The following is a 55860-nucleotide window of genomic DNA, read 5'->3' on the forward strand; positions in this document are numbered from 1 at the left end:
GAAGCAATACGCCGAGATCATCGATCATGGCGTGACGCTGGCGCAGCAGGTGGCGCGTTACATCGCCGATCAGGAATCGCTGGAACTGGTGATGCAGCCGCAGCTGGCCAGCGTGCTGTTCCGCTACCGTCCGGCGCAGCTGGCGGCGAACGGCGACGCGGCCGTCGCGCTGTTCAACCAGCGCATCGGCGACGCCCTGCTGGAATCGGGCCGCGCCAACGTCGGCGTGACCGAGTTCGATGGCGTGACCTGCCTGAAGATGACGCTGCTGAACCCGATCGTGACGCTGGAAGACATCAAGCTGTTGCTGGCGCTGGTCGAGAAAACCGCCCAGCAGCTGCCGGCGTAACGCCGCGCAGCCTGCCACCCAAGCCGATAACCTCCGTTATCGGCTTTTTTATTGCTCATCAATCGCAGGAGACGCAGCGTTTACGCTGATATACTGCAGCAAACGCCTTCCCCCATTTCCAGCACCACAGGACACCCACGCATGACCGATCCGGATTTCAACCTGTTGATCGCACTCGACGCGCTGCTGACGGCGGGCAGCGTCGTCGGCGCCGCACGGCGTCTCGGTTTAAGCGCCTCGGCGATGAGCCGCACCCTCAGCCGGCTGCGCGCGGCCACCGGCGATCCCCTGTTGGTGCGCGCCGGCCGCCATATGGTGCTGACGCCCTATGCCGAAACGCTGCGCGAGCGGGCGCGGCACGCGGCGTTCGAGGCGCGCGCGGTGTTGCGCCCGGCGCAGGGGGCATTGGATCCCGCCGTGCTGGATCGGACCTTTACGCTGCGCGCTAACGACGGCTTCGTCGAAGCCTTCGGCCCGGCGCTGATCGCCGCCGCGGCCGAACAGGCGCCGCGGGTGCGACTGCGCTTTGCGCCCAAGCCGGAGAAAAGCGACCGCCCCCTGCGTGAAGGGTTGGTCGATCTGGAGATTGGCGTGCTGGGTGACATGGGCCCGGAAATCCGCCTGCAGGCGCTGTTCCGCGATCGCTTCGTCGGCGTGATGAGAACCTCACACCCGCTGGCGCAGCAGCCGGCGCTCGGCGCCGCCGACTACGCCGCCTGCGGCCACGTGGTGGCCTCGCGCAGCGGGCGCATCCTCGGGCCGGTAGACGCCGCGCTGGCGGAGCTGGGGCTGACACGCCATATCGCCGCCGTGGTGCCGAGCTTTCCGGCCGCGCTGGCGGTTGCGCAAGCCTCGAACCTGCTGGCGTTGCTGCCCGCCTCGTTCCTGCATGCGCAACCGGCGGGCGGCCCGCTGCGCGTCTTCGAGCTGCCGGTGAAAACGCCGCCCATCACCGTGTCGCAAATGTGGCATCCGCGCCTGGACGCCGAGGCCGATCACCGCTGGCTACGCCAGCTACTGCTGACGGTCTGCCGCCAACGCGTGCAGGAACCGTTTCGCGCAGAGTGACAATGTCACTAAATTTTGCCTTGCTGACGGCGAGTGATCCCGCCGACGGCAAAGCCCCCATAGCCTGAGGGTTGTTCCCCCTCGCGCGATGGGAGAACATAGCGTTCACGATGCCTGACTCAGTGAAGCGCCCATGACACTTCCCCCTCTCTGGCCGGTGTTCGACGGCCATAACGACCTGCTGCTCAACCTGTGGCTGCAGCATGACGACGATCCGGCCACCGCCTTCTATTCCCGCGTCACGCCGGGCCACCTCGATTTCGCCCGCATGCGGCGCGGCGGATTTTTCGGCGGGCTGTTCGCGGTATTTATTCCCCCGGTCAGCTATATCGCCCAGATGCGCCACCAAACGCAGGACGAGGCGCAGGCCACCTTCGATCCGCTGGCGATCGCCGAACGGCAAATCGCCATCCTGCAGCAGCTGGAGCAGGCTTCTCAGGGGCAGCTGCGCATCTGTCGCACCGCCACCGAGATAGAACAGTGTCGTCTCAACCGACAAATCGCCGCGGTGCTGCATATTGAAGGCGCCGGCATGATCGATGCGGAGCTGACGCAGCTGGAGGCCTTCTACCGGCTGGGCGTGCGCAGCATCGGGCCCTTCTGGAATCTGCCGAACGCCTTCGGCACCGGTGTCAGCGGGCCGTTCCCCGGCTCACCCGATACCGGCCCCGGCCTGACGCCGGCCGGCGAGGCGCTGATCCGCGCCTGCAACCGCCGCCGCATCATGATAGACGTCTCGCACATGAACGAGAAAACCTTCTGGCAAACCGCCGCGCTGAGCCGCGCGCCGCTGGTCGCCACCCACTCCAACGCCCACGCCCTCTGCCCGCAACCGCGTAACCTGACCGACGCACAGCTGGACGCCATCGCTCAGAGCGGCGGGATGGTCGGCGTCAATTTCGGTACCGCCTTCCTGCGTGCGGACGGCAAACGTGACAGTGCAACGACTGGCTTAACAGAAATTGTTAAACACGTTGAGTATTTGATCGCTAAACTTGGTGAAGATCGCGTGGGATTTGGCTCTGATTTTGACGGGGTCAACGTACCGCACCCGTTGGCAGATGTCGGCGGCCTGCCGCTGCTGACGCAAGCGCTGGCACAGGCCGGGTTCGATAACCGGCTGCTGGAGAAGCTGACCTGGCGCAACTGGCTGAACGTGCTCGCCACCACCTGGGGCGAATAACCCGGTTACGCTTTAAAGGTTGCGATCTCCGTCACATTTCGCCAACATTGGGCCGGCCGAATGCGAATGTTTCTCATTGGGCTCGAACTATTACGATGCATGCTAAGGAGCACCGCTATGACTACCTGGACTAAACCTGAATTTGTTGACCTGCGTCTGGGTCTGGAAGTGACGCTGTACATTTCCAACCGTTAATCGCCCGTCTGCCCGCCTTTCGCGCGGGCATTTCTTTCCCTCTCTTTCTGGTTTAGACATGCAGATAAAAGTTCTCGGCTCAGCAGCAGGCGGCGGCTTTCCCCAGTGGAATTGCAACTGCGACAACTGCCGGGGCGTTCGCGACCACAGCATTAACGCCACGCGCCGCACCCAGTCTTCCATCGCCGTCAGCGACGACGGTAAAAACTGGGTACTGTGCAACGTTTCCCCGGACATTTGCCATCAGCTGCTGGCCTCGCCCGAATTGAATAATCCCGATGTGCTGCGCGGCACCGGTATCGGCGCGATCGTGTTGACCGACAGCCAGATCGATCACAGCGCGGGCTTGCTCAATTTGCGCGAGGGCTGCCCGCATCACGTCTGGTGCACGCCTGAAGTGCATGACGATCTCAGCACCGGCTTCCCGGTGTTTCCCATGCTCTCCCACTGGAACGGCGGGCTGATTCACCACCCGGTGACGCCCGGGGAGCCGTTCCACACGGCGGTCTGCCCGACCGTGCGCTTTACCGCCATTCCGCTACTCAGCAACGCGCCGCCCTATTCGCCGTACCGCGATCGCCCGCTGCCGGGCCACAACGTGGCGCTGTTTATCGAAGATACCGCGCGCGGGGTCGGGCTGCTGTACGCACCGGGCCTGGGTGAGCCGGACGAGGCGCTGATGCCGTGGCTGCGCCGCGCGGACTGCCTGCTGATCGACGGCACGCTGTGGCGCGACAACGAGCTGGCCAACGCCGGCGTGGGCCGCAATACCGGCAAAGACATGGGGCATCTGGCGCTGGCGGAAGAACACGGGCTGGCGGCCCTGCTCGCCACCTTGCCCGCCAGGCGCAAAATCCTGATCCACATTAACAATACCAACCCAATCCTCAATGAAGACTCGGCAGAGCGGCAAAGCCTGACCGCCGCCGGCATTGAAGTGAGCTGGGACGGCATGAATATCGAACTGTAGGGAACCGCCATGACGCAACCACTGCCCCTGACTCCGCCGGCATTTGAAGCGGCGCTGCGCGCCAAAGGCGCTTATTACCATATCCACCACCCGTACCACATCGCGATGCACAACGGTGAAGCAACCCGCGAGCAGATCCAGGGCTGGGTGGCCAACCGGTTCTACTACCAGACCAGCATTCCGATCAAAGACGCGGCGATCATGGCTAACTGCCCGCAGCCGGAAACCCGCCGCAAATGGGTGCAGCGCATCCTGGATCACGATGGCTACGGCGGCAGCGAAGGCGGCATCGAAGCCTGGCTGCGCCTGGGCGAAGCCGTCGGGCTGCAGCGCGACACCCTGCTCTCTGAAGCGTTGGTGCTGCCGGGCGTGCGCTTTGCGGTGGACGCCTACGTCAATTTCGCGCGCCGCGCCTGCTGGCAAGAAGCGGCCTGCAGCTCGCTGACCGAACTGTTCGCGCCGCAAATCCACCAGTCGCGCCTCGACAGCTGGCCGCAGCACTATCCGTGGATCGACGCCGCCGGCTACGACTATTTCCGCAGCCGCCTCGGCCAGGCCAACCGCGATGTGGAGCACGGCCTGGCGTTGGCGCTGGACTATTGCGACACCGTTGAAAAGCAGCAGCGCATGCTGGAGATCCTGCAGTTCAAACTGGATATTCTGTGGAGCATGCTGGACGCCATGAGCATGGCCTATACCCTGAACCGCCCGCCTTATCACAGCGTGACCGCCGCGCGGGTATGGCACAACCAGAGGCTGGTGTAATGACGCTGAACCCTGAACACACCCCCGTCTTCCGCCGCGGCTACCGCCTGCAATGGGAGCAAGTGCAAAACAGCCACGTAATCCTCTACCCGGAAGGCATGGCCAAGCTGAACGACAGCGCCGCCGCCATCTTGCAGCTGGTCGACGGCCACACCACGCTAAACGGCATCATCGCGCAGCTGAACGCCCGCTTTCCCGGCGCCGAGGGGTTGGCGGATGACGTGCTGGAGTTTTTCCAGCGCGCCTACGAACAAAAATGGGTGACCTTCCGTGACTGAAGCACGCGCGCCGGCGGTGAACCCGCCGCTCTGGCTGCTGGCGGAGCTGACCTACCGCTGCCCGCTGCAGTGCCCCTATTGCTCCAACCCGCTCGATTTTGCCGCGCAGGAAAAAGAGCTGACCACCGCGCAGTGGATTGAGGTGTTTCGCCAGGCGCGGGCGATGGGCAGCGTGCAGCTCGGTTTTTCCGGCGGCGAGCCGCTGGTGCGTAAAGACCTGCCCGAGCTGATCGCCGCCGCGCGCGATCTCGGCTTTTACACCAACCTGATCACTTCCGGCATCGGCCTGACCGAGAAGAAGCTGCAGACCTTCGCCGACGCCGGGCTGGACCATATCCAGATCAGTTTTCAGGCCAGCGACGAAACGCTGAACGCCGCACTGGCGGGCTCCGCCAAGGCGTTTCAGCAGAAGCTGGCCATGGCCAGGGCGGTCAAGGCGCTCGGCTATCCGATGGTGCTCAACTTCGTGTTGCATCGCCACAATATCGGTCAGATCGACCGCATTATCGAACTGGCGATCCAGCTGGACGCCGACGACGTCGAGCTGGCGACCTGCCAGTTCTACGGCTGGGCACACCTCAACCGCGAGGGCCTGCTGCCGACCCGCGAGCAGATCGCCGACGCGGAAGCGGTGGTAAAACGCTACCGCGAACGCATGGCCGCCGACGGCAAGCTGGCCAACCTGCTGTTCGTCACGCCGGACTACTACGAGGAGCGCCCCAAAGGCTGCATGGGCGGCTGGGGTGCGATCTTCATGAGCGTAACGCCGGAAGGCATGGCGTTACCCTGTCATAGCGCCCGTCAGTTGCCAATCGCCTTCCCGTCGGTGCTGGAGCACGATCTGCAGCATATCTGGTACCACTCGTTCGGTTTTAACCGCTATCGCGGCTATGACTGGATGCCGGAGCCCTGCCGTTCCTGCTCGGAGAAAGAGAAAGACTACGGTGGCTGCCGCTGCCAGGCGTTCATGCTGACCGGCAACGCCGACAACGCCGACCCGGTATGCGGCAAATCGCCGCACCACGGCACCATTCTGGCGGCGCGGGAAGCGGCGAATCGTTCGCAGATCGGTATCGATCAGCTGCGTTTTCGCAATCAAACCAACTCCCGTCTGATTTTCAAGGGTTGACGATGGCACTCGCCGGCGCCTCCTGGCAGCTCGACAACGGTTTGGCCGTCAAGGCGATAAGCGATCCTGCCGCCGCTAGCGCCGCCGCGCTGGTGCGCATTGAAGCGGGCAGTTTTCAGGCGCCCACCGCCTGGCCGGGCCTGGCGCATCTGCTGGAGCATATGTTGTTTCGCGGCAGCGCGAACTTCAGCGCGCAAGATAGTTTGATGGGCTGGGTACCGTCAGTGGGCGGCCGCCTGAATGCCACCACTCAGGCCACGCAAACCGCGTTTTTCTTCGAGGTGGGCGCCGATCATTTGGCGCAGGGGCTGGCGCGGCTGAGCGATATGCTCGCCGCCCCACAGCTGGCGGCCGAGGCGATCGCACAGGAGGTTGAGGTCATCGACGCCGAATACCGCCTGCTGCGCGCCGAGGTGGAAACCCGCTGCGAAGCCGCACAGCGGCAGATGTTCGCCGGCCTGGACGCCATGCACCGCTTTCATATCGGCAGCCGCGCCGCTTTCGGCAACGACATTTCCGCCCTGCAGCAGGCGCTGCGGCAGTTTCACCGGCGCTATTTTCGCGCGCCAAACCTGACGCTGTGGCTGCAAGGCCCACAATCGCTGGCGCAGCTGCATGCGCTGGCCCAGCGTTACGGCAGCCGCTTGCCATCGGGCAGCGCCATACCGCACAAAGCCTCACCGCCGCTGACCGCTGCGAAAGATTACACCCTGTCTCTTCCCGGCACGCCCCAGCTGAGACTGGTGTTTGCCCTGTCGCGCTCCCATGCGCGCGGTTGGCTGCGGCGGCTGGAGCGCCTGATGCTGGACGAAGCCCCCGGCGGGCTGCTGGCGCGGCTGCGCGCTCAGGCGTGGTGCGATGCGGTTCGGCTTGATTATTCGCGCTGCAGCGAGAACAACGCGCTGCTGAGTTTTATCTTTACCGTCAATCACGGTTCAGCCGCTGAAGCTGCCCACATCGAAAGCGCGTTGCTGGCGTGGCTGCAGGCGCTGCAGGTGCTGGCACCGGCCCAGCTTGCGCATTACGAACGGCTGGCCAATCGCGATCTCCACCGTTTGGCGCCGCTCGATCAACTACGCGCCAGAGCGTTTGGGTTGCCGCCGGCGGAGCCGAACGACGAGTGGCCACGGCATATTGCGGCGCTGATTAGCGCGCCGCGCCGCCGCCTGGCCGTGCGGCCCGATGGCGGCGGCGAAACCCGTGAAATTCAAGGGTTGCCGCTGGCACTTGGCCCCTTCGTTGGCGCCGCGCTGACGCCCGCAGCGGAACCTTTTCGCTTTTTCACCGCCTCGGCGGCGCTGCCGAGTCCGACCTTGCCTTCCGGCCTGGCGCCGCTGCGGCATCTGTTCCCTGGCGAAGCGCAGCCGGTGCTGTTGCTGCGGCCGGCGCCGTCCAGCCCCTTCAGCGATGAACAGGCCTGCGGCATACAGGCGGCGCTGCGCGCCGGGGCGGCCGAACTGGCGCATCGGGAGGGACATTTAAGCTTCGAACGCCACCAGGGCGTGTGGCTGCTGCAGTTGGCGGGCAGCCACGCGCTGATCTGCCATGGGCTGAGCGTAGTAAACCGGGCGCTGGCGGTGTTGTCGCCGGCCGTGCTCAACGAGGCGGCGAGAAACCTGCACCATACGCAGCGGAAAGAGCAAAACGATATTGCCATTCGCCGTCTGCTAGCCCAGTTGCCGGCGGCGCTCAGCTCGCCAACCGCAGCGGCGCAATGGCATGCCACCTTGATCGGCGGTGATGGCGAGTTGAAACGGCAGCTGTCGCACCTGCTGTACGGCTTCCCCTATTCCGTGGCCGCGGAGCCGCCGCTGCCGACACATCACCATCATCGCCCCATTACGCTGACGGAAAGCGGTGCCGAAAGCGCCTTACTGCAGTTTTACCCGCTGCCGAACGGCGAAGCCGAAGGGCGTTGGGCGCTGCGCGTGCTGGCTCAGCTTTACGCCCCGCGTTATTTTCAGCGGTTGCGCGTGGATCGCAACGTGGGCTATGTGGTGCAATGCGCCTTCCACCGCTGTGCCGATGCCGAGGGCCTGCTGTTCGCGCTGCAATCCCCGACGTTCAACGTTGAACAGCTGCGGCAGTTAACCGACGAATTCTTGCTGCAGATGCACCATGAGCTGGCGCACGTTGGCGCTGGCGAGCTGCCGCAAATACAACAGGCGCTGCGGCAAAGCCTGCAGCGCCTCAGCACCGAATCGTTGCAGCGCGCCCGAGAAATTGCCTTGGAAAATCGCGCACTCATTGCCGCCAAGCCGATGACACTGACGCAACTGACGGATTGGCAGCAGCGGCTGTTCCCCGCAGGCTGATGTTGCGGCGATGCCAGTCCGACGCGATATAAACGCAGCAAGACAAACAATCATCGGGAAAAGATATGTCTCAGAAAATCATGTTATCCCTGTAAAGCTTGCTCCGGAAAATTATTTAAATAAGAGCATGTTGATAAATCGCTTAACCGACTTCTTCCTTTTCCTTTTATACCAGGCATATATTCTTCGCTTTTTCATTCTTCTAAACTCATAAGCTAGAGATATATAAAACACCATGAGCAGCAACATTAATATAACAATCATAAGTTAGCCCAAATCCATTTAGCCATTTCATATGATTATTATCTAATTTAATAAATTAAAAAATTAGAAACATCCTGTTCTAAATATTACTTTATCACATCCCTCAAACCGGCCTTTTATGCTGGCCGGCGAGGCTCGAGAGTTATAATTGCACTGCCCAGTTAGCCCGTCGTGAACAACACAGTGGGTAAGCGATGCCGGTCAGCACCATGCTGATCACCCAGGAAATGTCTGCGCCCGGGATCAGATTGGCGTAAGGGCCGGAGAAGAACGCGTTCTCAACAAAAGGCACCTGCACCGCAATACCGCCGAAATAAACGCCGAGCGCGCGGGTGTTAAGCAGGCCGTAGCGCCCGCCGTCGGCGCTGAAAATGGCCGAAATGTCATAGCGTTGGCGGTTAAGCAGGTAAAAATCGATCAGGTTGATCATGCACCACGGGATCAGCACCGAGATCAAGGCAAAGATCAGGTTCAGGAACAGATGTACAAAGTTGGCCGAGGCAACCAACGCCACCCATACCGATCCCAGCAAAATCAATGCCGAGAACAGCGTACGTATCCGCGCATTAGGCATCCACTGCGGCAAGAAGGTTTGTACGGCGGTAATCAACGAGAGCACCGCACCGTACAAATTCATCGAGTTATGGCAGATTATGTTGATCAGAAACAGCACCATCAGCACCGGCCCCAACCCTCCCGTCGCCTGGCGTACCGCCTCCATGGCATCGTCGCTGCCGGCGACCAGATTGACCGCCACCATACCGAACACGAAGGCTAAAATGGTACCGCTGCAGGCGCCCAGATAGGTATACAGGAAGGGTTTGGCAATGCCGACTTCCGCCGGCAGGTAACGCGAATAGTCTGACGTGTAGGGCGAGAAACTGATTTGCCAGACGGCACCGATGCAGAACGTGGCGAACCAACCGGCAATGCTGAACGATCCCCGCTGCCAAAAATCCGCCGGCAGCGGTTGAGAAAACATCAATACCAACCCGAGAATCAGCGCGCTGCCCATCACCCAGGCGCCGATTTTGTTGATCTTGTGGATGAAACGGTAGCCCACCACCCCGATCAGCGTCGCCAGCACCGCGCCAATCACCGTCGCCACGCCCATGCTCAATGACGGGATGACGTTATGGATGACCTTGCCAGAAAGCGTGATGTTGGAAATAAAGAACCCCAGATAGATCACCGTGGTGAACACGATCACCAACAGCGAACCATAGCGGCCGAACTGCGCCCGGCTCTGCACCATTTGCGGTATCCCGACCTGCGGCCCCTGGGCCGAGGTCAGCGCCAGAAAAATGCCCCCGAACAGGTGGCCGGCGACAATCGCGCTCAGCGCCGAGAGAATATCGAGATGAAACGTCTGCGTGGAGATGGCCCCGGTCACCACCGCCAGCGGCGCAATGTTGGTGCAAAACCACAGGGTAAACAGGCTGCGGGCATGGCCGTGACGCTCCGCGGCGGGAACAAAATCGATCGACTTGTCTTCAATAAACGCGGTCTGCTCTGGCTGAGAATTCATATATCCCCCGGTTAACGTGGATTCTTATTTTTTTACAGCGTGTAGGGTGCGAATACGTCGAAAAAAGCGTGCGTTTGCCCCGGCGACATTGCGGTCGCCTGTATCAACGCGATGAAAACAGAGCTGCCGGCGCGACCTGAGATCGCGCCTGATTACGCTGACTCAGCGCATGACGAAGGGATCGTCTATCGGATCGTCACTGGTGCGCAGCCACACCGTCTTGCTGGTGGTGTATTCCAGCGCGGCGTCAATCCCGCCCTCGCGGCCAAAACCCGACTTGCCGTAACCGCCGAACGGCGCCAGCGGCGATACCGCCCGATAGGTATTCAGCCACACCACGCCCACCCGCAGGCGTCGGGTCACCCGATGCGCACGCGTCAGGTTCTGCGTGAAAATGCCGGCCGCCAGGCCATAGGCTGAATCATTGGCAAGCTGAATCGCCTCCGCTTCGTCCCTGAAGGTCAACACCGACAGCACCGGGCCGAACAGCTCTTGCTTTACGCACTCGGCGTCGGGTTGCGCACTGCAGTCGACGATCGTCGGCGGGTAATAAAAGCCCGGAGAATCGATCGCCGCGTGGCCAACCACCAGTTTCGCCCCCTGCTCCAGCGAGCGGCTGACGATGGCGGCGATCCGCTCTTGCTGCTGCCAGGTACAAAGCGGCCCGAACTGGGTGTCCGGGCGATCCGGCGGCCCAATGCGAATACTGCGCACCTTCTCCGTCAGCCGGGCCAAAAACGCGTCTTTGATGCTTTCTGCCACCAACAGGCGCGAACCGGCTACGCAGCTCTGGCCCGACGCGGCGAAAATGGCCGCCACCTGCGCATTCGCCGCGCTGGTCAGATCCGCATCGTCGAAGACGATAAACGGCGATTTCCCGCCCAGCTCCAGCGAGGTGCTGGCGAGGTTTTCCGCACTGCCGCGAACGATGTGCTTCGCGGTTTCCGCGCCGCCGGTAAAGGCGATGTGGTCTACCTGCGGATGCGCCGTCAGCACCGCGCCGCAGTCGGCGGCAAAGCCGGTGATCACATTGCATACGCCGCGTGGAAAACCGGCCTCGTCTATCAGCCTGGCGAACGCCAGCAGCGGCGCCGGCGCGGTTTCCGCCGCTTTGACCACCAGCGTGCAGCCGGCGGCGATCGCCGGGCCGATTTTCACCGCCGCAAGAAACAGCTGGCTATTCCAGGGCACGATCGCCGCCACCACCCCGATCGGTTCTCGCCGCACCCAGGTTTCCATGTCAGGTTTGTCGATCGCCAGCACGCTGCCTTCCATCTTGTCGGCCAGGCCGGCGTAGTACCGGTAGTATTCCGCCACATAAGCGATCTGCGCCTGGGTTTCCCGGATGATCTTGCCGGTATCCAGCGTCTCCAGCCGCGCCAGCTCGGGAGCGTGTTGCTCCAGCAAATCGGCCAGCCGCAACAACAGCTTGCCGCGCGCGCCGGCGGTCATATCGCGCCATTCGGATCCCTGAAACGCCCGGTGCGCCGCGGCAACGGCGCGATCCACATCCTGGGCGCGGGCTTCCGCCACCTGCGCCCAGGGTTCACCGGTCGCCGGGTTGAGCGAGGCGAAGGTCGCCGAACCTGCGTCAAACCGGCCGTCGATGTAGAGTTTGAATGATTCCATCAGCGCCTCCGTCAGTGAAATTCCGGCATCACGCAGCGAATGAACCGCTCCAGAGAGGCCTTTTTACGTGCAAAGCTCATGCCGCTGTCGATCCACAACGCAAACTCGTCATAACCCAGCGCCTCATATTTTTTCAGCCGCGTAATGACCTCATTGGCGGTACCGATAGCCAGGTTAGTGCGCATCATCTCGGCGGAATAATAGGTATTGGCGGCGATCTCTTCATCGCTCAGCGGCTGAATCAGCCCTTGCCGCACCGGCCGCTGGTTCTTGAACCAGGCGCCGAAGTAGTGGTAGAAACGGTTGAGTTCTTCCGCCGCCAGGCGGGCGTCCGCCTCGTCTTCCGCCACATAGCCATGCTGCAACAGCATGATCTTCAGCGGCTGCTCGGCGGCGAAACGCGCACGCGCCTCGTTGAAACAGGTCACCAGCCGTACGATCTCCTCTTCCCCCTGATGCAGCGGCGTAACCTGAACGTTGCAGCCGTTTTGCACCGCAAATTCGTGGCTGTTGGGATCGCGCGCCGCCACCCAAATCGGCGGATGCGGCTGCTGTTTCGGCAGCGGCGAGGAGGTGGTTGCCGGGAACGACCAGTATTCCCCCTGATGGGCATAGTCGCCCTGCCAGAGTTTTTTTACCGCCGGGATCAGCTCGCGCATGCGCTGCCCCGCATCCCAGGCGGTCAAACCGGGCATCAGCCGTTCGTATTCATAGGAATAGGCGCCACGCGCGATACCCAGCTCCAGCCTGCCGCCGGTGATGATGTCGGTCATCGCCGCCTCGCCCGCCAGACGGATCGGGTGGTTGAACGGCGCAATGATGGTGCCGGTGCCGAGCCGCACCCTGGAGGTGCGCCGGGCAATGTCCGCCAAATTGATGAATGGATTCGGCGCGATGGTGAAATTCATGCCGTGGTGCTCACCGGTCCAGATGGCGTGCATGCCGCCGCGATCGGCGATTTCGCAGAGTTCGATCATCTCCTGGTAGAGCTTTTCCTGCGACTCTTCGGGTAACGTTCGTTCCATATGCACGAATAAAGACAGTTTCATCACACTCTCCCGTTCAGCCTCAACCGGCGAATTGCTTGATGGCACCGCTGTGCTCATCGCCATAATAGATACCGTAATTGCCCACGGCGTTTTCTTTGACGAACCGGCCCAGCATCGACCGCAGCGCCGGATCCTTGATCGGCAGCCGCGCCAGCGTCGGCATGTCGCACCATTCCGCCGCGCTCAGCTGCGGCGTCAGGCTGCCGGCGTCGGTCGGCAGCGCGCACAGAAAAACGATGTGCTGCTGATGCCTCTGCCGGTCGTCATAGACGGAATAGACGAAACCCGGATGGGCGTTGATGCCCAACTGCTGCAGTAAATCCCCCAACGTTTCGCTGACGCTGCGTTTCTCCACCGCGCTGGACGGCAGCTGATAGCCGCCGTCGTTTTGTCGTACCATCACGGCATGCCCTTCAAACTCGATCAGCGCACTCACTACCACCTGCGGCCCGCCAATCAGCGACTGCGCGTTTTGGTAAGGCGTGAAATAGGCACCGCGGTAATACCCCAGACCGGCGGTGGCGTTGGACTCGAACCCTTCGACCTGGCCGATCAGAATGGCATGGTCGCCGGCATCCACCACCTGATGCAGCGAGCAGTCGAACCACGCCGAACTGTTCTCGATCAGCGGCACCCGCGACGCGCTCCAGCGCCAATCGATCAGCGCAAAGCGGTCTTCGTTCTTTTGCGCAAAAATGGTTGAAGCCTCTTTTTGCTGTTCCGCCAGAATATTGATGGCGAAATGGCTGCACTGGGTAAAATGCGCCAGATTCGCCGAACGTTTATCGATGCTCACCAACAGCAGCGCCGGATCCAGCGACACCGATGAAAACGAATTGGCGGTAAAGCCAATCGGCCGCCCCTGCGTGTCCACCGAGGTCACAATGGTGACGCCGGTCATAAAGGCGCCGAAAGCGTCGCGCAACTGCCTGCGTTTATCCGCGTCCATTTGCCGCTCCTAAAGTCAAAGGTTGCTCTGCGGTCAGAAAATCGAGCATCAGCGCGTTGACGCGTTGCGCATCGGTCAGACTGACCATGTGTTTGGCGTTCTCAATGATCACCGCGCGCCCGTTCGGTGCGGCCTGCGCCATTTGCCGCGCCATCTCCGGGCTGGAGTTGGCGTCGTGCTCGCCGGTCAATACCAACACCGGGCAGCGGATAAGGTGCCAACGCTGGGCATACACCCGATCGCCGGTAGCAAACGCCTGATACGCGCGGGCGTAGCCCGTGACGTCCACCTGTTGCAACCAGCCACCCACCTGCCGGCGCAGACGCTGTTCGGCGGTATCGGCGCCAAACCACCGGCTCAGCGGCGAGTCGATCTGCGTCTGGCCGCTGGCCAACGCGCTGGCGCGTTGCGCAACCGCGGCACTGGCCTGGGCCGAGCGCTGGAACACGCCGCTCATCACCACGGCGCGTTTGACCCGCTCCGGATAATCGATCGCCAAACCGGCGGTGATCAACGCCCCCATCGAGTGCCCCGCCACCGCAACGCTCGGCGTCTCCAGGGTGTTTAAGAAGGCCGCCATCCAGCGCACGTAATCCTCCAGCGTCGCGGCGTGGGCGAAGCCTTCGCTTTCGCCGTGGCCCGGCATATCGACGGCGATGACCCGAAAGTGAGCGCTAAGCGCATCGAGCTGGGGATACCAGGCCTCCGCGTTCATGCCTACGCCGTGGATCAACACCAGCGGCTCGCCACGCCCGGCCTCCAGATACCCTACCCGCAGAGCGGGCTCAGACAGCTGCCGGATTGTTCTGATCATGGCCCAGCTCTTTCAGATCCAAATAACGGTTGCCGATACGGTGATGCGGCCGCCCCCCCAGCGCCGCGCCCAGTGCGATGACGATTTCGTCGTCGAAAGGCGCGTCGTTGATGTTGAACTGGAATGTCAGGTAGTGCTCGCGGCTGCCTTCGTCGTTTTTCCCCATCATCGGGATCAGGATCGGCGCGTTGGCCGGCCCGCGGGTATTGTTGAACGCCAGATAGCTTTTACCGTTGACCGCCGAGCGGTAGTGGTTGCCGAAATGCAGCGTGTGAATCAGCGCCGAGGCGTGTTCCAACTCACCGCCCAGCCCCACCACCGCGCTTTTGCCGAAGGCTTCCACCCGCTCGCCGGAGCCGGCCTCTTTGAGGATCAAACCGGTCAGCAGCTCACCCAGCACCGGCGCCATTTCTCGAATCTTTGGCGCCAGATCCTCAACAAAGCCTTGCCCGGCCCAGGGGTTTTTAATCACCGCCGCCGCCGCGATCATCACCAGCGGTTTGCCCGCCGATTTGCCACCATCGGCGTAGAGGGTTTCTGTGGAAACCAGAGTCTTACGGATGTCTTGATGCATAAGGGACCTCGAAAAGTAAATCAAATGTTAATCAGATGTCACGAGGCGAGGGTATAGCATCGGGCAGATTGGCATGTCAAAATTTGGTATACCATAATACGGTATTCTTATTTTCATCTAAGACGGTAAAAGAAAGTTGAAAATAACCGATATTAATCAAAGCATTAATAAACCTGCGTGGGCTTTGGCCGGCGGCGAAACGCCGGCCACGACCGACTCCGCTCAGCGGCCGGTGCCCGTGCCGAACCCGTTGAGCCAGCGGGTATCGGCAACGAAAAGCGGTTTTTTTAGGCTATCTTTCGATTTTGTGAGCTGCTGCAACATTCGCCGTTTTAGCGATGCGGCGCGAAATCGGCCGCCGTTGCTTTGCGGGTTGGAAAGATGTTAATAGTACCGGGCAAACGGGAATACGCGTCGTTATCCGGATTAATGATGATCCACAAAAAATAGAGACAATTATGGTTCAGGCGTCATTGAAGATTGAGAATGCACCGGTCACCTTGCGCGAATTGGCATTGGCGAAAATTAGGCAGGCGATTATCTCAGGGTATTTTCAGGCCGGCGATCGTTTGGTGGAACGCAGCCTGTGCGAGGAGCTGGGCGTCAGCCGCAGCGTGGTGCGCGAGGTGATCCGTTATCTCGAAGCGGAGGGGCTCATTGAAACACTCGGCAAGAAAGGGCCGATTGTCGCTATTCTGACCTGGGAAATTGCCGAGCAGATTTATACTATTCGTCTGCTGCTTGAACAGGATGCCGCTCACGACTGCGCTTTGAAAGCCGGGCCGGAAGATAAAAAGAAACTGCATGAAAAATTAATTGCAATTAATCAGGCTTCGGCCGGGCAGGACGATATTCAGCGCGTTGAGGCGTCGCAGGCCTTTTATGAAACCATTTTCCAGGTGGCCCATCACGCCATCGCCTGGGAAATCGTTCAACGCCTGAATAGCCGCATCAGCCGCCTGCGCGCCCTGACCCTGAAAACCCCGGAGCGCCAGCTGGCCGGTTTCGAGCGCATGACGCGGATCTATCACGCCATCGAACAAAACAATCCGACACAGGCCAGGCAAGAAGTCATCGATCACCTGACCGAGGCCGCCGCGCTGGCCAAGCGCATTCTGCAACAGGAGCCCTGAGATGCCCGCTTACTGGATTGCCCATGTCACCGTGAAAGATCCGCAGCAATATCAGCATTATATGGATTTGGCGCCTCAGGCGTTTCGCCAGTTCAACGCCCGTTTTCTCGCCCGCGGCGAACAGGCGCAAACGCTGGAAGGCCCGGCGTTTGTGAAACATGTGCTGATCGAATTCGACGACTACGCCACCGCCCTGGCCTGCTACCATTCACCGGCCTATCAGCTGGCGAAACAACAGCGGCGCCACGTAGCGGAAGCCATGATTACCATCGTCGACGGCTTGCCGACCTCCCCATAAAAGCCCCCCACCGTTACGGCGGAGGCTGGGTGGCGTGAGGTGGGATAACCGCCGGGTCAGGCCGGCGTTTTCCGCTAGTTATTTCTCTTCAGGATCTTTCCCGTCTCGGCCCAGATTTGACTGCGGTAATGATCGTCTTCCTGAGAGAAGAAAAGTACAGTCAGCCCTTCCTTGTCTAACAATGCAATGCCATCGGGTGCAGGACGCCACGCCACTGGCTCTTGCGGCAAGACGTCGGGCGTGCAATCAGACAAAAATTTTAGGCTATAGCCGCCGGCCGATTCCACACCCTCCGTGTTGAGCTGTACAACACAGGACTTTGATTTATCGCTGACCGTCCACTGCCCGGATAGCGTTTCGGCAGAAGGTAAAACCAGACTGCTTGCCATAGAGGCTCCTGAAAACAAGAATATTATTCCGACAAGAATAGATTTACACATAGCTGGCCCATGCAAAACGGTGGGCATCATCGCCCACCGTTGCCGTTTTATACGATAAAGTCAACAGCGACGTCAGCCTGCCCGACGATGTGCACCAGGAAGTCTGGATTTGCACCGCCATGGATGTTGAAGGCCAGTTCGCTCAGATTGCTTTGGGTATCATAGGACACCAGCGCCTCACCGGCCTGCCCGCTGAAACGATCGACAAACTGAATAAAATCACTGCCTTTATCGCCTTGGTTGAAGAAAGACAGATCGATCTTGTCCTTGCCTGACTCAAAGTCCCAAATTGTATCAGGAGCCCGAACAGGCGAGTCATTCAGGTCAGAGAAGACAAAAATGTCGTTACCTTGCCCTCCCCACAATTGATCCTGGCCCGCCCCACCGTAAATAACATCGTTACCGGCGCCGCCTTTGAGCACATTGTCTGCGTGATTTCCAACAATGACGTCATTACCTGCTCCTCCTATCGCGTTTTCGATGGTGGCGCCGGCAGCGATGGAAACATTCCCTTTTAATCCACCGACGTCGGAGAAAGCGCCTTCGTTCAAATTGATACGTTGATTTTGGCTATACCCCGAAAAATCGAGGGTATCATTGCCACCTGCATCCCAAACAGACATCACCAGCTTGTCGTGGCTGTCCTTGAGCGTATAGAAGTCTCGGCCTGTATTTGAATTAAACCCGTAAACGGTGTCGCCGGTTCGGGTAGTCATGTTGGCGCCGTAAAGATGCTGGATGGCCGCGATATCATCAACCAGCGGTGCAGCGGCATAGTAATGGCCATGATCCGCTTTGGTAATGGATTCATTCCAGTAACTCATTACGCTAAACTGCCGGGTATCTTCGGCGTAAACTGCCTTGGTATAATTTGGGCTGCCTTGCCCCGCATTATAAGTGCCCGGGTGATCTAACCCGAGAGTATGGCCAACTTCATGGGTAATGGTTAAGCGGCCGTAATTACCTAGCTCAGGATGCAAATTTTCGGAGTGATTCTTAATGTTGTACCAACTTTGCCCATCAGAATTGTACCCTCTGTAATCATTGCCATTATATGAGTAAGGTTTCAAGGCATACGCTTGTCCCGTCCCCTCATAATTCCCAAAGGTAATATTGGAAGGTTGACCTGAAGCAACTTCGACAAATTTGATGTTGGCAACATCGGCCCAGGATTGTAAAGACAGCTTCGCCTGTTCTTGCTGCTGTTGCGTGAACGCACTCAGCCCCGTATCACGTTCCGGGGAGCGGTGGCCCAGGTTCAGTTCGTTATAATCCCAATCCGGGAAGGAATAGGTCACCGTCGCCTCTTTTCCCGTGACGTGAACGCCATTCCAGGTTTTATCGCCGCGCGCTATCTGCAACCCCGCCTCATTTATGTCATAAGAAGGTTTGTTATTTATCGTCAGGCCATTCCCGCGTTCATGGTAGTGAATAAGATCGTTAACACTGTCCCAACCCGTTTCGTTTCCATTCATGGTATTACCCATAACTTTCTCCACAAAGTAGCTAGTATTAATATGACATCCGAAATATCTCTTAGGGATAATCAAAATCCGGAGAATAGCGATAACCCGATACGCCCACTCTTTTTCCTATCCCTTTACACCCAGAGAGTAAATTTACTTTTAACTACCCGAGCCTCCTTACCCATGATTGATAACTGATGCAACTGCATGAGATCGCGATGTGTCCGTGCAAAATGCGCGAAAGTAACAGGCCGCATTGATCCGGCAAGGGTGTGATTCCAGTGTCTGCGCGTTGAGGCTAAGTTGAGATGTCGCTCAAGAGGTCTAATGACAACGGCCGTCCGATGCATTGCCTCGTTGCCAGAGACCACATCAGACAGGCTCTTGTGCTGTGAATCTGGTCTGTTATCCGAACGGTTACCCGGAGATAATTGCGTGAATGCATTTGCGCCACCATCCAGTTTTGCTAATGATTATCATTCGCGAGGCTATCTCACGCGTAAGCACAGTGTCAACAGATGAAACAAAACATTTCTTGATTTGCATCATGATTTTTCCGCTAAGCCCCAGTAAACGGGCGCTGCAGAGTGCATAAAATGGCGTTCACCCCCGTCTGGACTGCGGTTTTTGTCAGTATTACCGCATAGAGCGGGCAGAATAGCGCCAGGGAGTACATCATGGCGACTGAACATTTAGCCATAGAGAAACATCAAGAATGATTAATTTTCACGGCAATAACGCGGCGTGGTCCGATCACTTATTTTTCGCTGCAATATAAGGGATGCTTATAAATAACAGGAGTATTCCTAATGCGTTCACGCTGGATGTATTCCATGCTAGCGGGCCGATTTTTAGCCGCGCCCGCTGGCTATTCCCATTTTCATTGGCAAGACTATATTGAAAGAAGCTCTGCTCTAGAGCGAGAATATGGGTAATTTTCCGAGGAAATACCGCATGACCCTGTTGCCCAAGCAGAGCAATAACAAAAATCCGATTGATCTCTATGGCGAAATCGTAGACGACTTGCCCGGCCTGATTTGCTTCGGCAACCGCCTTGGCGGTTACTTCAATAAACAGTGGCGCGACTATACCGGCGCTATCGCCGGTGAACACGGCGCCGCCGACTGGCTCGATGCTCTGCACCCCGACGATCGCGAGCGGCTGGCCGCGCAGTGGCGCCAGGCGATCGTGGCCCTCTCCTCGTTCGCCGGCGAGGCCCGCCTGTGCGATCGCAGCGGCGCCTACCGTTGGTTTATGCTGGCGTTTAACGCCCGGCAGGACGGCATGGCGCTGGAGCCCAGCTGGTACCTGACGGCGACCGACATTCATCCGCAAATGCTGCAGCGCCAGCAAAACGTTCAGGCGCTGTCTATCCAGCAAGACATGCTGGACGCCAGCGTGGACTGCATTAAAGTGATCAATCACGACGGCACGCTGCGCCACATGAACCGCTCCGGCAGCCTGGCGCTCGGCCTTGATCCGGGGCAAAAAGAGTTTGGCATGCCCTGGCTGGGGCTGCTGTCGCCCGAGATCCGGCGCCGCGGCCGCAAGGCGCTGCGCAGCGTCAGAGCCGGAAAAAATGCGCGCTTCACGGGATTGAGCGTGACGCCGCAGGGCAAAAAACAGCACTGGGACAACATTCTCACGCCGGTCAGCGACGAACACGGCACCGTGGCCGAGATCTTGTGCGTGTCACGCGACGTGACTTCGCAACGCGTGATGGAACAACGCCTGTTGCTCGCCAGCGAATATGACGAATTGACCGGCCTGCCCAACCGGCGCCTGTTCAAGAAGAAACTGAAGCAAGAGATGAAGCGGGCCCTGCACGGCAACAAGTCGCTTGGGCTGATGCTGCTGGATCTTGACCACTTCAAGCTGGTGAATGACACGCTGGGCCACGCGGCGGGCGACCATCTGCTGCGGGTTTTGGGCAAAAGGCTCAGCGCCTGCATGAATACGCACTCGTTCGTCTCTCGCCTCGGCGGCGATGAGTTCGCCGTCGTGATCAGCGACGTCGAAAACGAGCAGGATATTTTCCGCATCGCCAACAAGTTTCTGCTGCAGCTGGAGACGCCGATCACCCACGGCGGCAAGACGCTGCACTGCGGCATGAGCATCGGCGGCGCCATCTACCCCAAAGACGCCCGTGACGCTTCGGAACTGATGAAATGCGCCGACACTGCGCTGTATGAGCTGAAAGACGGCGGCCGCGGCGGCGTCTATATGTTCGACCGCAAAATGATGGACAAGGCGCGCGCCCGCGCCAGCCAGCTCAACTACGCGCGCCAGATCGTGCGCGACAACTGCATCCGCCCCAGCTACCAACCGAAGGTCAGCCTGACCGACGGCAGCATCGTCGGCTTTGAAGCCTTACTGCGCTGGCACTGCCCGATCAACGGCGTGCAGCTGCCGGCGACGGTGAGCGAGGCGTTCAACGACTACGAGCTGGCGACCAAGATCAGCGAAGCCATGCAGCTGAAGGTCTTCGCCGATATCGCCCGCTGGCGCGCGGCCGGCGTGGCGGTGCGGCCCATCTCGCTGAACGTGTCGCCGATCGAGTTTTTACGCGACAACTACGCCGAAACTTTCCTGCAGCGCCTGCTGAAGTTCCACATTCCCCACCACCTGATCGAACTGGAGGTGACCGAACACGCGTTCAACAAGCACGGTTCGAAGTACGTGCTGCGCGCGTTGCAAATGCTCAAGGAGATGGGCATCCGCATCGCGTTGGACGACTTCGGCACCGGTCACTCCTCGTTCAGCCATATCATGGATTACCCGCTGGACTGCATTAAGCTGGACTGCGACTTCGTTCAACGTATGAATACCGAACCGGCGATCCTGGCGATCGTGGAAAGCATCGGCATTCTCGGTCAAAAGCTGTCGATCGATATCATCGCCGAGGGGGTGGAAACCGAGCAGCAGCGGCAAACGCTGTGCGAAGCCGGTTTCCACATCGGCCAAGGTTTTCTGTTCAGCCGGGCGGTGGAATCCCAGCGGGTGCCCGAGCTGCTGCAGGCAGCACCGCAGCCTGTCGACGGCCGTTAAACGCCCTGCTGTTCGCCGAACGGCGCCAGCTGCATGCCGATAAGCGTCACCACGCAGACGATCGCGCCGGCGTAAAAGGTGGAGGCGGAACCGACCAGCTCCCACAGCATGCCGGCCCCGAGACTCGCCAGCAGTAGCGCTACGCCGCTGACCAGGTTGAACATGCCGAACGCGGTGCCGCGCAGATGCGCCGGCGCGGTATGCGCCACCATCGCCGCCAACAGCCCCTGCGTCATGCCCATGTGCACGCCCCACAGCGCCACGCCAAACAGCACGCCCGCCCAATGATCGCTCAACGCCAGCACCACATCGGCGGCGATCAGCACCAGCAAACCGGCTTTTAACATTCCTTTATGGCTCATACGGTCGGACAGTTTACCGAACGGATAGGCCGAGCAGGCGTAGACCAGGTTCATGGCGACCATCACCAGCGGGATCAACGCCAGCGGCGTGCCGCCCTGCTGCGCCTTCAGCACCAGAAACGCCTCGCTGAAGCGCGCCAACGTGAAGACGGCGCCGATGCCCACCACCCACCAATAGCCGCGCCCCAGCAGCCGCAGATTGGCGCGGGTAATCGGGTGGGTTCGCTTGTCGGTTATCGCGGCGGCCGGCTCTTTCAGGCCGAAGAACAGCAGCGCGATCGCCAGCGTCGCCGGGACCGCCGCCACCCAAAAGATGGCGCGAAAATCGTTGTGCCACAGCAGCATCAGGCCAACGGCCAGCAGAGGCCCTAAAAAGGCGCCGACGGTATCCAGCGACTGGCGCAGCCCAAAGGCCGCGCCGCGAATTTCCGGCGGCGTCACATCGGCCACCAGGGCGTCGCGCGGCGCGCCGCGGATGCCTTTGCCCACGCGATCCAACAGGCGCGCGCTCATCACCATGCCGGACGACGACGCGACGGCAAAAAACGGTTTGCTGATGGCGCCCAGCCCGTAGCCCAGCAGCGCCAGCCCTTTACGCTTGCCGAGGTAATCGCTGAGCACGCCGGAGAACACCTTGACGATCAATGCCGTCGCCTCCGCCAGCCCTTCGATCAGCCCGATGACGATCACGCTGACGCCGAGCGTCGTCGCCATAAACAGCGGCAGCAGGCTGTGGATCATTTCCGAGGAAACGTCCATCAGCAGGCTCACCCCACCCAAGATCCACACGCCGCGCGGTATGCGGCCCAACGTAGCGAAGCGCGACGACATGGCTCATCCTCGAAAGATTCAGCGCCACCGGCGGCGCATCATGATTTTTCCAAGATTGGATAGTTGATTTTGTTCGTTCACAGACCTTTAGCCTTCAGAGATAGTGCAACGACCCTGTGACAATCCTAATAATGAAGGTAATTAACATAATGATAGATAGCAAAAAGATGATAGTGATGGCGGCGTTGCTGAGCTTTTCCGCCGCAGCCGCGCCAGGGGTGGATATCGTCGCCAACGAAACGCCGATCCATACGGTGAAGAACGCCGAGGCGGTCGCCAAAATCCCCGCCGGTTTCAAGTTCGTGGAGCCCGGCACGCTGACGGTGGCCATTTCCCTGCTGGGCAGCGGCCCGCCGTTCGGCCTGTACGCCCGCGACAACAAAACGGTGATCGGCAGCGAGGCGGACATCGCGCGCCTGGTGGCCGACGGTTTGGGGTTGAAACTCAAGCTGGTGCCCACCTCGTGGGAAGACTGGCCGCTGGGAGTGGCCTCCGGCAAATATGACGCCGCGGTTTACAACATCACCGTGACCAACGAGCGCAAGACCAAATTCGATTTCGCCACCTATCGCCAGGATACGCTGGGCTTCTACGTCAAATCCGACAGCAAGATCACCCAGATCAACACCGCGCCGGATATCGCCGGTAAAAAGATCATCGTCGATTCCGGCACCAACCAGGAAGCGGTGCTGCTGGCCTGGGACAAGGAGAACCGCGCCAAGGGGCTGGCGCCGCTGCAGCCGGTGTACGTCACCGACAAGGCCGCCTCCACGCTGGCCATTCAGTCCGGCCGCGCCGACGCCACCTTCGGGCCCAACGTCTCCGGCGCTTACCAGGCGCGGCTGACCGGCAAAACCCGGCTGGTAGGCATCGTGCCCGGCGGCTGGCCGAAAACCGCCAACATCGCCGTCACGCTGAAGAAAGGCAACGGCCTGGTGGACGCGGTGCAGGCATCGCTCAACAGCGCCATCGCCAACGGCAGCTATCTGCAGGTGCTGGATCGCTGGGCGGAGAGCGACGAGAAGATCGCCCATTCCGAGATTAACCCGCCGGGACTGGGAGACTAAGGCGTGAACCGGCCCCGCATCGAGGGGCCGGCTATTGATGGTCAATCATGATGTTTCATTCCGCCGCCGCTTTCTGCCTTCCCAGCTTGCGGTACAGCGTGCTGCGCGAAACGCCGAGCGCCTTCGCCGCCCGGCTGAGGTTGCCGCCCGCCCTGCCGATCGCCGCCTGCAGATCCTCCAGGCCGGTATCGTCGTTCTCCTGGCGCGGCGCCAGCACCGCGATGGACTGCGGCAGATCGTCCAGAGTGAGCACCGCATGATCGTCCGCCAGCGCCAGCAACACCTTGAGCGTACTCAACAGCTGCCGCACGTTGCCGGGCCACGGGTAGCGCGCCAGCATCGCCAGCGCCTCCGGCAGCAGGCGAATGTCGCGCCGCTCGCCGCCCAGCTCTCGCCACAGCTGCAAAATGAAGGCTTCCAGCTGCGCCCGCTCTCTGAGCGGCGGAATGAGCAGGCTGTATTCCTGGATGCGGTACAGCAAATCCTCGCGAAATGCCCCCGCCTGTACCTGCCGATGCAGATCGTGGTGCGTGGCGCAGACCAGCGCGAAATCGACCGGATAAGCGCTGCGGCTGCCGAGCGGCGTGACCGTTTTTTCCTGTAACACCCGCAGCAGCCGCGTCTGCAGGCCCGCCGGCATGTCGCCGATTTCATCGAGGAACAGCACGCCGCCGTCCGCCTCGCGGATCTTGCCGATATAGCCTTTCGGGTTGGCGCCGGTAAACGCCCCCGGGGCATAGCCGAACAACTCGGACTCGATCAGCGGCTCAGGCAGCGCCGCGCAGTTGATCGCCACGAAGTTGCCGTTGCGCCAGCGGCTCTCTTGAAACAGGCGTCGGCTGAAGTGCTCCTTGCCGCAGCCGGTTTCGCCGGTCACGCACAGGGAAAGACCCGCATTGAGAATGCGCAGCGCCTTCTGATGCTGTTCGTCATGCCTTTCCGCCGGCGGCGGAACCGAACGCAGGGCGCTGACGCGGCGCTGCGGCGCCTCGAGCAGCGAATAATAATGCCGTTGATTGCCGGCCAGCATCTGGTGCGGTGCGCCGTAGGGCTGCCGCAGCAGATCGGGGAACAGCTGGGCGAACTCAACCGAGCCGAATGCGGCCGGTGAAAGCTGGAACTCCAGCATCGCCAGCCGATTGGCGGCGACCAGCACTTCGTCGTGAAACACCAGCAGCAGCTCCTGCGCGCTGCCCAAGCTACCGGCGTCGGCGTGCAGGCGCAGCGTCCAGTGACGATCGGCGATCGCGCTTCTGACCCAGCGGTGTTCGATATGTCGCACCGCCTGCATGATCAGGCGCTGTGCATCGCGATACGGCCGCTGCGCGGGGGCGGAAAGATCCAATATCCCGGCAATGTGGCCATCCGGCCGGTAGATCGGCGCGGCGGTGCAGTTCAATCCGGCATTTTGGTTGAGGTAATGCTGGTCGCCGCGCACTTCGCAGAACGCGCCCAGCGCCAGCGCGGTGCCGATGGCGTTGGTGCCCCGCTCCGCTTCTCCCCACGGGTTGCCCGGCGCCAGCGCAAAGCGCGATGCCTTATGCAGAAAATCGGTATTGCCGCGGGTTTCCAGCACCAGCCCGTCGGCGTCGGCAATGACCACAATGGCGGGCTGGCGCGTAATTTGCGCGCCCAGCTGCTCGATCAGCGGCTGCACCCGTTGCGGCACCCAGTCGTTGCGGCTGCGCCGCTCTTCGAGCAACCCGGCTTTGATGAACGAGATGTGCTGATCGGCGCGCGCCAGGCCGTAGCCCCGGCTGCGCTGCCAGGATTCCGCCAGCGGATGGGTCAACAAACTGGCGCCCTCAGTGGGCAAGCGGTCGTCAGGCAACATGCGTTTCTCCCCCGTTCGCGAGTATTGCAAATATGTATCACAGATGTGTATCAGGCGTTGCGACACGGGACACAAAAAATCATCGCCGGCGGCGGCACCGCTCGATTCCCTAAGCCACATCCGTTTTTAACACGCTAATAAATAAGCTCTTTTAACGAGCATCTTCGCCATTCATCAATCTGGCACGGGGCGTGCTTCTCCTGCTGCGGCGGCATGCCGCACTCACAGGCGCAGCGCAATAGCGCCGGTTATCATCTGCAGAGAGGTGCTTCACATGAAATATGTCCACCCCGGTTTGCCTGGCTCGCTGGTTTCGTTCCGCAAACGCTATGGCAACTACATTGGCGGCAAATTCGTCGAACCGGTATCCGGCAACTACTTCACCAACACCTCGCCGGTGACCGGCCAGCCGATCGCCGAATTCCCGCGTTCCGACGCCAAGGACATCGAGCTGGCGCTCGACGCGGCGCATGCGGCGGCGGACGCCTGGGGCAAAACCAGCGTGCAGGAGCGCTCCAACGTGCTGCTGGCGATCGCCGATCGCATCGAAGCGCGGCTGGAGATGCTGGCGCTGACCGAAACCTGGGACAACGGCAAACCGATCCGCGAAACCCTGAATGCCGATCTGCCGCTGGCGGTCGACCATTTCCGTTACTTCGCCGGCTGCCTGCGCGCGCAGGAAGGCACCGCGGCGGAGATCGATCAGAACACCGTGGCCTACCACATCTATGAGCCGCTGGGCGTAGTCGGCCAGATCATTCCGTGGAACTTCCCGCTGCTGATGGCCGCCTGGAAACTGGCGCCGGCGCTGGCGGGCGGTAACTGCGTGGTGCTGAAACCGGCGGAACAGACCCCGCTCGGCATCAGCGTGCTGATGGAAGAGATCGGCGATCTGCTGCCGCCGGGCGTGCTCAACGTGGTGCAAGGCTTCGGCGCCGAGGCCGGCGAAGCGCTGGCGCGCAGCAAACGCATCGAGAAGATCGCGTTCACCGGCTCCACACCGGTCGGCCGCCATATCCTCGCCTGTGCGGCGGAAAACATCATCCCCAGCACCGTCGAACTGGGCGGCAAATCGCCGAACATCTATTTTGAAGACATCATGCAGGCGGAGTCGGAGTTTATCGACAAGGCGGTTGAGGGGCTGGTGCTCGGCTTCTTCAACCAGGGCGAGGTCTGCACCTGCCCTTCACGTGCGTTGATCCAGGAATCCATCTACCCGCAGTTTATGGAGAAAGTGCTCGCGCGCATCGCCACCATCCGCCAAGGCGACCCCTTCGACACCGACACCATGCTCGGCGCACAGGCGTCACAGGAGCAATACGATAAGATCCTATCCTACATCGACATCGCCAAGAATGAAGGCGGCAACATCCTCGCCGGCGGCAAACGCACGCAGCACGGGGATGAATTGCAAAACGGTTTCTATCTGCAGCCGACGTTGATTACCGGCAACAACAGCATGCGCTTCTTCCGCGAGGAGATCTTCGGGCCGGTGATCGGCGTCGCCACCTTCAAGGATGAGGCCGAAGCCCTGGCGCTGGCCAACGACACCGAGTTCGGTCTGGGCGCCGGGCTGTGGACCCGCGACATCAACCGCGCCTACCGCATGGGCCGCGCGATCAAGGCGGGCCGCGTATGGACCAACTGCTATCACCTGTACCCGGCGCACGCCGCGTTCGGCGGCTACAAGAACTCCGGTATCGGGCGCGAAACCCACAAGGCGGCGCTGTCGCACTATCAGCAGGTGAAAAACCTGCTGGTCAGCTACGACGCCAAACCGCTGGGCCTGTTCTGATCCGGGCGTAACAAGAAGAAGGCCACCCGCAGGTGGCCTTCTTATTTGGCATGGTTGATGGCGTGATTTATTTCGCCATGCCGAGATCGATCACCATGCGACCGCGAATGGTGCCCGCCTTCATCTCGTCGAAGATGGCGTTGATATCGCCCAGTGGCCGTTTGGTCACTTTCGGCGTCACTTTTCCTTCGGCGGCGAACTGGAACGCCTCTTTCAGATCTTCACGCGTGCCCACCAGCGAGCCCACCACCTGAATGCCGTCCAGCACCAGGCGCGGAATGCTCAGATCCATGCTCTCCGGCGGCAGCCCCACGGCCACCACTTTACCGCCGGCGCGCACCGCATTCACCGCCGAGTTGAAGGCCGCTTTCGCCACCGCCGTCACCACCGCCGCGTGAGCGCCGCCGGTTTGCTGCTGAATGATCTCCTCCGCGTTTTGCGTTTTGGAGTTGATGGTCAGATCGGCGCCGATCTGTTTGGCGAACTCCAGCTGGCCGTCGTTGACGTCGATGGCGATCACCTTGGCGTTAAACACGTTCTTGGCATACTGCAGCGCCAGGTTGCCCAGCCCGCCCAGGCCGTAGATGGCGATCCACTGCCCCGGCTTGATATCGGAAATCTTCACCGCCTTGTAGGTGATGACGCCGGCGCAGGTAATGCTGCTGGCGGCGAAAGAATCGAGCCCGTCCGGCACTTTCACCGCGTAGTCCGCCACCACGATGCACTCTTCCGCCATGCCGCCGTCAACGCTGTAGCCGGCGTTCTTCACCGAACGGCACAGGGTTTCGTTGCCGCTGACGCAGTATTCGCAATGGCCGCAACCCTGGTAAAACCAGGCGACGCTGGCGCGGTCACCCACTTTTAACGAGGTGACGCCCTCACCGACGGCGGAGACCACGCCGATGCCCTCATGCCCCAACGTAATGCCCGGCACCTCGCCGAAATCGCCGTTTTTCACGTGCAAATCGGTGTGGCACACCCCGCAACACTCCATTTTCAACGCCGCCTCGCCGTGCTTCAGCGGGCGCAGCACTTTATCCTGAATGTCTACGGTATGGTTTTTCGTCACTACGGCAGCTTTCATGGTGTTTTCCTTAGCAGAATGGGAAGTACAGTTGTTAATGTAGTGACTGTATTCGGTGAGGGCAAGCGCCGCGTGTTTTGTGTAAAAACAAATAATTAAATATGAATCAGCATGATTATTTCATAAAAAACAATTAACAGACGTCGCGATCCCAGGCGAATGATTTGCCTGTTCGCTGGCGCTGCCATGACCTGATTCAGCCCTTAAATCGATTCACGGGGATTTTCAGATAGTGTTGCCCATCGTCTTCACAGTCAGGCAAAACGCCGCCGCGAATATTGACCTGCAGCGCCATCAGCATGAGTTCCGGGTGCGGCAGCGTGGCGTCCCGCTGTTTTCTTTGCGCAACGAACCGGGATTTATCCATGTTGACCACCCAGGGATTGTTCTCGCGCTGCTCTCTCACGGTGCTTTCCCAACGGGCCTCACGCCCCGCCGGGCGGTAATCATGGCCGGTAAACAGGCGGGTATCCGCCGGCAGGCTCAAGATGCGCTGCAATGAGTCCCACAAGGCTTCCGCATTGCCGCCAGGAAAGTCGGCCCTTGCGGTACCGCTGTCCGGCATGAAGAACGTATCGTGGATAAACGCCGCATCCGCAATGTGGTAAGTGACGGACGCCAGCGTGTGCCCGGGAGACAGCAAGACTTCAGCGCGCAGGTTACCGATAAAAAAGACGTCCCCGTCCGCGAACAGTACATCCCAGACGGTCTTGGCCGCAGGCAGGTCTTTTAAATTATAGATCTCTTCCCACAGCCCCTGAACGGCGGTAATTTTTTCACCGATACCGGTGAAGGCGCCGGTTTTCTGCGCCAGCCAGGTGGCAGCCGAAAAATGATCGGCGTGCGGGTGCGTATCCAAAACCCAGGCCACTCCCCACCCCCGTTGATGGATAAAATTCAGAATGTCGTTGGCCTGTTGATGCGAGACCGTGCCCGATCGGCGGTCAAAATCCAGAACCGGGTCGATAATCGCACAGCGGCGCGCCTCGGGATCGGCAACCACATACTGCAGGCTGCCGCTTTCCGGCTCATAAAACGCGTGAACTTCCGCCGTGGCCCGCACGGACCGATGCTTGCCATACCAACTGAGCGCCTTATCGGCGTCCGCGCCGTATTCGTCGCATTGGCGGCGAAACTGCGCTTCATCTATCTGACCTTCGCGCAGCGCATACAGCAGGGAAAGGCAGGCAGATCGAGCCCCGCTTCTGCAGTGCGCCAGAGTCTTCCGGCCTTGCCGCAGCAGAAACTGGAAGGTGTAAACGGTCTCCCAGGTCAGCGTATCGAACGTGTAAGGGAGATAGACGTAACGCATCCCCCCTTGTTCAGCCAACGCTTTCTCTTGCTGATGATCAAGATACTCCCCCGGTTCCTCGTCCGGCCGATTGTTGACGATAAGGCGGTAGCCCTGTTGAGACAGCGCCTTGAAATCACTCGCTTCAGGCGCGCCCGAAAAGGAGAGCTGAGGGTGGTAAGTGCGGATGCGCATGTTTTTTTCCTTCTGTTTCATAGGCTTTTAAATAACATATACAGGGCCAGCGCCAGGAGCATGACGGCATAGAGCACATTGATAATGTCCTCGCGTTTTTTCAGGCGCTCGGCGAGCGCCACCCCCACCACGCCGCCCAGAACGCCACCGACGATGAGCCAGCACGTAATCGCGATCGAGACCTTTCCCGACATGGCGTAGCTGGCGCTGGTCGACAGCCCCATGGCCGCCACGACCACCAGTGAGGTTGCCACCGCTTCAACCATCGAGAAGCGGAAAAACCAAACCAGCGCCGGCACAACCAAAAATCCGCCGCCGATGCCCAGAAAGCCCGCCAGCCCGCCCAGGGCCAGCACGCTAGGCCATACGATGGCGGGATGAACGGCAGCATGGGGGGACGGCAAGGGGGTGCCGGCAAGGCGATTTCTTTTCAGCGTCAATCCGGCGACAACCAGCATCAACAGGGAAAAAGGCAGGGTTAAGTAGTGCCCGTCCGTGATTTTTCCCATCTGAGATCCCGCCAGAGCACCCATAACAGCGACCAGCGAAACGACAACCCCGGTCTGCCACCTGACGTTGCCTTTGGCAGCGTGCGCGGCCAGATTGATCAGCGCGTTAATGGCCACGGACATGGCGCTGGTTCCTATAATCAAATGCGTATCCGGCACTTTCACCATATACAGCAATAACGGCACGCAGACGATTGACCCGCCGCCGCCGGTCAGGGCCAGGAGGAATCCCACAATTCCCCCGGTGACCACTAACAGCATCACGATATAAAAACTGAAATGGAAAAAATCCACTGCACTAATCCCTTAATGATGCTCATGCCATTTATTAACGATCAGTTCACTGGCAATGTCAAATAACTTATTTCGATTTGTTATTACATATATCAAAATGGAATATGTGAATTTTGATATAACCACAAGTTCTATGAATTCGCTTTTAATCTGGCCAGCAACCCCCTACTTTCTTATGAAAGGAGGCCTGCATGAAACCCGAAAAAATAAATACCCAGAAAAGCGTCGTTGTTATTGGCGGCGGCTCATCCGGAATAGGTATCGCGGCAAGCATAAGGAAGCGAATTAAAGACATCGATATAACGGTCGTGGAACCTAACGACTGTCATTATTATCAACCGGCATGGACCCTGGTGGGCGGCGGGCTCTTTGATATCAATAAAACACGGCGTTCCCTGCGCGCTGTCCTGCCTGCAGGAACCGCATGGGTACAGGATAGCGTTGTCAGGGTCGAGCCCAGTCAAAAATACATCGAGACTCGCCAAGGGCAGAAAATAAACTATGACTTTCTTATTGTTGCGTGCGGCCTCGTTTTACGCTGGGATAAAATAGAAGGCCTTGAAGACACCCTGGGATTAAACGGCGTCACCTCTAATTATCGCTTTGATCTTGCCGAATACACCTGGCAACTGGTTCAGGAAATGAAAGGCGGCCAGGCGATATTTTCTCAACCGGCACTACCCATAAAATGCGCCGGCGCACCGCAAAAAGCCCTGTATCTTTCATGCGACCACTGGCGCCGCCAAGGCATTCTGAATAATATTAACGTCAATTTCTGCCTTGCGGGCACGGCGATTTTCGGCATTCCGCAATTTGTCCCCCCGCTGAGCGAGTATTTGCAAAAATACCGTGCAAAGGTCAATTTCAATCATCATTTAATTCGTGTTGATGGCCCGAATCGGCAAGCAACATTTGCCGTAGAGACAAATGAAGAGGGAAAACGCGAGTTAACCCTGCCCTTCGATATGCTCCACGTGGTGCCGCCTCAATCGGCCCCGGCGTTTATTTCGCAAAGTGGGCTCGCAGAGGGATCCGGCTGGTGCGATGTGGATAAATTGACGCTGCAGCATAAGCATTGGCCGGATATTTTTGCGGTAGGCGACTGTTGCTCAACGCCAAACGCCAAAACCCTGGCGGCAGCCCGAAAGCAGGTGGTGGTGGTGGCGGAAAACGTCGCGGCGCTGATTCATGGCGCGCCTCTCACGGCCCATTATGATGGCTATGGTTCCTGTCCGTTGACGGTCGAGAAAGGCAAAGTTGTGCTGGCGGAGTTTGGCTATGACGGTAAGTTACTGCCCACGTTTCCCCTGCTCGACGCAACCCAGCCCAGCCGTCTGGCCTGGTGGCTGAAAGCCTGGTTTTTACCCCGGTTTTATTGGGCGGGCATGCTGTGTGGGGTTGAATGGTTTGCTGGCAGCAAGCGGCCGTGACGCACACTCGGCCCCCCTTGCCGCTCTGGCCGCAGCAGACGCTTGACTATTTGGCGAGACAAAGCCACCATCGCTTGCAGGTCCATCAGGCTGATTGCAAGCCGTTACCACTACCGGTCGATCATCGATGAAAAATGCCCCCGCAGTGACGATCCACTACTGTTCACAATGCAACTGGCTGCTGCGCGCCGGCTGGATGGCGCAAGAGCTGCTCAATACCTTCGGCGACGATCTCGCCTCCGTCACGCTGATGCCGGGCACCGGCGGGGTCTATCAAATCAGCGTCGATGGCGTGATGATTTGGGATCGCAAAATTGACGGCGGCTTCCCCGATGCGGCGCAGCTGAAGCAGCGGCTGCGCGATCACAGCTTCCCCGATCGCTCTCTCGGCCACAGCGACGGGAAGAAAGCCAGGCACTGAACATCCGGCGGCAAGCACAGCTTCAATTTAACGCATAGCTGGCCGCCATCACGACGCCATTCATGGTCATATGCAGCCCAATGGGCAAATAGATCCCTTTGGATCTTACTCGGGCGGCCGTTAACACCAGCGAGATGAGCACCAGGGCTGCCAATGTGCGCCAATCGGTGTACTGGGTATGCAAAACGGCAAAGATGACAGACACCGTTAACGCGGCCCAAATCACCTTATCGTTAAACCAATACATCAGTGCGTTAAACAAACAGCCGCGAAATACGATCTCTTCATAGACGGGGACGACGAAAACCAACAAAGCGGCATTGAGCGCCAAAATCTCGCCGGGCAATGCCACCTGCTCCGTCACCCAGGTTTCCGTTTTTTCCACGCCCATCAAACGCGGGAAAATAAACTGAATCACCAACAGCGCGAACAGCAGCAGCGCAAAATCGTTGCGTTTAACCTCGCCTTTGCCCAATCCTTCTCTACGGCGGAAAAAGAGCAGGTATAACGAAAAGATAGCGACAAATTCCATTCCGTACAGCAACGGCAGCAATAGCCCTTGTCGCATCAAGGCGGTTCTGTTCTCAATGAACAACGGAATAAATGTAATCAGGAACATCAGCAAAAACATGGAAAAGCAGCCATTAACGGCTCGCGTTCTCGCGATAAACGCATTGTCGACCATATAACCATCCTTAGTTTTGAGCAGCGATTGACGAAACGGTAGCAAGGCAAGAGACCGCGGCAGTTTATCCCTATGCGATATCATTGTCATGAACCCGTTCGCAGCGAACGTCCATTCGCAAATTTCTCCAAGCCATTGGCACGCGGTTGATTTCGCCCGGGTCTCCTGCGTTATACTGAGCGCTCTTTTAGCCACGTAATTAATAAAATTTTATGATTGAACGCTTGCTCGAAAACACGATGTACGCCTCCCGTTAGCTGCTCGCACCGGTTTATGTCGGCCTTTCACTGGCTCTGGTCGCCCTGTCGATCAAGTTTTTTCAGGAGATCCTGCACGTCCTGCCCAACATTTTTTCTATCGCCGAAGCCGATCTGATCCTGACCCTGCTGTCGCTGGTCGACATGGCGCTGGTGGGCGGGCTGTTGGTGATGGTGATGTTCTCCGGGTATGAAAACTTCGTCTCGCAGCTGGATATCACCGAAGGGAAAGAAAAGCTGAGCTGGCTGGGCAAAATGGACGCCACCTCGCTGAAAAACAAAGTCGCCGCCTCCATCGTCGCCATCTCTTCCATTCACCTGCTGCGGGTGTTTATGGACGCCAAGAACGTGCCGGACAACAAGCTGATGTGGTATGTGATCATCCATCTCACCTTCGTGCTGTCCGCTTTCGTGATGGGCTATCTGGACAAGGTCACCCGTTCCAAGCACTAACCACGCGCTACCACACCCGATCGCCAGCATCGGGTGCCTCCTTCCTCTCCATTCTGCGCCTGTTTCTCCGCCATCATGTCTTTCATCTGGCACATCTGATGATAATTTTATTATAATGCTATTACACTCACCATGGACTGAACGCCGGCCATCGCACCGGTTTCGCCGCAGACAGGATCACGCGCCCCCATGCCATTGAATGGTCATCCCCTGCAATTCAACGATATTCAGGCGATTTTGCCTCATCGCTATCCCTGCCTGTTGGTCGATCGCGTGCTGCCCGCCGGCACCTGCATTGCCGAAGGGCGGCTGAGCGCCATCAAGAACATCACCGCCAATGAGCCGACGTTCTGGAGCGGCCACGCCCACTTCGCCGGTTTTCCCGGCGTGCTGTTGGTAGAAGCGCTGGCGCAAAGCACCGGCCTGCTGGCCCATTACTATCTCGGGGCGCTGAACGAAGGGGAACATTACTATTTCGCCGCCATCCAGCGGGCGCGTTTTTATCGCGCCGCCCGCCCCGGCGATCAGGTGCTGATGGAGGTCACCTTTGTGCGCCGGCGCGGGGCGATCGCACGCTTTACCGGCCGTGCCAGCATCGACGGCCAACGCATTTGCACCGCCGATTTCATGTGCGCCCGTAAATAGGCCGCTTGCCAAAGGAGCCCTGCGAATACCATGTCTCTGGTTGACAGCTTACTCAGAACCCTCGATTTCTCTCCGCGCGGCCAGGTGATCGCCCGCGAAGCCGACGCCTGGGGCGAAATCATCGTTTCCGATCACAAGGACTACCGCACGCTGCGGTTTGACGGCATCTGCGAGCAGAGCAAGATGAGCCTCAGCAACCCCGCGCAGCCGATCCACAACTACATCAAAGCGATGCTGATGGCGGTGGCCTGGCAGCCGCCGACGTCGGCGTTGATCCTGGGGTTGGGCGGCGGCAGCCTACTGCGTGCGCTGCACGCCCTCGATCCGACGATGCGCCTGGACGTGGTCGAGCTGCGCGCCGCGGTGATCGCCATCGCACGCCGTTATTTTACGCTGCCGGCCACCGACACCATCAGCCTGCGCACCGCCGATGCCATGGACTTCGTGCGCCCGCCCGCCGAGACGCGCTACGATCTGATTTTCTCCGATCTCTATTCGGCGTTTGCCATGGATCCGCAGCAAGGCAGCCAGACCTTCCTGGAAAACTGCGCCGCAAGGCTGAACGACGGGGGCTGGCTGGTGCTGAATTACCACGATCTGCCCGACGAAAATAGCCTGCTGTACCACAGCCTGCACCGGGTATTCAACACCGTGCTGTTTTGCGTCGCCCCCAGCGGCAACGTCATTATTTACGCCACGCTAGCCCGGGTGACGCTGCCGCTGAGCGCGCTACGCAATCTGGCCGCCGGCAGCGGCGAACTGTTCAACTGCGAGCTCGGCTATCTGTCGCGCAAAATAGAGCGGCTGCATTTCCGCTAAAGGCGGGGGCGACGCGGTCTGGCTGGCCGCTTCGCCCACGTGGTATTATCATTCAGTTATCATTCTCTGGAGGATCCTGATGGAAAAGAAAACGGCGCGGCTAACGGTGCTGATTGACCCGGACAAGAAAAAAGCCCTGGAAGACCTGTGCCTGCAGCAGGACGTCACCCCTTCCCAGGTGGTGCGCCAGCTGATCCGCGATTACCTGCATAAGCATCAGGTGGACTATCCCAGCCAGCCGACTCACGCCAACCCGCGCGTAGAGAGCAATTGAGCGGCGGCCTGCCCCGCACACCATGAAGCGCGCTATCCCCCTGCGCGCGTCCCTAATCCGAATCCTCCGTTGCGCTCTGTCCATTCGGCAGCATCGCTGCTACTGTTTGATGCGTTCATCCCTCTTCGGAAAGGAAGCGCCATGTTCAGCCATATTACCGTCGGCGTCAGCGATCTGGACGCCGCCGCCGCATTCTACGACGCCATTCTGTTGCCGCTGGGATTACAGCGGCGGGAAGTGACGCCGGACGGCGGCCCCGCCGCCCGCTGCTGGGTGATGCCGGGGCAAACGCTGCCGCGTTTCTATGCCTACCAGCCCTTCGACAGACAGCCCGCCAGCGCCGGCAACGGCAGCATGCTGGCCTTTCTCGCCGCCGATGAGCTGGAGGTCAAGCGCGCCTACGCCGCCGGCCTGCTGGCGGGCGGCAGCAGCGAAGGCGAACCCGGCGAACGCGCGCACTACGGCAAAGGCTATTTCGGTGCTTACCTGCGCGATCCCGACGGCAACAAGGTGCATGTGGTTTACCGGGGAGATCTCGCCTGATGAAATGCTCGGTTTACATCGCCACCAGCGTGGACGGCTTCATCGCCGGAGCGGACGGCGACATCGACTGGCTGCTGCGGCCCGAGTACGCGGTTTCATTGCTCAACGGGCTAAGCTATGAGGCGTTTATCGCCGACATCGACGCGCTGGTGATGGGGCGCCATACCTATGAGAAAGTCCGCGCCTTTCCCGAGTGGCCCTATGGCGAACTGCCGGTGGTGGTGCTGTCGACGCAGCCGCCCGCACAACAAGATACCGGGCACGTTCGCTGGATGACTGGCGAACCGGCGGCCATCGTGGCGCAGCTGGCCGATCAAGGCTGCCGTCACCTGTATATCGACGGCGGCCAGACCGTCCAGCGCTTCCTGCAGGCCGGGTTGATCGACGAGCTGACTATCACGCGCGTGCCGCTGCTGTTGGGCGGCGGCATTCCCTTGTTCGGCACCGATGGTCCGGAGCAGCGCCTGCGCCTGCTCGCCGTCACTCCCTCGGACAACGGCTTCGTGCAAGAACGCTACGCGGTTCAGCGCGCGTCGTAACGCAGCATCAGCCGGCGGCCGCCGAAGGCGATGAGCAACGCCGCCAGCGCCAACAGCGCCGCCGTCCCGTAGGTCACACGCATACCGTAAGCCGCGGCGGCGGCGGTTCCCACCACCCGCTGCGAAGCCAGATAAAACAGCGCCCCCATCGCCGAAGCGCCGGTGATCGCCCCGAGATTGCGCGCCAGGTTCACCATGCTGGCGACAAGCCCGCGTCGCTCGGGAAACAGATCCTTCATCAGCATGGTGTTGTTGGCCACCTGAAACAGCGCATAGCCGGCGGTCAGCAGCGCGATGGGTGCCACATAGCCGAGCACGCCCCAGTGGCTAAGCAGCGACAGCAACGCCGCACCGGCGGCCACCGCCGCCAGCCCAAACTGGGCGATGCGCTGCGATCCAAAACGATCCACCAGATAACCGGCCGGAATGCCGGTCAGGATCGCCACCGCCGGCCCCGCCGACATCACCAGCCCGACCTGCGCAGCGTTTAACCCCAGCGCGCGCGACAGATAGAACGGCCCGACGACCAGCGTGGCGGTCATGACCGTCATTACCAGCGCGCTGGCCGCCAGCCCCGCGGTCAGGGCCGGATGGCGGAACATCGTCGGCGCCAACAGCGGCGATGCGGCGCGGCGCTCCACGCCGATGAACAGCGCCCCCGCCAACAGGGCCCCCAGCATCAACGCCAGGTTGAGCGCGCCGAAATTGCCGCGCCCCAGGGTCATCGCCAGCGAATAGCAGAGCAATGCGCCGCCCAGCAGCAGCGTACCGGCGCGATCGAACGGTTCCTGGCGCGCGGCCGGACGCGCCCCCTCCGGCAAGTATCGCCAGGCGAGCCACAGCGCCAGCAGGCCCAGCGGCAGATTGATCAGAAACATCGCCCGCCAGCCGAAACCGGCGATCAGCGCGCCGCCCAACGACGGCCCCAACGCGGTGCCCACTGCCGACATGGTACCGAGCAGCCCCATCGCGCGGCCGATTTTTTCCGTGCCCAGCGCCTCGCCCGCCAGCGCCATGGCGATCGACATCATGACCGCGCCCCCCAGCCCCTGCGCCATGCGCGCCGCCAGCAGCAGCCAAAGCTGCGGGGCCAGCGCACAAGCCAGCGAAGCGGCGGTAAACAGCGCGATACCCGCCAGCAGCAGGCGGCGGCGATTAAGGCTGTCGCCCAAGCGACCGATGCCGATGATGCAGGTGGTGACGGCCAGCAAATAACAGAGCAATACCCACTGTACCGCCTGGAACGAAGCATGGAACGCGGTGGCGAGCGCCGGCAGCCCGACGTTGGCGATGCTGATGCCGAGCGATGACAGCAGCATGCTCAGAGACAGTGCGGCCAGTATGCCGCGGACGCCCTGCGGCGTAGGATGGGATAACATGATAAACACTCCTGACATAGACTGAGGGTTAGCCTATGCCAGGGGTTGGGATGGCGGAAGACGCATGACATGCACTGTATCCATGCGTCTGACGCCTTATCTGACGCGAGCCGTTACCAGGCGGCGATCTCCGCCTCGGTGAGCGGCAGGGTTTGGGTGACGCCGGTTTCCGCCGCCAGGGTGGCCGCCTCCAGCACCGCCATCACCGCCAGCGCCTGCGCAGCGGTAACCGGGTTGGCGCCGGCGCCGCGCAGCGCGTCGCGTACCTGGACATAATACTGACGCTGGTCGCCATCCGGCGTCGGCAGCGTGCGCACCGGCTCCGTGCCGATAAACAGGCTCATCGCGTCGTCGTCTTTGCCCCACTCCGCCGAGCCCGGCGTCACGCCGGCCAGCAGCTGGCTCTCCTGCCCATCGGCGCGCGCTTTGACTACGCTGCCTTTCTCGCCGTGCACGGTAAAGCGCGCTACGCCCCCCGCCACCAGCATGCTGCCGTGCAGGATCACGCGTTGCGTCGGGTAGTTGAGCACCACGTGGGCCCAGTCGTTAACCTCCGCGTTGGGGCGCAGCGTGGCGATGTTGGCCTGCACGCTTTGCGGCAAACCGAACAGCTGCAGCGCCTGATCGACCATGTGCGGCCCCAGATCGAACCACAGCCCGCTGCCCGGCAGATTCTGTTCACGCCAGCGCACCCGCACTTCAGGGCGGTAGCGATCGATGTGCGACTCAAAGTGGGTCACCTTGCCGATCAGCCCCTGTTCGATCACCTGCTTCACGCCCAGGTAGTCGCTGTCCCAGCGGCGGTTCTGGAACACCGACAGCAGGCGGTCGTGTTTTTCCGCCGCCGCAATCAGCGTACGCGCCTGCGCCAAATCCAGCGTAAAGGGCTTATCCACCACCACGTGCTTGCCCGCCTCCAGCGCGGCCAGCGCCAGCGGCGCATGGGTATCGTTCGGCGACGCGATCACCACCAAATCCACCTCCGGCCGGCGGATAGCCTCCAGCGGGTCGGCGATCACCTGCGCGTGGGGCAGATCGGCATGCACCTTGGCGGCATCGCGCGAAGCCACCACGCTCAGTTCCAGCCCCGGCACCGCGTTAATCAGCGGCGCGTGAAACGCCTTGCCGACAAAGCCGTAGCCAATCAGCGCCACCTGCAACGGTCGTGCGATATCGTTCATCAGTGTTCTCCTCTAGCGGTCGTCGGCGACGACACAAAGTTCAATCAGTGATTGTTCGTCCAGGTTGTCCCACGGGCGATCGGTAAACAGCCGTTGGATCTGCGCCAGATCCGCAACGTGATGCGGTTCGCAGCGATCCAGCTTCATATGGTCGGCCACCAGCCAGCGCTCGCCGCTGTTGGCCAGCATGGCGCGTTTGACCTCGGCATCGGCCTCCTCGCCGGCGCTCAGCCCCAGCTGCGCATGCACCGCACAGGCGCCCAGCAAGGCGATGTCCGCGCGGTAGCGCGCCAGCAACGCCAGGGTGGCGCCGCCGGCGAACAGCCGCTGGCGCACATCCCATTGGCCACCAAGCAGAATCAGGTTGATCTCCGGCCTGTCGCTCAGGCACTACGCGATATCCAGTGAAGCGGTGATCACCGTGGCCGGCCCACGCAGCGCCTGCGCCACCGCCAGCAGCGTACTGCCCGCATCCAGCATCAGGGTGCTGCCGGGTGGGATCTGCGCGGCCACCGCGCGGCCGAGCCGCTGCTTGACCTGCGGCAACAGCGCCGCACGCGCCTGGCGCGGCATGTCGGACGGTTCGAGCGCGATCGCCCCGCCGTGATGTTTCTGCGCCAACCCTTGCCGTTCGAGATCGGCCAGATCGCGGCGCACGGTATCGACCGAAACGCCGATGGCGCCGGCCAATTCCGCCACCGCCGCCTGCCCGCGTTCGCTGAGCAAATCCAGTAAATGGCGCTGTCGTGCCGCTTTGTGCATGGGTTTATTCCGCAATAAAAGCATAAAACAGCAATATACAGCAGAAAACAGCATCAGAGAAGCCGCAATGATGCGCACCGGAGATCAAACATCTTTTCGCCTGCGGGACGATGATGAAGGCATAACGCATAACAATCCGGAGAAGTGATGAGCATCGATCTGACGTTTGAAGACCTGAGCGCGCGCGCCGTGCAATACAACGCCCGCGCTTCGGTGGAAGATTTTGACGCCTGCATGGCGGAATACGCCGCGCTGGCCCAGCGCGCCAAGGCGCAGACACCCGGTATTTACGACCTGCGCTACGGCATGAGCGCCGCAGAGCGCCTCGATCTGTTCCCGGCCTGCACGCAGCCCGCCCCGCTGCTGATCTTTATTCATGGCGGCTACTGGCATTCGCAGCGCAAAGAGGAAGCCTGTTCGATGGCCGCCGCGTTTGCCCGCCGCGGCGTGGCGGTCGCCACACTGGAATACACGCTGGCGCCGGAAGCGACGCTGGCGGAGATCGTGCACGAGGTGCGCAGTGCCGTCGCCTGGCTTTATCATCACGGGGCGCCTTTCGGCATCGATCCGGCACGCATTTTCGTCAGCGGCAGTTCGGCCGGCGGCCACCTGTGCGGCATGCTGATCGCCGACGGCTGGCAACCACGCTATCGCCTGCCGCCCAACGCGATCAAAGGCGCGTTGGCGCTGAGCGGCCTCTACGATCTGCGCCCGCTGTGCGATATCTACATCAACGACTGGCTGCACCTGACGCCCGAGCAGGCGCAAACCCTCAGCCCGCTGTTTTTACTGCCGGCGAAGGAACATGCGCCGCAGATATTGCTCGACGTCGGCCAGCGGGAAACCCAAGGGTTTAAAAACCAGACGCAGGCTTATTATGACGCCTGCCTGGCGCGCGGCCTCGACGTCCAGCTGCTGGCCGATCGCCACTGTAACCACTTTACACTGGTCAACGAACTGGCCGATGCGGAAAGCGCGATGTTTCGGCAGGTGATGGCGATGATTGACGCAACCATTTTTTGACCGCCTGCGCCAGCGGCAGGCCGCTCGCCCGTTCAATAACCGCGCCCAACACATCGGTGGCGATGGAATAACGCCACTCCGCGCCGGGCGGTGCCAGCAACGGCGCGGAGGCAATGCGCCGCACATTTTCCGGCAGGCTGAGCGCCGCCTCATCCATCCCGTCGGAGACGCCCAATCGGGCGTAGCATCCGCCTTCCGGCTGAAAAAAACGGTAGCTTAACCCGGCGGTGTGGGTCATCAAATGGCGCAGCGTCAACAACGGGACGGTGCCGTCCGCCAGCCGCGGACGAAAATCCGGCAGCCAGCGGGTAACGGGATCGTCCAACCGCATGTCTCCTCGCGCCATCAGCGCCAGCGCCGCCGTGGACACGATCGGTTTGGACACCGAAGCTAACCTGAACAGCGTATTGCACGCCATCGGTTTGCCCGCTTCGCGATCTGCCATGCCCGCCGCGCGTCGATAAACGATCTCACCGCCCTGCGCCACCAAAACGACCGCGCCAACCAATCGTTTTTCGCGCAAAGCTTTCTCTATCGCGCCGTCGATCGCGTTGGCGGAGGATCCGTATTCACTCATCTTTATTGCTCCAGGTAGTCAGCCCATGCTGTCGCCACCGAGCATAGAGCGTGGCGATTAACGGAAAAACAGGCTAGATTTCCTTTCATAGCGGACAATTTCGTCCGCAATGAGGCAAGCAATGGATAATCTGTCTGGGGTGAGCGTCTTTGTGCAGGCCGCGGAGACGCTGAGTTTCGTTGAGGCCGGCCGCGTGCTCGGCATTTCTGCCTCCGCGGTGGGGAAAAGCATCGCCCGCCTGGAAAATCGGCTGGGTGCACGCCTGTTCCACCGCAGCACGCGCAGCATGACGTTGACCGCCGAAGGCCGGCTGTTTCTGCTCCGCTGCCAGCGTATTCTCGGGGAATTAGCGGCGGCGGAACGGGAAATCAGCGATACGCACAGCGCGCCGCGCGGCAAGCTGCGCGTCAGTTTGCCGTTAGTGGGCGGCCTGTTGAATCCGGTACTGGCGGAGTTCGTCCGGCGTTACCCGGAGATTGAGCTGGAAACCGATTTTTCCGACCGCCGGGTCGATGTCATCGAAGAAGGCTTTGATGCCGTAGTTCGCGTCGGCGAGACCGAGGACTCACGGCTGATGAGCCGCCAGCTGGGCACGTTTCAACTGCAGCTGGTGGCCTCGCCGGATTATTTGCGCCAGATGGGGATCCCGCATCAACCGGCGGAACTGCAAGGCCATGCCTGCCTGCTGTACAAATTTCCCTCGACCGGCAAAGTGGAACCCTGGCCGATCGCCGGATGGGAAAAGCTGCTCGCCGAGGGGATCAACACCCGGCTGGTCTGCAACACCGTCGATACCCTGATTTACCTGGCGGAAAGCGGCCAGGGCATCGCCTGTTTGCCGGATTTTGCCGTGAAGCGCGCACGGGAACAGGGGCGATTACAACAGATATTGCGCGAGCATAGTCACCACAGCGGCAGCTTTAAAGTCCTGTGGCCTTCCAGCAAGCACCTGACGCCGAAACTCAGGGTGTTCATCAATACGCTGAGCGCCCGACTTTTTCTGGAGTAGAGGGGTATTTACGCTATGACGCAGGGAGGGTGCAGGATAATTCGGGGGGAGCCGGAGGACGAGAACCGCCCCCTGGCGTGCCATCAGCCGTTTTTGCGGCCGATAGCGGAAAAGACGTTGAACACTTCACCCAGGCCGTAAATCGCGCCGAGCAAGACGGCCACCATTACCGGCACCAGGACCACCACGGTGGCCAAGCTTTCAATCATTTCTAACATCGTTCTCTCCTGGTTTATAAGCACAGCGAATCTGCGCCGGAAGAAAAGGTTTCCGGCCAATCGGTTGAGTATCGTGGGGAGGCAGTCTAAAACGTGAGCTACATCACACTTGATGCGAGCTAATGTAACTTACACAATTACATTAAAGCAATGCAAAAAATGCTCTGCGCGTAGCGGGAATTGGCGTGGGTTTTTATTGCGTATCCGCTTGATATTGCGGTGAACAAGGGACAAAAGGATAGCCTGCGCGCCGCTCGACCTGCCCGGCCATTTCGGCGATGCTGGTTTGCGCCAGGCTGGCTTCCAGCGCGTGACCGACGCGCGCGAACTCTTGCTCCAGCACCGGGGTAATCGCGTGGCCGATATAGCACGCATCGTTAGGCCGGGTACGGTGCAGCATGAAATACGGTTGATCCTCTACCGCGCGATACACGTCCAGCAACGAGATCGCTTCCGCCGGCCGCGCCAGCAGCGCCCCGCCGCCTTGCCCCATCTGTGAATAGGTCAGCCCGGCCTCCGCCAGCGCGCCGAGGATGCGCCGCACCACCGTCGGGTTGGTGTTGACGCTGCGCGCGATATCTTCGGAACGCACCGTCTGGCCGCGACACAGCGTGATGTTGGTCAGAATATGGATGGCAACGGCAAATCGCGTAGAGGTAGACACCTTGGCACCTGCTCAGAGTTTCGTTTATGTCGGATTAAAACATAAGGAAAGCGTATCAATTTCCGGTAATACACATAATGAGTAGGGACAATAAGAATGTCAACCTGCCCCCGCCCGATGGCGGCGGCTCATGCTTCGGTGCGGATCTCCGTCACTGTATCGGGATAAAATGCCAGATGATCCTTGATTGCCACCACGGCGTTGTAGGGCATTTCATAACTCCAGGCCACATTGGCCTCCTGCTCGCCGTTAAGCACAAGGGAGAAATAACTGCAGTCGCCCTTATAAGGGCAGTAGCTGACGTGCTCGTTTTTCTGCAACAGCGCCCGATTCACATCCTCACGCGGAAAGTAAAACACCGGCGGATAGGTGGCTTCCTGCAGGATGAGCACGTTGCGGCTGTCGGCCAGGATCTGACCGGCTGCACGCACGACAACCCGCGCCGGATGGCGGGTCAAGGTGATTGGGTGGTCCGGGCCGGGGATTTTCACCGGTTTGCCGGATGCGGAAACGAGATCGGACATGGCGGCCTCCAGAGTGTGCGCCCCGCACCCCGCGAGGCGTCTTTCCAGTATAGACCCACGATTTTACCGGCGGCCGCACATTCGGCGAGCAATCGCTTTTCACCGCCGCAAAATTAAGAATTTTTACCTGTTCGATTTTCTTACGGAGGAATACATTCATCCCAACTTCTACCGGCAGGTTAATCGGATTATTTTTAATCTATTAATCAGTCAAATTACCAGGAACTCATTATGAATATTAAACGTGCCGCAGGTGTGTTGGTGGTGGTGATGGCAACGCTTTCCGTTACCGCATGTGGGCATATGTCCAATCGCGATCGCAACACGGCGATCGGCGCGGGCGTGGGCGCCGTCGGCGGCGCGGTGCTGACCGACGGCAGCACGCTGGGCACCCTTGGCGGCGCAGCGCTCGGCGGCATTATCGGCCACCAGACCAGCCGTTAATCATCCCGTCAAAAATAATCTCTGCAGGCCGATGTTTTTTTAATCCATAAGCGTCGGCCTGCGCTTTTATTTAACCGCTGAACTTTCTCAGGGCACGAAAATAATAAATAACGTTAAGCGCAGCTTTATTATTCATTAACCTGCATCGGAAGTATTTATTGCGCCGGCAGCCTGAAACGCGCCATCGCTTTTTCCAACCGTTCCGACTCGCCCTGCAACAGCTGCGAGGCCTCGGTCACCGCGTTCACCACCGTGCCGGTTTGGCGCGCCACCTGATTCAGCGCCGAGATGCGCGCCGTCACGTCCTGAATGCTCTCCCCCTGATTGAGCGACGCCAGGGAAATGTCCCCCATCAGCGCACTGCATTTGTTCACCAGATCGATAATCTGGCGCAGGTTGCCCGTCAGTAGATCCACCGCCTGCGAACCTTGATCGATTTGCTGCAGCGAACGGTTGATCAACTGCTGAATATCGCGCGTCGAATGGCTGCTTTTTTGCGCCAGCAGCCCCACCTCTTTGGCCACGATGGCAAAGCCGCGGCCATGAACGCCGGCGTGCGCCGCCTCGATTGCCGCATTCAGCGCCAGAATATTGGTCTGGAACGCTACGCTGTCGATCAGCGCGACGATGCCGCGCATTTCGGCCGATTGGTTGACGATCCCTTGCATCGAAACATTGACGGTTTCCATCATCTGCTCACCAGCGCCGGCGCACTGCCGGGCCTGTTCGGTTCGTTGGCTGGCCTGCTGCGCATATTGGCCGTTTTCCTCCACCCGAGCCGCCAGCTGCTGCACGTGCTCAGTCGCCAACTGCAATTCGCCGTTCTGCTTCGCCGACTGCGCCGTCAACTGTCGATTGCCGTCCGCCAGCCGCCCGACGCCGTTCAGGATCCCGCTCGCCGCATCGCGCACCTCGCTGACCAGGCGCTGCAGGCCGCCCTGCATGTGGCCAATGCTGGTCTGCAGCTGGTGCATCTCGCGGTTGAATGCCCGCTCAGGCGGCAGCGGCCGCGAAAGATCGCCGGCGGCCAGCACGTTGAGGTGCGCGATTGCCCGCCACAGCGGTGCGATCACCCAGCGAGAGACGCCGACCCACACCCCCACGGCGATCAGCGCCAGCGCGGCCAGCGCGCCGAGCGCAAAGGTCCTGGCTTGCTCCAACGCCGCCAATTGCCGCACGTTGACGTCATCGCCACGCCGCTCGTTCAGCGCCTGATAAGCGAGGTACTTCTCGTTAAAATCCGCCTGAAACGCCTGGATCGGCACGGCGAAAAACGCATCGATGCTGCTGCCCTGCAACCCTTGCGCCTGCTCTTTCAGGCCGTCATAGAACAGACGGTAGCTGTCTTTCAGGGCGCCCGCCGCCTCGGGCGCCTCCGCGCTCAGGCGCTCGAACTGGGCGAAGGCCTGCTCTGAGGCCTGCAGCGCCGCCAACGACTCATCCAGCAGGCTGTGCCAACTGCCGTCGGAGCCGGTGGCTTTGTCCTGCAGGTAGTAAATGCCCGCACGGTTCAGACTGTCGCTGGCCGTCAGCAGCGACAGTCTAGCGCGATCCATCGTCGCCTGCTGGCGATGCAAGCCATCGCCCGCCACCAGGTTAGCCTTGGCGTCGCGCAGAATATTAGAAATAAATACGGTGGAAAACAGTTGCAGCAGAGAAAATAGCGCGATAACGCAAATTACGCCGCTTAATAAGCCCATGCTCTTGCCGAAGCCAAACGCGCGCGGCAGCGCCGCCGCAGATTTTACCCTGCGGCCCAGTGTCAGTTTTATGTTCATGATTTTTAGTCAGTAATACCAGGATGCCGCGAGTCTAACGGGCATTGATGACACTAATATTTCAGCCTGCTGTGTGCCGCCCCCGCCGACCAAGACAACCGAATAATCGGTATTGCCCGTCAACTCTCATTTTTATTTCTTGACTTGTTTAATACCGGATTTATAGTTTTCCCATTAAAAAAGAAACAAAGTTTCATATATTAACCGGCGCTAAATTTAATATATGAAACGCTCGATAAAATCGTCTCAAATATAAAACTGATGAGCGTAATCACCCTGTCCACAGGTGAAACTCGCTCGCCTTAATAAACAGTCTACTTTCTTCAGGGGCCTGGCATGCGCAAAATTTCGCTTTGTTTTTTCCTTGTTTCACCAGTGAGTTATGCAACCGTCGCCGCAATACCCAACGACGTTGCCGCCACCGCGGCACCGGTAAAAAAAAGCCGCCCGGCATTTCCGCATATTCATTGGCAAAGCGAGGATAATAAAAAGAATATTGATATCGGTGGCGCACTGCGCGCCAATTATCGCTATGAAGACTGGCACAGCAGCAATTATCGGAATCCTCCGCATTTACGCTTTGACGCCTTTCGCATCGATGCCGCCGGCCAGGTAAACGACGCGTTTTTCGATAGCGGATTCTGGTTTCAGGATCGGCGCAAATACGCCATCGACCGCGCCTATGTCGGCTACCACCTGTCTGAGCATTCCGCCGTGCAGCTCGGCGCGCCGTTCAAACCGTTCGGCCTGATGCCCTACCCGCAGTTCGGCTGGTCGTACGGCATTCCGTTTTACCTCGGCTTTGGCGTCAACACCGGGCTGGGCGCCAAATACCAATACCAGCATGACGATTGGGCCTTCGACGCCGCCTACTACCCGCGCATGATGCCGACCGGCGTGCGTTACGCCCCCGACGTCGCCAGCTACGACGATCTGAAAAACACCAACTACGCGTCACAGCACCTGCAGCGCAACGAAAAACGCGATCAGGTAAACCTGCGGCTGACGCGCGCTTTCCATCAGGGCGGCTGGAACAATGAGCTCGGCGGTTCTCTGGCGGCCTCGCGGCTCTACAACCAGGCGACCGGCGATAACGGCAGCTTCTGGGCGGCAGGCTTACATACGCTGGTGAATTACGATCCCTGGCATCTGTCCGGCCAGGTGATCCGCTACGGTTACGACGCCAAAGGCCCGGCCGGGGCCAACAATTCGGTGATCCTGATGGGGGGCAACGGCCTGACGCCGGCCTATCTGATCCCGTCGCAGGCCACCACCGCCGCCATCAACCTGGCGCGCGACGTCGACGTGCCCTGGGGGCCGGTGAAAAAGCTGCGGTTCTACAACGATTACAGCGTGCTCTGGAAGGACAGGCACGGCGGCTCCGACTCTAAAATGAACACGCTGGGGGTACAAGTGTTCGCCATGCCGGTGATGCTGTGGGTGGATCTGACCTGGGCGCAGAACGCCAACCCGTGGGGCGGCGTAGAAAATGCCACCGGTTGGACCGGCACCCAGTCCCCCGGCAGCAATAAATGGTATTTTCGCACCAACGTGAACATCGGTTACTACTTCTAAGCGCGCCGGGATCTACACTGAAGTATCGCCGCCAACCGGAGAAACCACGATGCTGAGCGCACAAACGCTGCATGTTACCATCAACCGCCCTTGTGACGAGGTGTATGCCTTTCTCAGCCAGCCGGAAAACTTCCCCTTGTGGGCCAAAGGGTTAGCGAACAGCTTGCGGCGAGAAGATGAAGACTGGGTGGCGGACACCCCGCAGGGGCGGATCCACATTCGCTTCAGCGCGCCAAATGCCTTCGGCGTGCTGGATCATTGGGTGACGCTGCCGGACGGCGGCGTAGTCTACGTGCCGCTGCGCGCGCTCGCCAACCGGCGCGGCACCGAGGTGATCTTCACCCTGTTCCGCCAGCCGGATATGGACGATGCGCTGTTCGCCCGCGACGCCGGGCTGGTGAACGCCGATCTGCAGGCGCTGAAGCGCCTGCTGGAATCTCACTCACCCTCGGTTACCCCTTGACCGACGACACCACGTTAAGCGGCTGGGCATCCGGCAGAATATTCATGTGCTCCAGCACCTGGGCCATGATCTTGCCGAACACCGGCCCGGCCACCGAACCGCCGAAGTGCTTGCCGGCTTTCGGGTTGTTGACCATCACCACCAGCGCCACCTGCGGATCGCTGGCCGGCGCCACGCCGGCGGTGTAGTTGATGTAGCCGCCGTCGTATTTGCCGCTCGGGCCCATTTTCTCGGCGGTACCGGTTTTGATCGCCAGCCGGTAACCCGGCACCGCGGCGCTCACCCCGCTGCCGCCCGGCAAGGCGTCGCTCTCCATCATATGCACCACGGATCGTACCGTATCCGCCGGCAGAATACGCTGCCCCATCACCGGCGGCGTCACCTTGGTGATCGACAGCGGCCGATAAATGCCGAAGGAACCGATAGCGGCGTACTCGCGCGCCATCTGCAGCGGCGTCACGCGCAGCCCATAGCCGAAGGAGAAGGTAGCGCGTTCGATATCGGCCCAGCGTTCACGATGCTGCGGCAGATAGCCGCTGCTCTCGTTGCCGATGCCAAGCTCGGTCGGCCGCCCCAGGCCAAAGCTGCGATAGACCGCAGGCAGCACCGTGGCCGGCAGCGCCAGCGCAATGTGCGATACCGCGATGTCGCTCGATTTTTGCAGCACGCCGGTGATGGTCAGCTTCGACCAGTGGCCGACATCTTTGATCAGGTGACCGTTCACCCGATACGGCGTGGTGTCCAGCACCGTATCCGGCCGGATCAGCTTATGCTCCAGCCCCACCATCACCACCACCGGTTTCACCGTCGAGCCCGGCTCGAAGCTGTCGCTGCTGCACACGTTGCGAATGTCTTTCGCCGGGGTGCTGCCATAGTTGTTCGGGTTGAACGACGGGTAGCTGGCCATGCCGAGGATTTCGCCGGTGTCGATCTTGACCAGCACCGCACAGCCGGAGTCGGCCTGGTTGGCCACCACGCCGTCGCGGATCTGCGCATAGAGCACATACTGAATAAATTTGTCGATGCTGAGCGTCACGTTCGGCGGCGGCACCGGATCCACGCTTTTTAGCACGCCGATCACCGCGCCGCTGCCGTCCTTCTGATAGACCCGCAGGCCGTTTTTGCCCTGCAACAGCGGGTTGAAGCCCAGCTCGATGCCCTCCAGCCCCTGATTGTCCTGGCCGACGATGCCGATCAGCCCGGCGGCGTCCTGGCCCATCGGATAAAAGCGGCTGAAATCCTGCTCGGTGCTGACGCCGGTCAGGTGCAGTTTGCTGATGTAGGCGGCGTTGTCGTCCTCCACTTTGCGCGCCAGATAGACGAAACGCTTATGCGCGTTGCTCTGGATCAGATGCTGCACGTCCGCCAGCGGGATCTTCAGCACGTTGGCCATGCTCTGCCAGCGTTCGTTGCCGGTGTCGGTCTGGGTATCGAGAATGTGTTTCGGATCCAGCACGATGTCTATGGACGACACGCTGACCGCCAGCGCCTCATCGTTGCGATCGGTGATCATGGCGCGGTTGGTCGGCACCACCTGGGTGCGGATCGAGCGCTGGTCGGCCTGATCCGCCAACTGCTGGTGTTCCAGCAGTTGCAGATAGCCGACCCTGAACGCCAACAGAAAAAAACAGACCAGCATGCCGGCGCAAATCCAGCCGAAACGAACTGTGGAATAGGTTTTACCGCTTTTTTTGGTCGATGGCGCCACTGTTGTGTTAACCCTGCGTTTTTATTCGGTTTATGGTGTTATTTCAGTCTACCTTGCCGGAAATGGTCAGGAGATTGCAGTTTGTAAGAAAGTAAAAACAAACCGCATCACCGTTGCACATCAGCACTGTCGTTTAACTGCGGTTTACTTTGCGCCGGATCGCCGGGCTGCGGCGCGTTGGCCGGGTCAAAAATATGGTCGAGGATCGCGCGGGCGGTCGGCCCCGCCACCACGCCGTCGCCGCCGCCGTTTTCCAGGATCAGCGCCATCGCCACCCGGGGGGTTTTGTAAGGCGCGAACAGCGTATAGAAGATGTGATCGCGCAGCCGCACCGGGATCATTTTGGCGTTGTAGGTCTGGTTTTGCTTCAGGCTGAACACCTGCGAGGTGCCGGATTTGGCGGCGATCTGATACGGCGCGGTGTGGAACAGCTTGTAACCGGTGCCGTTTGGCAAGTTGGCCATGCCGTACATGCCGTTGCGTACGATGCCCCAGTAAGGCGAGTGGGGATCGCCGATCTGCGCCGCTTGCGCTGGCGGCTGGTAGCGCGTCACCCGGTTGCCCTGCTGCAACGAATACAGCAGATGCGGCGTTTTCACCTGGCCGTTGTTGATCAGCGTGGTCAGCGCTTTTACCATCTGGATCGGCGTCGCCACCCAATACCCCTGGCCGATGCCCACCGAAACCGTATCCCCCTGATACCAGCCCTTTTTGTGCACCTTCAGCTTCCAGTCGCGGCTCGGCAGCACGCCGCGGTACTCTTCGTTCAGATCGATGCCGGTGGACTGGCCGTAGCCGAACTGGCTCAGCCAATGGTGGATACGATCGATGCCCATCTCATACGCCACCTGATAAAAGAAGGTGTCGGCGGACTCCTCGATCGCTTTGGTGACATTGAGCATGCCGTGGCCGGTTTTCAGCCAGTCGCGGTAGCGGCGTTCGGTGCCGGGCAGCGTCCAGGTCGGCGCGCCGAAAAAGGTGGTGGTGGGCGTGATCACCCCGGCGAACAGCGCCGAAACGGCCATGTAGGGCTTCACCGTCGACGCCGGCGGGTACAAGCCCTGAGTGACGCGGTTGATCAGCGGCAAATCCGGGTTGGTCAGCAAGGTCTTATAGGCCTGATAGCCGATGCCTTTGACGAAAGGATTGGGATCGTAACTGGGGCTGGAGACCATCGCCAGGATGCCGCCGTCGCGCGGATCTTCCACCACCACCGCGGCGCGCTGTCCCTTCAACACCGATTCGATGTACTGCTGCAGCGGTAAATCCAGCGTCAGGTAGATGTTCTTGCCGGCCTTCGGCGGCTGCTCCTTCAGCAGGCGGATCACCCGCCCGTGGTTATCCACCTCCACCTCCTGATAGCCGGTGGTGCCGTGCAGTTCGGACTCGTAATAGGCCTCGATGCCCTGTTTGCCAATGTTGCGGTCGGCGGCATAGTTCTCGCTCAGCCCGGCCTTGTCCAGGCGTTTGAGATCGTTGTCGTTGATCTTCGACACATAGCCCAGCACGTGCGCCAGCTGGGCGCCGTAAGGATATTCACGCTGTTGATAGGTATCGATCGTCACCCCGTCGAAACGGTATTGATTGACGGCAAAGCGCGCCACCTCGGTGTCGCTCAGCCCGGCTTTGAGCGTCACCGGTTTGTAGCGGCTGTTGTGTTGCATGTCGTCGCGAAACGCGCTGATGTCCTCCGGCGTCAAGTCGACGATCGGCGTCAGCGCCTGCAGCAGCGCCGCCATGTCGCTGATTTTGCTGGGCGTGACCTCGATACGATACAGTGTCACGTTTCGCACCAGCGGAATGCCGTTGCGATCGAAGATCAGCCCGCGGCTGGGGGCGATCGGCAGCATCTTGATGTCGTTCTGGTTGGAACGCGTCTGGTAAAAGCCGTGCTGGCGGATTTGCAGCCGGTAGAGATTGGCGATCAGCACGCCGAAACAGACCACCACCAGCGCCAGCGCTACGCCGGCCCGGCGGATAAACAGCCTCTCTTCCGCAGAGTGGTCGCGAATTTTTTCTTTTAACAGGGCCATGCGGTGCCGATACCTTTTGCGTCACATTTCCCCGCAAAATCAGGGAACTGAAAAGCCGGCAAGCATAGCGTTATCGGGCGCACCGCCCCATGAAAAGGTTGCTAATGAAATGGCATAACTGTTTCAGCATATTGGAATGTTACCGTCGGCGTTTTTTTCACCGCGCTTCCCATTGAGCCGCCGTTCGCCCCAATGCTACAATGTGATCTTAATCACACTATTCCCGATATTCCCCCGCATTCCCCTGTCGGCGCCCTGCCGGATGCGGCTTTTTGTTACAAAGGATCGAGTTCGATGAGTACCATTGCCACCGGTTTAGTCATGATGCGCTGGGAGTTGCTGAGCGCCGTGATGATGTTCTTCGCCAGCCAGTTAAACGTCGTTTGCCGTAAGACCAGCCGTAACGGCATGGCGTTCATGTTCAGCAGCCTGGGCCTGTTTACCGCCTGCTGGTTCGTGATGGGCCTGATGGGCATCCACCTTACCCTGGAAGCCTTCACCCAATTCTGGTCTTCGGCCTGGGATCGCTACGTGGACGTGGTCAGCACCATGCCGGTCGATTGGCCGATGCCGTAATCTCGCCGCAGGGGCGGCGCACCGGCCGCCCAGCGATTATTCCGTTTCCGTTGGCGGCGCCGCCGCCAGCCGCGCCATCAAGGCCCCCGCCTCAATCAACAGCGCCTGCTCCCGCTCCGTTAAACAGCTATCCATCGCCGCCAGCAGCCACGCCTCGCGTCGGCTGCGGCTTTGCTGCAGCAGGCCCAGCCCGGCGGGCGTCAGGCGCACTCGCACCCGGCGTTTGTCTTCGGCGTCCGGCGTGCGCACCAGCAAGTCATCGGCCTCCAGCTCACGCAACGCGGCCGCCAGGTTAGAGGAACGCATGCGCTCCGATTCCGCCAGCAGCGACGGCGTCGCCTCGCCGCCGTGGCGATCGATAGCCCCCAACAGCATCAGTTGGGCCCAGGATTTTTCGTCGCTGCGCGATTCGCGCCGTAAACGGCGCACCAGCGACATTAACTGCGTGCGCAGCAGCGTCACGTCTTCAGGATGATCTTTCTTCATTGGCATCAATCTAGCGTTCAGTTTATCCCTGCTTTCACACCGCCGGATCGCGCGGTGCCCTTCCTGGCTACCGCGCCGCTCTGGCTTAACCCAGTTACCTATGATAATATAGCTATTAATATATAGCAAAAAAGACACTGCATCGGCAGGGTTACGTTTGCTCACGCATTTGCCCCTCGCCGATTAATTTGCAGTGTTATTATTATTTTGCTTAATAAATCCCTCCTTATTCAACGTGGTACGGTAAGCCGATGGAAGCGTGGAAAGTCAATCTGATCTCGGTCTGGCTCGGGTGTTTCTTCACCGGGCTGGCGATGAGCCAAATCCTCCCTTTTCTGCCGCTGTACGTCGAACAGCTCGGCGTCAGCGATCACCAATCCCTCAGCCTGTGGTCCGGGCTGGTGTTCAGCGGCACCTTTTTGGTCTCGGCGGTAGTCTCACCGCTGTGGGGCAGCCTGGCCGACCGCAAAGGCCGCAAGCTGATGCTGCTGCGCGCCTCGCTGGGCATGGCGATCGTCATCGCGCTGCAGGGGCTGGCCACCAACGTCTGGCAGCTGTTCGCGCTGCGCGCCCTGATGGGGCTGACGTCCGGCTATATTCCCAACGCCATGGCGCTGGTCGCCTCGCAGGCGCCGCGCGATAAAAGCGGCTGGGCGCTGGGCACGCTCTCTACCGGGCAGATCTCCGGCGTGATCGCCGGGCCGCTCTTGGGCGGGCTGATGGCCGATCATCTGGGGCTGCGGGTGGTGTTTTTCGTCACCGCCGGGCTGATGTTCGTCAGCTTCCTGGTGACGCTGTTCCTGATTAAAGAGCGGCGCATCACGGTGAAAAAAGCGGATCAGCTGAGCGGCAAGGCGGTATTCCGTTCGCTGCCCTATCCGACGCTGATCGTCACCCTGTTCGTTTGTACCCTGATGATCCAGCTGGCCAACTCGTCCATCAGCCCGATCCTGACGCTGTTCATCCGCGAGCTGTCCGGCGACGTCAGCAATATTGCCTTTGTCAGCGGCATGATCGCCGCCGTGCCCGGCATTGCGGCGCTGATCTCGGCGCCGCGCCTCGGGCGCCTCGGCGATCGCATCGGCACCGCGCGCATCCTGATCGCCGCGCTGCTGTTCACCACCGGGCTGTTCGCCGTGATGGCCTGGGTCAATACGCCGCTGCAGCTGGGCATTCTGCGCTTCCTGCTCGGCTTCGCCGACGGGGCGCTGATGCCGGCGGTGCAGGCACTGCTGCTGAGGTATTCCTCCGATCAGGTAACCGGGCGCATCTTCGGCTATAACCAATCCTTTATGTACCTGGGCAACGTGGTTGGCCCGCTGCTGGGTTCGGGCATTTCGGCGATGATGGGGTTCCGCTGGGTGTTCGCGGTGACGGCGGTGTTGGTGCTTTGCAATGCGCTGCAGCTGCGCCATCAGTTCAAAAAAGTGGAGAGTCAACGCGCGGGATAACGGGAAATGCGGGGAAACGCCTCAAGCAGTGGCGGGACAATGACGCCCATCAACCGTGCCACCACTGCCAAAGGCGGCCGTAGCCTACTCGACGCGGCGGTCATTTAATATTTATGTAAGTAAATAAAGTGTTGCGGGCGTGTTGAGGGCCGCCGCAGCGGCCCTTGCGGATCAGAACATGGTATTGTCGTTGGCCGATTTTTCCGGCACATCCTGATTGACGTCCCAATGCTCGGTGATTTTCCCCTGATCGTTCACCCGATAAATATCCACGCTGGCGGTGCCGCGATCCTGCGGGTTATTTTGGTATTTGACGTGAACATAGACCAGATCGCCGTTGACCGCGCTGCGGTATATTTTGGCGCTGTACTGCGGATTGTCCTTAAAGGTCTGGCTGAAGAAATCCAGGAACGGCTTGATGCCGTCGCCGACGAACGGGTTATGCTGCTTGTAGTTTTCCACAATCAGCCTCTGCGCCACGCCGATGTCGTGGCGGTTGAAGAAGCCCGCGTACAGATCTTCCACCACCTTCAGCTTCTGCTGGGCATGATGATAACCGCCTTTGCCGGCCGATTTGTAAGACGCCGCCTGATCCGTTGACAGCGCCGGGTAACTCGCCAGCAAGCCGCCGACGATTGCACAGGTGATCAATGCCTTTTTCATAACTGCTCCTTATTTTCCTGAGTGACCTACGATTTTCAGCTGCCCTTTCAGATGGGTGAAGCTGCCGTCCTTGGCGGCGATGTTGGTGTACACCTCGCCGCGCTCAAAGTCCTCGATATGCGTCACGTTGTCGCCGGACTGCGGTTCGTGCCAATAAACCATGTAAACCTTCGGCCGAATCTCCACTGCGGTGTACTGCACCGTATCGGTGATGCCCTGCGACGCCTCGCCGATGCCGGTGAAGGTCATGGTCTTGTCATCGGTAAAATCCAGCTTGAAGGCGAAATCGCCGAAGGTCACCTGCACCACTTTACCGACCGCAATGAACTGCCCGTGTTTTTCCGTCATCGTCGCCGCCTTACTGTTTGTCAGGGAGGGTTGCGCCGCCGTAGCGGCGGGCAATGCCAGGGGGAAAGTCAGGGCTATCGCCAGCGCGATGCCCGTTCGCTTCACTGTTTTCATCGTTCCTTCTCCTTTCCGTGGTTGAAAACGAGAATCATTATTATTTCTTAAGGGTTGGCGGAAATATAAGAATAATCTCTATTCCCATCAGGCACCTGGCGGCAAAAAAAGA

54 protein-coding genes and 2 pseudogenes (1 of these 56 running past the window's edge) are annotated in these 55860 nt (G+C 60.1%); 29 read left to right on the forward strand and 27 right to left on the reverse strand.

Going from position 1 to position 55860, the window contains the following annotated elements; all coding sequences use genetic code 11:
• From AC4PR2_RS16510 to pqqF, 9 genes are all read left to right on the forward strand, one after another.
• A protein-coding gene (locus tag AC4PR2_RS16510; RefSeq protein WP_047730945.1) for a pyridoxal phosphate-dependent decarboxylase family protein crosses the window boundary here: on the forward strand, positions 1–349 show its 3' end. The gene continues 1121 nt to the left of window position 1, outside the view; the window shows 349 of its 1470 coding nt (coding positions 1122–1470); its start codon lies beyond the left edge, outside the window; its stop codon occupies positions 347–349.
• A gap of 141 nt (positions 350–490) precedes the next feature.
• On the forward strand, positions 491–1417 hold the full coding sequence (locus AC4PR2_RS16515; RefSeq protein ID WP_443014531.1) for a LysR family transcriptional regulator: 927 nt from the start codon (positions 491–493) through the stop codon (positions 1415–1417).
• A gap of 133 nt (positions 1418–1550) precedes the next feature.
• The gene (locus tag AC4PR2_RS16520; RefSeq protein ID WP_055312855.1) at positions 1551–2600 is read left to right on the forward strand and encodes a dipeptidase; all 1050 of its coding nucleotides are present in this window, start codon (positions 1551–1553) and stop codon (positions 2598–2600) included.
• 117 nt (positions 2601–2717) lie between these two features.
• A complete protein-coding gene (pqqA, locus tag AC4PR2_RS16525) occupies positions 2718–2795 on the forward strand; it encodes a pyrroloquinoline quinone precursor peptide PqqA (RefSeq protein ID WP_004937827.1) in 78 nt (25 codons plus the stop codon).
• Positions 2796–2853: 58 nt separating this feature from the next.
• Positions 2854–3765 (forward strand): pyrroloquinoline quinone biosynthesis protein PqqB, encoded by a 912-nt coding sequence (gene pqqB / locus AC4PR2_RS16530; protein ID WP_060418923.1) that lies wholly within the window; start codon positions 2854–2856, stop codon positions 3763–3765.
• 9 nt (positions 3766–3774) lie between these two features.
• A complete protein-coding gene (gene pqqC / locus AC4PR2_RS16535) occupies positions 3775–4530 on the forward strand; it encodes a pyrroloquinoline-quinone synthase PqqC (RefSeq protein ID WP_048321566.1) in 756 nt (251 codons plus the stop codon).
• Positions 4530–4808 (forward strand): pyrroloquinoline quinone biosynthesis peptide chaperone PqqD, encoded by a 279-nt coding sequence (gene pqqD, locus AC4PR2_RS16540; protein WP_016927749.1) that lies wholly within the window; start codon positions 4530–4532, stop codon positions 4806–4808. The genes pqqC and pqqD overlap by 1 nt, the downstream gene beginning before the upstream one ends.
• On the forward strand, positions 4801–5937 hold the full coding sequence (gene pqqE, locus AC4PR2_RS16545) for a pyrroloquinoline quinone biosynthesis protein PqqE (RefSeq protein ID WP_060439955.1): 1137 nt from the start codon (positions 4801–4803) through the stop codon (positions 5935–5937). The genes pqqD and pqqE overlap by 8 nt, the downstream gene beginning before the upstream one ends.
• A gap of 2 nt (positions 5938–5939) precedes the next feature.
• Positions 5940–8252 carry a pyrroloquinoline quinone biosynthesis protein PqqF gene (gene pqqF, locus AC4PR2_RS16550; protein ID WP_443014532.1) on the forward strand — a complete coding sequence of 771 codons (2313 nt, stop codon included), beginning with the start codon at positions 5940–5942 and terminating at the stop codon, positions 8250–8252.
• Between the two features lie 406 nt (positions 8253–8658).
• On the opposite strand, the gene AC4PR2_RS16555 is transcribed toward pqqF, so the two are convergent.
• The 6 genes from AC4PR2_RS16555 to AC4PR2_RS16580 form a co-directional block, all read right to left on the reverse strand.
• Positions 8659–10044 carry a purine-cytosine permease family protein gene (locus AC4PR2_RS16555; protein ID WP_060418931.1) on the reverse strand — a complete coding sequence of 462 codons (1386 nt, stop codon included), beginning with the start codon at positions 10042–10044 and terminating at the stop codon, positions 8659–8661.
• Positions 10045–10206: 162 nt separating this feature from the next.
• Positions 10207–11673 (reverse strand): aldehyde dehydrogenase, encoded by a 1467-nt coding sequence (locus tag AC4PR2_RS16560; protein ID WP_443014533.1) that lies wholly within the window; start codon positions 11671–11673, stop codon positions 10207–10209.
• An 11-nt stretch (positions 11674–11684) separates the two neighbouring features.
• Positions 11685–12722 (reverse strand): LLM class flavin-dependent oxidoreductase, encoded by a 1038-nt coding sequence (locus tag AC4PR2_RS16565; protein WP_049199552.1) that lies wholly within the window; start codon positions 12720–12722, stop codon positions 11685–11687.
• Between the two features lie 19 nt (positions 12723–12741).
• Positions 12742–13671, reverse strand: a complete 930-nt coding sequence (locus tag AC4PR2_RS16570; RefSeq protein WP_219230547.1) for a flavin reductase family protein — start codon at positions 13669–13671, stop codon at positions 12742–12744.
• Positions 13658–14485 carry an alpha/beta fold hydrolase gene (locus AC4PR2_RS16575; RefSeq protein ID WP_443014535.1) on the reverse strand — a complete coding sequence of 276 codons (828 nt, stop codon included), beginning with the start codon at positions 14483–14485 and terminating at the stop codon, positions 13658–13660. Before AC4PR2_RS16575 ends, AC4PR2_RS16570 begins: the two co-directional genes overlap by 14 nt.
• Entirely contained in the window at positions 14457–15059 is a 603-nt protein-coding gene (locus AC4PR2_RS16580; RefSeq protein ID WP_033648297.1) for an amino acid synthesis family protein, read from the reverse strand. The genes AC4PR2_RS16575 and AC4PR2_RS16580 overlap by 29 nt, the downstream gene beginning before the upstream one ends.
• Before the next feature lie 338 nt (positions 15060–15397).
• On the opposite strand from AC4PR2_RS16580, the gene AC4PR2_RS16585 reads away from it, so the two are divergent.
• Positions 15398–16192, forward strand: coding sequence for a GntR family transcriptional regulator (locus tag AC4PR2_RS16585; protein ID WP_204275777.1), 795 nt, complete (start codon positions 15398–15400; stop codon positions 16190–16192).
• Position 16193: 1 nt separating this feature from the next.
• Complete coding sequence (locus tag AC4PR2_RS16590; RefSeq protein WP_060418938.1) at positions 16194–16490, forward strand: DUF1330 domain-containing protein; 297 nt, start codon at positions 16194–16196, stop codon at positions 16488–16490.
• A 74-nt stretch (positions 16491–16564) separates the two neighbouring features.
• On the opposite strand, the gene AC4PR2_RS16595 is transcribed toward AC4PR2_RS16590, so the two are convergent.
• Both AC4PR2_RS16595 and AC4PR2_RS16600 read right to left on the reverse strand, forming a co-directional pair.
• Entirely contained in the window at positions 16565–16879 is a 315-nt protein-coding gene (locus tag AC4PR2_RS16595; RefSeq protein WP_060418940.1) for an AprI/Inh family metalloprotease inhibitor, read from the reverse strand.
• Positions 16880–16977: 98 nt separating this feature from the next.
• The gene (locus tag AC4PR2_RS16600; RefSeq protein ID WP_443014536.1) at positions 16978–18417 is read right to left on the reverse strand and encodes a serralysin family metalloprotease; all 1440 of its coding nucleotides are present in this window, start codon (positions 18415–18417) and stop codon (positions 16978–16980) included.
• 933 nt (positions 18418–19350) lie between these two features.
• On the opposite strand from AC4PR2_RS16600, the gene AC4PR2_RS16605 reads away from it, so the two are divergent.
• Positions 19351–21444 (forward strand): putative bifunctional diguanylate cyclase/phosphodiesterase, encoded by a 2094-nt coding sequence (locus AC4PR2_RS16605; protein ID WP_443014537.1) that lies wholly within the window; start codon positions 19351–19353, stop codon positions 21442–21444.
• Here AC4PR2_RS16605 and AC4PR2_RS16610 read toward each other — a convergent pair.
• Positions 21441–22637: an MFS transporter gene (locus AC4PR2_RS16610; RefSeq protein WP_443014538.1), complete on the reverse strand. Its 1197-nt coding sequence runs from the start codon at positions 22635–22637 to the stop codon at positions 21441–21443. The genes AC4PR2_RS16605 and AC4PR2_RS16610 overlap by 4 nt on opposite strands.
• 149 nt (positions 22638–22786) lie before the next feature.
• Here AC4PR2_RS16610 and AC4PR2_RS16615 point away from each other — a divergent pair, with 149 nt between their 5' ends.
• Complete coding sequence (locus tag AC4PR2_RS16615; protein ID WP_102984707.1) at positions 22787–23704, forward strand: ABC transporter substrate-binding protein; 918 nt, start codon at positions 22787–22789, stop codon at positions 23702–23704.
• Between the two features lie 55 nt (positions 23705–23759).
• Here AC4PR2_RS16615 and AC4PR2_RS16620 read toward each other — a convergent pair whose 3' ends face one another.
• Positions 23760–25538, reverse strand: a complete 1779-nt coding sequence (locus tag AC4PR2_RS16620; RefSeq protein WP_492175292.1) for a sigma-54-dependent Fis family transcriptional regulator — start codon at positions 25536–25538, stop codon at positions 23760–23762.
• Between the two features lie 274 nt (positions 25539–25812).
• On the opposite strand from AC4PR2_RS16620, the gene exaC reads away from it, so the two are divergent.
• A complete protein-coding gene (exaC, locus tag AC4PR2_RS16625) occupies positions 25813–27333 on the forward strand; it encodes an acetaldehyde dehydrogenase ExaC (protein ID WP_100395812.1) in 1521 nt (506 codons plus the stop codon).
• 67 nt (positions 27334–27400) lie between these two features.
• Here exaC and adhP read toward each other — a convergent pair whose 3' ends face one another.
• The 3 genes from adhP to AC4PR2_RS16640 form a co-directional block, all read right to left on the reverse strand.
• Positions 27401–28417, reverse strand: coding sequence for an alcohol dehydrogenase AdhP (gene adhP, locus AC4PR2_RS16630; RefSeq protein ID WP_492175293.1), 1017 nt, complete (start codon positions 28415–28417; stop codon positions 27401–27403).
• Between the two features lie 196 nt (positions 28418–28613).
• Positions 28614–29903: a bifunctional sulfur transferase/dioxygenase Blh gene (gene blh / locus AC4PR2_RS16635; RefSeq protein WP_060418973.1), complete on the reverse strand. Its 1290-nt coding sequence runs from the start codon at positions 29901–29903 to the stop codon at positions 28614–28616.
• A 17-nt stretch (positions 29904–29920) separates the two neighbouring features.
• Entirely contained in the window at positions 29921–30706 is a 786-nt protein-coding gene (locus AC4PR2_RS16640; RefSeq protein WP_142109871.1) for a sulfite exporter TauE/SafE family protein, read from the reverse strand.
• Positions 30707–30897: 191 nt separating this feature from the next.
• Between AC4PR2_RS16640 and AC4PR2_RS16645 the strand changes: the two genes are divergently transcribed.
• Positions 30898–32136: an NAD(P)/FAD-dependent oxidoreductase gene (locus AC4PR2_RS16645; protein WP_443014540.1), complete on the forward strand. Its 1239-nt coding sequence runs from the start codon at positions 30898–30900 to the stop codon at positions 32134–32136.
• A 127-nt stretch (positions 32137–32263) separates the two neighbouring features.
• The gene (locus tag AC4PR2_RS16650) at positions 32264–32557 is read left to right on the forward strand and encodes an Rdx family protein (protein ID WP_004928553.1); all 294 of its coding nucleotides are present in this window, start codon (positions 32264–32266) and stop codon (positions 32555–32557) included.
• A 22-nt stretch (positions 32558–32579) separates the two neighbouring features.
• On the opposite strand, the gene AC4PR2_RS16655 is transcribed toward AC4PR2_RS16650, so the two are convergent.
• Positions 32580–33242, reverse strand: coding sequence for a CPBP family intramembrane glutamic endopeptidase (locus AC4PR2_RS16655; protein ID WP_308342643.1), 663 nt, complete (start codon positions 33240–33242; stop codon positions 32580–32582).
• 257 nt (positions 33243–33499) lie between these two features.
• Here AC4PR2_RS16655 and AC4PR2_RS16660 point away from each other — a divergent pair, with 257 nt between their 5' ends.
• The 6 genes from AC4PR2_RS16660 to AC4PR2_RS16685 all read left to right on the forward strand — a co-directional run bounded on the left by AC4PR2_RS16660 (position 33500) and on the right by AC4PR2_RS16685 (position 36772).
• Entirely contained in the window at positions 33500–33952 is a 453-nt protein-coding gene (locus AC4PR2_RS16660) for a TIGR00645 family protein (protein WP_492175300.1), read from the forward strand.
• Positions 33953–34141: 189 nt separating this feature from the next.
• Entirely contained in the window at positions 34142–34597 is a 456-nt protein-coding gene (gene fabZ / locus AC4PR2_RS16665) for a 3-hydroxyacyl-ACP dehydratase FabZ (RefSeq protein WP_443014541.1), read from the forward strand.
• A gap of 30 nt (positions 34598–34627) precedes the next feature.
• Positions 34628–35416: a spermidine synthase gene (locus AC4PR2_RS16670; protein ID WP_048321552.1), complete on the forward strand. Its 789-nt coding sequence runs from the start codon at positions 34628–34630 to the stop codon at positions 35414–35416.
• Positions 35417–35495: 79 nt separating this feature from the next.
• A complete protein-coding gene (locus AC4PR2_RS16675) occupies positions 35496–35690 on the forward strand; it encodes a ribbon-helix-helix domain-containing protein (RefSeq protein WP_038872997.1) in 195 nt (64 codons plus the stop codon).
• Positions 35691–35831: 141 nt separating this feature from the next.
• Positions 35832–36233, forward strand: coding sequence for a VOC family protein (locus AC4PR2_RS16680; RefSeq protein WP_048321551.1), 402 nt, complete (start codon positions 35832–35834; stop codon positions 36231–36233).
• The gene (locus AC4PR2_RS16685; RefSeq protein WP_180548589.1) at positions 36233–36772 is read left to right on the forward strand and encodes a dihydrofolate reductase family protein; all 540 of its coding nucleotides are present in this window, start codon (positions 36233–36235) and stop codon (positions 36770–36772) included. The genes AC4PR2_RS16680 and AC4PR2_RS16685 overlap by 1 nt, the downstream gene beginning before the upstream one ends.
• Here the strand turns inward: AC4PR2_RS16685 and AC4PR2_RS16690 are convergent.
• From AC4PR2_RS16690 to AC4PR2_RS16700, 3 genes and pseudogenes are all read right to left on the reverse strand, one after another.
• A complete protein-coding gene (locus AC4PR2_RS16690) occupies positions 36757–38151 on the reverse strand; it encodes an MFS transporter (protein WP_443014542.1) in 1395 nt (464 codons plus the stop codon). The genes AC4PR2_RS16685 and AC4PR2_RS16690 overlap by 16 nt on opposite strands.
• Before the next feature lie 113 nt (positions 38152–38264).
• Positions 38265–39332, reverse strand: coding sequence for an oxidoreductase (locus AC4PR2_RS16695; protein ID WP_330113544.1), 1068 nt, complete (start codon positions 39330–39332; stop codon positions 38265–38267).
• Between the two features lie 12 nt (positions 39333–39344).
• Positions 39345–40094, reverse strand: a pseudogene (locus tag AC4PR2_RS16700) (DeoR/GlpR family DNA-binding transcription regulator).
• Between the two features lie 147 nt (positions 40095–40241).
• Here AC4PR2_RS16700 and AC4PR2_RS16705 point away from each other — a divergent pair.
• Positions 40242–41117, forward strand: coding sequence for an alpha/beta hydrolase (locus AC4PR2_RS16705; RefSeq protein WP_330113542.1), 876 nt, complete (start codon positions 40242–40244; stop codon positions 41115–41117).
• Here the strand turns inward: AC4PR2_RS16705 and AC4PR2_RS16710 are convergent.
• Positions 41116–41694, reverse strand: a pseudogene (locus AC4PR2_RS16710) (serine hydrolase domain-containing protein); the annotation flags it as partial. The gene AC4PR2_RS16705 and the pseudogene AC4PR2_RS16710 overlap by 2 nt on opposite strands.
• Before the next feature lie 121 nt (positions 41695–41815).
• On the opposite strand from AC4PR2_RS16710, the gene AC4PR2_RS16715 reads away from it, so the two are divergent.
• Entirely contained in the window at positions 41816–42703 is an 888-nt protein-coding gene (locus AC4PR2_RS16715) for a LysR family transcriptional regulator (RefSeq protein ID WP_060418989.1), read from the forward strand.
• Positions 42704–42786: 83 nt separating this feature from the next.
• Here the strand turns inward: AC4PR2_RS16715 and AC4PR2_RS16720 are convergent, their stop codons facing one another.
• The 3 genes from AC4PR2_RS16720 to AC4PR2_RS16730 all read right to left on the reverse strand — a co-directional run bounded on the left by AC4PR2_RS16720 (position 42787) and on the right by AC4PR2_RS16730 (position 44109).
• Complete coding sequence (locus tag AC4PR2_RS16720; RefSeq protein ID WP_033643027.1) at positions 42787–42921, reverse strand: AcrZ family multidrug efflux pump-associated protein; 135 nt, start codon at positions 42919–42921, stop codon at positions 42787–42789.
• Positions 42922–43114: 193 nt separating this feature from the next.
• Positions 43115–43585 carry an Rrf2 family transcriptional regulator gene (locus AC4PR2_RS16725; protein ID WP_048321542.1) on the reverse strand — a complete coding sequence of 157 codons (471 nt, stop codon included), beginning with the start codon at positions 43583–43585 and terminating at the stop codon, positions 43115–43117.
• A gap of 128 nt (positions 43586–43713) precedes the next feature.
• Positions 43714–44109, reverse strand: a complete 396-nt coding sequence (locus AC4PR2_RS16730; protein ID WP_492175294.1) for a DUF427 domain-containing protein — start codon at positions 44107–44109, stop codon at positions 43714–43716.
• Between the two features lie 231 nt (positions 44110–44340).
• On the opposite strand from AC4PR2_RS16730, the gene osmB reads away from it, so the two are divergent.
• On the forward strand, positions 44341–44553 hold the full coding sequence (gene osmB, locus AC4PR2_RS16735) for an osmotically-inducible lipoprotein OsmB (protein WP_004940700.1): 213 nt from the start codon (positions 44341–44343) through the stop codon (positions 44551–44553).
• Positions 44554–44708: 155 nt separating this feature from the next.
• Here the strand turns inward: osmB and AC4PR2_RS16740 are convergent, their stop codons facing one another.
• Positions 44709–46253, reverse strand: coding sequence for a methyl-accepting chemotaxis protein (locus AC4PR2_RS16740; protein WP_330113583.1), 1545 nt, complete (start codon positions 46251–46253; stop codon positions 44709–44711).
• 414 nt (positions 46254–46667) lie between these two features.
• Here AC4PR2_RS16740 and AC4PR2_RS16745 point away from each other — a divergent pair, with 414 nt between their 5' ends.
• Entirely contained in the window at positions 46668–47906 is a 1239-nt protein-coding gene (locus tag AC4PR2_RS16745; RefSeq protein ID WP_319856951.1) for a hypothetical protein, read from the forward strand.
• A gap of 49 nt (positions 47907–47955) precedes the next feature.
• Positions 47956–48369: an SRPBCC family protein gene (locus AC4PR2_RS16750; RefSeq protein ID WP_149572409.1), complete on the forward strand. Its 414-nt coding sequence runs from the start codon at positions 47956–47958 to the stop codon at positions 48367–48369.
• Here the strand turns inward: AC4PR2_RS16750 and AC4PR2_RS16755 are convergent.
• The gene (locus AC4PR2_RS16755; RefSeq protein ID WP_492175295.1) at positions 48359–50077 is read right to left on the reverse strand and encodes a penicillin-binding transpeptidase domain-containing protein; all 1719 of its coding nucleotides are present in this window, start codon (positions 50075–50077) and stop codon (positions 48359–48361) included. The two genes, AC4PR2_RS16750 and AC4PR2_RS16755, sit on opposite strands and share 11 nt — an antisense overlap.
• Before the next feature lie 107 nt (positions 50078–50184).
• Entirely contained in the window at positions 50185–52110 is a 1926-nt protein-coding gene (gene mrdA, locus AC4PR2_RS16760; RefSeq protein ID WP_443014543.1) for a penicillin-binding protein 2, read from the reverse strand.
• Between the two features lie 294 nt (positions 52111–52404).
• Here mrdA and AC4PR2_RS16765 point away from each other — a divergent pair, with 294 nt between their 5' ends.
• Entirely contained in the window at positions 52405–52686 is a 282-nt protein-coding gene (locus tag AC4PR2_RS16765; RefSeq protein WP_033634498.1) for a YjcB family protein, read from the forward strand.
• A gap of 36 nt (positions 52687–52722) precedes the next feature.
• On the opposite strand, the gene AC4PR2_RS16770 is transcribed toward AC4PR2_RS16765, so the two are convergent.
• Positions 52723–53172, reverse strand: coding sequence for a MarR family transcriptional regulator (locus AC4PR2_RS16770; protein WP_197803251.1), 450 nt, complete (start codon positions 53170–53172; stop codon positions 52723–52725).
• A gap of 251 nt (positions 53173–53423) precedes the next feature.
• Here AC4PR2_RS16770 and AC4PR2_RS16775 point away from each other — a divergent pair, with 251 nt between their 5' ends.
• Positions 53424–54623: a multidrug efflux MFS transporter gene (locus AC4PR2_RS16775; protein ID WP_060439983.1), complete on the forward strand. Its 1200-nt coding sequence runs from the start codon at positions 53424–53426 to the stop codon at positions 54621–54623.
• A 171-nt stretch (positions 54624–54794) separates the two neighbouring features.
• Here AC4PR2_RS16775 and AC4PR2_RS16780 read toward each other — a convergent pair whose 3' ends face one another.
• Positions 54795–55286 (reverse strand): nuclear transport factor 2 family protein, encoded by a 492-nt coding sequence (locus tag AC4PR2_RS16780; RefSeq protein ID WP_047727596.1) that lies wholly within the window; start codon positions 55284–55286, stop codon positions 54795–54797.
• Between the two features lie 9 nt (positions 55287–55295).
• Positions 55296–55748, reverse strand: a complete 453-nt coding sequence (locus AC4PR2_RS16785) for a MoaF-related domain-containing protein (RefSeq protein ID WP_204275775.1) — start codon at positions 55746–55748, stop codon at positions 55296–55298.
• Between the last annotated feature and the right edge of the window lie 112 nt (positions 55749–55860).

It is taken from the genome of Serratia sp. A07, assembly GCF_058725505.1.

Bases quoted from the DNA above. Each gene is read 5' to 3' on its own strand.
- pqqF (WP_443014532.1), top strand. From the start codon at position 5,940: ATGGCACTCGCCGGCGCCTCCTGGCAGCTCGACAACGGTTTGGCCGTC.
- pqqA (WP_004937827.1), top strand. From the start codon at position 2,718: ATGACTACCTGGACTAAACCTGAATTTGTTGACCTGCGTCTGGGTCTG.
- AC4PR2_RS16585 (WP_204275777.1), top strand. From the start codon at position 15,398: ATGCGGCGCGAAATCGGCCGCCGTTGCTTTGCGGGTTGGAAAGATGTT.
- AC4PR2_RS16730 (WP_492175294.1), bottom strand. From the start codon at position 44,109: ATGTCCGATCTCGTTTCCGCATCCGGCAAACCGGTGAAAATCCCCGGC.
- AC4PR2_RS16680 (WP_048321551.1), top strand. From the start codon at position 35,832: ATGTTCAGCCATATTACCGTCGGCGTCAGCGATCTGGACGCCGCCGCC.
- AC4PR2_RS16555 (WP_060418931.1), bottom strand. From the start codon at position 10,044: ATGAATTCTCAGCCAGAGCAGACCGCGTTTATTGAAGACAAGTCGATC.
- fabZ (WP_443014541.1), top strand. From the start codon at position 34,142: ATGCCATTGAATGGTCATCCCCTGCAATTCAACGATATTCAGGCGATT.
- AC4PR2_RS16695 (WP_330113544.1), bottom strand. From the start codon at position 39,332: ATGAACGATATCGCACGACCGTTGCAGGTGGCGCTGATTGGCTACGGC.
- AC4PR2_RS16620 (WP_492175292.1), bottom strand. From the start codon at position 25,538: ATGTTGCCTGACGACCGCTTGCCCACTGAGGGCGCCAGTTTGTTGACC.
- AC4PR2_RS16575 (WP_443014535.1), bottom strand. From the start codon at position 14,485: ATGATCAGAACAATCCGGCAGCTGTCTGAGCCCGCTCTGCGGGTAGGG.
- osmB (WP_004940700.1), top strand. From the start codon at position 44,341: ATGAATATTAAACGTGCCGCAGGTGTGTTGGTGGTGGTGATGGCAACG.
- AC4PR2_RS16750 (WP_149572409.1), top strand. From the start codon at position 47,956: ATGCTGAGCGCACAAACGCTGCATGTTACCATCAACCGCCCTTGTGAC.
- AC4PR2_RS16745 (WP_319856951.1), top strand. From the start codon at position 46,668: ATGCGCAAAATTTCGCTTTGTTTTTTCCTTGTTTCACCAGTGAGTTAT.
- AC4PR2_RS16600 (WP_443014536.1), bottom strand. From the start codon at position 18,417: ATGGGTAATACCATGAATGGAAACGAAACGGGTTGGGACAGTGTTAAC.
- AC4PR2_RS16740 (WP_330113583.1), bottom strand. From the start codon at position 46,253: ATGGGCTTATTAAGCGGCGTAATTTGCGTTATCGCGCTATTTTCTCTG.
- AC4PR2_RS16590 (WP_060418938.1), top strand. From the start codon at position 16,194: ATGCCCGCTTACTGGATTGCCCATGTCACCGTGAAAGATCCGCAGCAA.
- AC4PR2_RS16675 (WP_038872997.1), top strand. From the start codon at position 35,496: ATGGAAAAGAAAACGGCGCGGCTAACGGTGCTGATTGACCCGGACAAG.
- AC4PR2_RS16560 (WP_443014533.1), bottom strand. From the start codon at position 11,673: ATGGAATCATTCAAACTCTACATCGACGGCCGGTTTGACGCAGGTTCG.
- AC4PR2_RS16655 (WP_308342643.1), bottom strand. From the start codon at position 33,242: ATGGTCGACAATGCGTTTATCGCGAGAACGCGAGCCGTTAATGGCTGC.
- AC4PR2_RS16720 (WP_033643027.1), bottom strand. From the start codon at position 42,921: ATGTTAGAAATGATTGAAAGCTTGGCCACCGTGGTGGTCCTGGTGCCG.
- AC4PR2_RS16520 (WP_055312855.1), top strand. From the start codon at position 1,551: ATGACACTTCCCCCTCTCTGGCCGGTGTTCGACGGCCATAACGACCTG.
- adhP (WP_492175293.1), bottom strand. From the start codon at position 28,417: ATGAAAGCTGCCGTAGTGACGAAAAACCATACCGTAGACATTCAGGAT.
- AC4PR2_RS16765 (WP_033634498.1), top strand. From the start codon at position 52,405: ATGAGTACCATTGCCACCGGTTTAGTCATGATGCGCTGGGAGTTGCTG.
- blh (WP_060418973.1), bottom strand. From the start codon at position 29,903: ATGCGCATCCGCACTTACCACCCTCAGCTCTCCTTTTCGGGCGCGCCT.
- AC4PR2_RS16515 (WP_443014531.1), top strand. From the start codon at position 491: ATGACCGATCCGGATTTCAACCTGTTGATCGCACTCGACGCGCTGCTG.
- AC4PR2_RS16615 (WP_102984707.1), top strand. From the start codon at position 22,787: ATGATAGATAGCAAAAAGATGATAGTGATGGCGGCGTTGCTGAGCTTT.
- AC4PR2_RS16595 (WP_060418940.1), bottom strand. From the start codon at position 16,879: ATGGCAAGCAGTCTGGTTTTACCTTCTGCCGAAACGCTATCCGGGCAG.
- AC4PR2_RS16570 (WP_219230547.1), bottom strand. From the start codon at position 13,671: ATGGACGCGGATAAACGCAGGCAGTTGCGCGACGCTTTCGGCGCCTTT.
- pqqC (WP_048321566.1), top strand. From the start codon at position 3,775: ATGACGCAACCACTGCCCCTGACTCCGCCGGCATTTGAAGCGGCGCTG.
- AC4PR2_RS16770 (WP_197803251.1), bottom strand. From the start codon at position 53,172: ATGAAGAAAGATCATCCTGAAGACGTGACGCTGCTGCGCACGCAGTTA.
- AC4PR2_RS16670 (WP_048321552.1), top strand. From the start codon at position 34,628: ATGTCTCTGGTTGACAGCTTACTCAGAACCCTCGATTTCTCTCCGCGC.
- AC4PR2_RS16580 (WP_033648297.1), bottom strand. From the start codon at position 15,059: ATGCATCAAGACATCCGTAAGACTCTGGTTTCCACAGAAACCCTCTAC.
- pqqD (WP_016927749.1), top strand. From the start codon at position 4,530: ATGACGCTGAACCCTGAACACACCCCCGTCTTCCGCCGCGGCTACCGC.
- AC4PR2_RS16610 (WP_443014538.1), bottom strand. From the start codon at position 22,637: ATGTCGTCGCGCTTCGCTACGTTGGGCCGCATACCGCGCGGCGTGTGG.
- AC4PR2_RS16715 (WP_060418989.1), top strand. From the start codon at position 41,816: ATGGATAATCTGTCTGGGGTGAGCGTCTTTGTGCAGGCCGCGGAGACG.
- AC4PR2_RS16690 (WP_443014542.1), bottom strand. From the start codon at position 38,151: ATGTTATCCCATCCTACGCCGCAGGGCGTCCGCGGCATACTGGCCGCA.
- AC4PR2_RS16650 (WP_004928553.1), top strand. From the start codon at position 32,264: ATGAAAAATGCCCCCGCAGTGACGATCCACTACTGTTCACAATGCAAC.
- pqqB (WP_060418923.1), top strand. From the start codon at position 2,854: ATGCAGATAAAAGTTCTCGGCTCAGCAGCAGGCGGCGGCTTTCCCCAG.
- mrdA (WP_443014543.1), bottom strand. From the start codon at position 52,110: ATGGCCCTGTTAAAAGAAAAAATTCGCGACCACTCTGCGGAAGAGAGG.
- AC4PR2_RS16705 (WP_330113542.1), top strand. From the start codon at position 40,242: ATGAGCATCGATCTGACGTTTGAAGACCTGAGCGCGCGCGCCGTGCAA.
- AC4PR2_RS16645 (WP_443014540.1), top strand. From the start codon at position 30,898: ATGAAACCCGAAAAAATAAATACCCAGAAAAGCGTCGTTGTTATTGGC.
- AC4PR2_RS16565 (WP_049199552.1), bottom strand. From the start codon at position 12,722: ATGAAACTGTCTTTATTCGTGCATATGGAACGAACGTTACCCGAAGAG.
- AC4PR2_RS16605 (WP_443014537.1), top strand. From the start codon at position 19,351: ATGACCCTGTTGCCCAAGCAGAGCAATAACAAAAATCCGATTGATCTC.
- AC4PR2_RS16775 (WP_060439983.1), top strand. From the start codon at position 53,424: ATGGAAGCGTGGAAAGTCAATCTGATCTCGGTCTGGCTCGGGTGTTTC.
- AC4PR2_RS16685 (WP_180548589.1), top strand. From the start codon at position 36,233: ATGAAATGCTCGGTTTACATCGCCACCAGCGTGGACGGCTTCATCGCC.
- AC4PR2_RS16780 (WP_047727596.1), bottom strand. From the start codon at position 55,286: ATGAAAAAGGCATTGATCACCTGTGCAATCGTCGGCGGCTTGCTGGCG.
- AC4PR2_RS16785 (WP_204275775.1), bottom strand. From the start codon at position 55,748: ATGAAAACAGTGAAGCGAACGGGCATCGCGCTGGCGATAGCCCTGACT.
- exaC (WP_100395812.1), top strand. From the start codon at position 25,813: ATGAAATATGTCCACCCCGGTTTGCCTGGCTCGCTGGTTTCGTTCCGC.